This window comes from Streptomyces sp. NPDC057939, assembly GCF_042887545.1.
Taxonomy (GTDB): Bacteria; Actinomycetota; Actinomycetes; order Streptomycetales; family Streptomycetaceae; genus Streptomyces.
Genome location: NZ_JBHVPG010000066.1, coordinates 1 through 40692 on the forward strand (window position 1 = coordinate 1; position 40692 = coordinate 40692).

Genomic DNA, 40692 nt, shown 5'->3' on the forward strand with positions numbered 1-40692 from the left:
GTACCGCTGACCGACGCAGCCACGGACAGGGCGCCATAAATCATGCCCGCCCCGGCCGACCCCCCCACCCCACCCCACCCCCGGCCCCGACCCACCCGCAGCCACCACCGCCCACCGCCCGACCCCGACCCCGTCACAGGAGCCGCCCCATGACCGCGCCCCCCTCGGACGAGATCCGGCACCGGATCGAGAACAGCGTCTCCTGGATCACCCTCAATCGCCCCGAGGCCATGAACGCCCTCACCTGGGAGCAACGCGAACGCGTCATCGCGCTGCTCACCGACGCCTCCGCCGACCCCGCCGTCCGCGCGGTCGTCATCTCCGCCACCGGCAAGGGCTTCTGCGCCGGCGCCGACCTCCGCGGCAGCAGCACCGGCCCCACCGCCGGAGGCGACCGCATCGCCGGCGACGTGTCCCGCATGATCCGCCTCGGCGCCCAACGCCTGATCACCGCGGTCCTGGACTGCGAGAAACCCGTCATCGCAGCGGTCAACGGCACGGCCGCCGGCATCGGCGCCCACCTCGCCCTCGCCTGCGACCTCGTCATCGCCGCCGAACAGGCCCGTTTCATCGAGGTGTTCGTCCGCCGCGGCCTCGTCCCCGACGGTGGCGGCGCGTACCTCCTGCCCCGCCTCCTCGGCCCGCAGAAGGCGAAGGAGCTGATGTTCTTCGGCGACGCCGTCCCCGCCGAGGACGCCGCCCGCCTCGGCCTGGTCAACAAGGTGGTGCCGGCCGACGAACTGCAGGAGACGGCCCGCGCCTGGGCCGAGCGCCTCGCCCAGGGCCCGACCCGCGCCCTCGCCCTCACGAAACAGCTGGTCAACGCCTCCCTCGACGGTGACCGGGCGACCGCTCTCGCCGCCGAGGCCACCGCCCAGGAGCTCAACATGACGACGGCCGACGCGAACGAGGGCGTGGCGAGCTTCGTGGAACGCCGCACCCCCAAGTACCTGGGCCGCTGAAGCACAGGCCGGCCCCCGCAGGCCTGACCCCGGCCCCGCAGGCCCGGCCCCGCCCCCACAGGCCCACGCCCCCGCCCCGCAGGCCCGCCGCCCCCAGCACCTCGGGCCCGCCCCCGGCCCCCGCAGGGCGGGCACCGCGCCTCAGCCCCGCGGGTCGGGCTTCAGCAGCGCGAACACGGCCCCGGCCGGGTCGGCGAGCCAGCCGATGCGCCCGACCTCCGGGAGGTCCGCGGCCGGCATGAGCACCGCTCCGCCCGCCCGGACGGCCGCCGCCTCGGTGGCGTCGACGTCCGCAACGTGGAAGTACGGCACCCACCGCGGGACCCTGCCGGCCGCGTCGCCGAGCTCCTCGGCCAGCGGAGCGACCCCGCCGAAGGAGCCGTCCTGCTGCTCCCCGTCGGCGATGGACAGCACCCGGTACGTCATCCCGGGCATTCCCATCTCGGAGTGCCGCCAGCCGAACACGCCGCCGTAGAAGCCGAGGGCCCCGACCGGGTCCGGGACGTGCAGCTCCGCCCACACCAAGCTCTTCTCGGCGGAGGTGAGGTCGAGCCCGCCCGTCCGCCCCGGCTGCCAGCAGGCGAACTCGGCGCCCTGCGGGTCGGTGAACTGCGCGAGCCATCCCTCGCCCATGACGTCGCCGGGTTCCATCCGCACCACGCCTCCCCCGGCCCGCACGGCCTCGGCGGTGGCTGCGATGTCGGAGGTCATGAAGTGGACCATCCACGCGGACGTCGCCCCCTCCTCGGTGAGCGGGCCGAGCGCGGCGACGGTCTTCCCGTCGACCTGGAAGAAGCCGTACCCGCCCGCCTCGGGCCCCGCGGAGGCGAAGTCCCACCCGAGCACCGCCCCGTAGAACGCGGCGGCCGCAGCGGTGTCGGGGCTGCCGAGGTCGAGCCAGTTGGGCGAGCCGGTACGGAAGTCGGTGCCGAGCATGGGGGTTCCTCCCTGAGGGCGTACGGCGTTGGACGGTCCCGGGCCACGATGCCCCCGCCCGCCGGGGCGACCCGGCACGAGCAGCCCCGTACGCCCCCGGTTCACCCGGACGCCCGAGCCCCGCCCGCGTCCAGCCGCAGGACCTTCGGAGAGCCGTCCCGCGGGTCGTCGAACCGCGTGAACAGTTCGGGCCGCTCCGTCGTGCCCGAGATCCGCCACGCGGTCACGGATCCCGTGCAGGACCGGATGTCGAGCCAGACACCGTCCCGGTGCGCCGGCACGGACTCGGGGTCGAAGCTCCACGTCCCGGCGCCCGTGCACCGGTCGATCCCGCCGTCGCGGCCCACCACGGGCAGCGCGTCGGCGCTCATCGTGCCGTCCCGGTGGAGCACGAGGCGGGCGCCCGCGTCGCCGGTCCACGTCCCGGCGTACTGGGATTCCGCGAGGCGGGGCGGTCGGTACTCCGGCAGGAGTCCGGCCCGGTCCACGGCGAGACCGGCTCCGAGGAGCAGCAGGCCCGCGCCCGTGACGCCCGCGGCCCGGCGGATCATGCCCCACGGGCGGACGTCGTGCTTGCGGGCGTGGTGGGCGGCGGCCACCGGGAGCAGCCCGATCCCCGCCACCCACGCCCAGGTCGGCCCGAAGGGGAGGTCGAACCGCCACCGGCCGGCGGCGGCGTAGAGCGCGGCGAGCGCGCCGGTCAGCAGGACGGCCCAGACGCCGGCCGGTACGCGGCCGCGCCGGCCCAGGACGCGCGCGGGGCCTGCGACGGGCAGGGCGAACAGGGCGGCGTGCAGGAGCCCGAGCACGGGGAGCAGCAGGGGGGCGATGGTGAGGAGCCACATCAGGACGGCCGTTCCGAAGGCCCCCTCGCTCCGGTCGTGGTCGTACGGTCCCTCCAGGCCGGTGAGGACGAAGGCCGCGGCGAGGAGCAGGAGGGGCTGTCCGGCGGACATGGCCGCCGCCGCGGGGAGTTCCCTGCCCAGTACCGTCGCCGGACGGACCGTTCCGTCGTGCGTCATGGCGCCGCCCCCCCGAATCGATTTTTGAACAAGTTCAGTAACTTGTTGCCCGCACGATACCCCCTCCCGCACCCCGACCCACCGAGGCCCCCGCGCGCCCCCGCGCACCCTCGGCACGACCCTTCCCATCTGACGGACCGTCAGGTTCAATCGGGGGTGTGATGGGACACGCAGGGATGGCGGCCACCGTCGTCCGATACCTCAGGTCAGCCGGCGCCCCCGCATCCGCGGCCCCGGAGTCCGTCGACGCTCTGCCCCGGCCCGCCCTGCGGGCCGTCGGCCGGGACGAGCGCGCGCCCGTCGGCCCCGCCGAGTTCCGGGCCGTGCTCGGGCGCTTCGCCAGCGGGGTCACGGTCATCACCGCACCGCCCGGCGAGGGCGAGGACGGCCCGGCGGGCTTCGCCTGCCAGTCCTTCGCCTCGCTCTCCCTCGACCCGCCGCTGGTCACCTTCATGGTGGCCCGCACATCGACCACCTGGCCCCGGATCGCCCGCGCCGGGGTGTTCTGCGTCAACATCCTGGGCGCCGAACAGGGCGCGCTGTGCCGGGCGTTCGCCGTCAGCGGCGCCGACAAGTTCGCCGGGGTCGGTCACCGGCCGGCGCCCGTCACCGGCTCGCCGCAGCTGGACGACGTGCCCGCCTGGATCGACTGCCGGATCCAGGCCGTCCACACCGGCGGGGACCACCTCATCGTCGTCGGCCGCGTCACGGCCATGGGCGCCGACGGCGAGGGCGACCCGCTCCTCTTCCACCAGGGCCGCTTCGGCCGCTTCACCACCTGACCGACACCGCGCCCCGACCGAGCCGCGCCCCGCCATGACCCCGCCCACGGCCCGGCCCCGCACCCCCACCGGGGTCCGGGGCCGGGCCGTGGGCGTGCTCAGAAGGTGAGCACCCCGCGCGCCACCCGCCCGTGGTGGGCGTCGTCGGCGGCCTTGGCGAAGTCCTCGACCGGGTAGACCTCCGTCACCAGCTCGTCCAACAGCAGCCGGCCCTGCCGGTACAGCTCGGCGTACAGGGCGATGTCGCGCTGGGGGCGGGAGGACCCGTACCGACAGCCCATGATCGTCTTGTCGAGGTACATGGACGAGACGAGGAACGACGCCTCCTCCTTGAAGCCCGGCACCCCGAGCAGGACGGCCTGCCCGTGCCGGTCCAGCAGGTCCACGGCCTGCCGGATCAGCTTCACGTTGCCCACGCACTCGAAGGCGTGGTCCGCGCCCGTCGGCAGGATCTCGCGGACGGCGGCCGAGGAGTCCCGGGCGGTCGAGGCGTCGATGAAGTGGGTGGCCCCGAACTGCCGGGCCACCGCCTCCTTCGCCGGGTTCGCGTCCACGGCGACGATCGTCGTCGCCCCGGCTATCCGGGCGCCCTGGAGGACGTTCAGCCCGATCCCGCCGGTGCCGATGACGACGACGCTCTCGCCCCGGTCCACCCTCGCCCGGTTCAGCACCGCCCCGACGCCCGTGAGCACCCCGCAGCCGATCAGCGCGGCCGAGGTCAGCGGCACGTCCCGGGGGATCTTCACGGCCTGCACGGCCTTGACGATCGTCCGCTCCGCGAACGCCGAGTTGGAGGCGAACTGGAACAGCGGCTTCCCGCCCCGGCTGAAGGGTTGGCCGGGCATCCCGATCGCTTTGCGGCACATCGTCGGACGCCCCCGGTCGCAGTCGGCGCAGGCCCCGCAGTTGGCGAGCGTGGACAACGAGACGTGGTCGCCCGGGCCCACGTGCGTGACACCCGCGCCGACCGCCTCGACCACCCCGGCGCCCTCGTGCCCGAGCACCACCGGCGGCGGGAACGGGATCGTCCCGTCGATCACCGACAGGTCGCTGTGACACAGCCCGGCCGCCTTGACCGCGACGAGCACCTCCCCCGGGCCCGGATCGCGGATCTCCAGATCGTCGACCACCTGGGCCTGCTTGCCGTCGAACACGACGCCTCTCACCTGGGCTCCTTAGGCAGGCCGAGCACCCGCTCGGCGATGATGTTCCGCTGGATCTCGTCCGAGCCGCCGTAGATCGTGTCGGCCCGGGTGAAAAGGAAGAGCCGCTGCCCCTCGTCGAGTCCCCGCTCGTACGGGACCTCCCGCGACCAGGGACCCGACCCGGCCGTCGCCGCCGCCCCCCGGACCTCGACGGCCAGCTCCCCGAGCCGCCGGTGCCAACCGCCCCACAGCAGCTTCGCGACGCTCGGCGCCCCCGGGTCACCGGCGGAGCCGAGCGTGCGCAACGCGTTCCACCGCATGGTGCGCAGCTCGGCCCACTGCCGTACGAGGCGTTCACGCAGGACCGGGTCGGGGGCGCCGGCGGCGAGGTGGTCGGCCAGGACGCGTTCCAGTTCGGCGGCGAAGCCGATCTGTTGGACGAGGGTGGAGACGCCGCGTTCCAGGGCGAGCAGGCCCATGGCGACGGCCCAGCCGTTGCCCTCCCCGCCGACGGTCTCGGCCGCCACCGCCCCGTCGAAGAACACCTCGTTGAACTCGGCGGTGCCCGACATCTGCCGGATCGGGCGGACCTCGATCCGGCCCGGCTGGTCCATGGGCACCAGCAGGAACGACAGGCCCCGGTGCCGGCGGGAGCCGCTCTCGGTGCGGGCGAGGACGAAGCACCAGTCGGCGTCCTGGGCGAGGGAGGTCCAGATCTTCTGCCCGGTGACGCGCGGCAGCCCGTCCGCGGGGTCGCGCACGGCGACGGTGCGCACGCCCGCCAGGTCCGATCCGGCGTCCGGTTCGCTGTAGCCCTGGCACCACAGCTCCTCGCCGCGGGCGATGCCCGGCAGGAACCGGGCCTGCTGCTCGGGCGTGCCGTAGGCGATCAGGGTCGGCGCGAGGAGGTTCTCCCCGATGTGGCCGACCCGGCCGGGGGCGCGGAGCGCCGCGTACTCCTCCGCCCAGACGACCTGGCCGGTGAGGGAGAGCCGCTGCTGTCCGTACGCGCCGGCGGGGACGTCCCAGCCCTGCCCGATCCAGCCGCCGTGACCCAACTCCCTCTCCCAGCCGCGCCGCTGCTCCGTCCCCTCGTGCTCGCTGCCCGGACCGCCGAGGCCGCGGAGGTCCGCGTACGGTCCGGCGAGGCGGGCGGTGAGCCAGGTGCGGGCGCGGGCGCGCAGCTCCTCGTCCCCCGCTCCGAAGCTGAAGTCCATGCGGTCTCCCTGTCAGGCGTCGGCGGGGCGGCGTCAGGCGTCGAACGGACGGGGCACGGGACGCCGCCGCGCGGACGGACGGGAGGTCGGCGCACGGAACCCCGGCCCGCACGATCCGACCCCGGCGGGAACGGGCCCACCGGCGGGCGGCCCACCGGCGACCGGACCGCCGCGCCGGGCCCGTCCGACCCCGGCGGCCGGGTCAGGCATTGGGGCGGTCCTTGGCGGCGGCCGCCCTGGCCATGGCCTCCAGTTGCGCGAGCATCGGCATCGGGTCGGTGCCGACGGTCCCCGGGAGGAAGTCGGCGATCTTCTCGGGGGTCCAGGCGCCTTCGGCGTACCCGGCGCGCAGTTCGCGCGGCTGGGCCCAGACGGCGATCTTCGGGCCGGCGATCGTGTACACCTGCCCGGTGATGTTCTCGGCCCGGGCCCGGTCGCTGAGCAGGTAGGTGACGAGGGCCGCGACGTCCTCGGGCTCGCCGATCTCCTTCAGCTCCATGGGGACGTTGGCGGACATCCTGGTCCGGGCGACGGGCGCGACGGCGTTGGCGGTGACCCCGTACTTGTTGAGGCCGAGGGCGGCGCTGCGGACGAGGGAGATGATCCCGCCCTTGGCCGCGCTGTAGTTGGCCTGGGCGACGGAACCCTGGTGGTTGCCGCTGGTGAAGCCGATGAGCGTGCCCGTGCCCTGCTTGCGCATGACGGCGGAGGCCGCCCGGAACACGGTGAAGGTGCCCTTGAGGTGGGTGGCGACGACCGGGTCCCATTCCTCCTCGGACATGTTGAAGAGCATCCGCTCGCGCAGGATGCCGGCGACGCAGACGACCCCGTCGACGCGCCCGTAGTGGGCGAGCGCCGTGTCGATGATGCGCTGCCCGCCCGCCATCGTGGAGATGTCGTCGGCCACCGCGACGGCCTCCCCTCCCGCCGCGGTGATCTCCTTCACCACCGATGCGGCGACCTCGCTGGTCGGCTCCCCGCCCTCGATGCCGACGCCGTAGTCGTTGACGACGACCCGGGCGCCCTCGGCGGCCGCGGCGAGCGCCACGGCCCGTCCGATGCCCCGGCCCGCACCGGTGACGGCGACGACCTTGCCTGCCAAGAAGTTCCCCATGCCGGCCCCTTCCCGCGTTTTCTGACGGACCGTTAGATTCTAGGGGCAGCCCGACGCACCAGCACAAGACCCGGTTGTCCCTCGCCTTCGCAAGGAGCTGATGAGGCCCATGTCCCTGCCCCCCGAGTTCCACGACATCGCCAAGCGCATCAACAACTGGGGCCGTTGGGGCGCCGAGGACGAGATCGGCACCTTGAACCTGATCACCGACCCGGTCGTCCGGTCGGCGGCCGCCGGTGTCCGCAGGGGCCGCCGGGTCCCGCTCGCGCTCCCGCTGAAGGAGGACGGCGTACAGGTCGGCATGATCCCGGGCCGGATCAACCCGCTGCACACGATGGTGCAGATCAACCAGGAGATCTTCGGCCCGGGCACGGTGGCCTGCAGCGACGACGCCGTGACGATGGGCCTCCAGGCGGCCACCCACTGGGACGCGCTGACGCACGTGTCGCACTCGGGGAAGATCTACAACGGCCGTCCGGCCTCCTCCATCACCGCGCACTCCCGCGCCGAGTTCAGCGGCATCGACAAGGCCCGGCACATCGTCTCGCGCGGCGTCCTGCTGGACGTGGCCCGGGCGAAGGGCGTGGACCGACTGGAGGGCGGCCACGCGGTGACCCCCGAGGACCTGGCGGAGGCGGAGGAGTTCGGTGGGGTCACGGTCCGCGCCGGCGACGTCGTCCTCGTGCGCACCGGGCAGATCCAGGTCTACCTGGCGGGCGACAAGCACGGCTACGGCTTCCCGTCCCCCGGCCTGTCCGTCCGCACCCCGCAGTGGTTCCACGCCCGGGACGTGGCGGCCGTCGCCAACGACACCCTGACCTTCGAGATCTTCCCGCCGGAGATCGAGAACCTGTGGCTGCCGGTGCACGCCCTGGACCTGGTCGAGATGGGCATGCACCAGGGCCAGAACTGGAACCTGGAGGAGTTGTCCACAGCCTGTGCGGAAGAGGCCCGCTACTCCTTCCTGCTCTCGGCGATGCCCGAACCGTTCGTCGGCGGCACCGGCACCCCGGTCTCCCCGATCGCCGTCTTCTGACCACCCCGGGTCCGCTCCGGTTCCGGTTCCACGACGCCGCGCCGGCGGTGGCGCGCACCCGGTCCGCCGCCTTCGCGCCACCTCCGCGCCGGCCGCCCCGCGGGGTCGGCGACCGCGGCGGGGATCCCGGGCCGGGCAAGGGGGACGGGCGGGCGCGGCCCCCGGACGGCGGCCCCGCACGGGTTGCGGCGGCGGCAACGGCCGGGGCTGTTGGGGCGCAGGACCCCCTGCGTTATGCCCACAAGAGCCTCACAGAGTCCGATTCCGCCCTTCTGGACCCATGGCGACCTTCGAAAGGATGGTCAGGCGTCTCCAGGCCACCGCCACGAGCGCGTGGCTTCCCCGACGCCGAACCAGAGGGGTTCCACCATGTCACCGCGCAAGATCCTGGCGATGATGACCGCGACCGCGGCCCTGATCGCAGGACCCGTCCTCACCGCCCACGCCTCCGCCGCCACCACCACCGACTCGACGTCCGCACGGTCCGTCCATGCCGGGCAGGCCCGCGACGCGGGGTTGAGCGCCCCGCAGGCGGCCCGCCTCCAGCAGCGGGTCGACGCCGTCCTCGCGAAGGACCCGACGGCCCGCCAGGTCTCCGCGAACCGGATGACCACCGCCGGCGGCTCCGTGACCCTCGCCGTCCCCGGCCGGGGCGAGGCCCGCGACCTGGCCTCCCCGGACACCGCGCTCGCCTGCGGACACGGCCACCTGTGCATCACGGACGGCCAGGGCAACAACTACGACTTCTACCGGTGCGGCTACTACGACTTCTGGGGCATCGGCGACGGCACGTTCAACAACAACCAGACCTCGGGCACGCGGGCCCGGTTCTACAACGACAACGGCAGCGAACGCTGGTCGAACGTCGCCAAGTCCACCGGCACCGCCTCCTGGACCCCCGTCTACCACATCCGCCCCTGCTGACCCGATCGACGCCGGACGGGCCGAGGGTGGGGTCGGGGGTCGGGCGAATCCATCGCCCGACCCCCGGCACCCGTCCCGCACTGCCCGGTCCCGTCCCGGGACCGGCGGGTGGCGGCGTGCGTCCGTGCACACCCCGAGCGCGACACGGCAGCCGCCACCCCACGACCCGCACTCGTCAAGGTAGGACCCTTGGCGTCCCCTCGCGACGAATCGCTCACCACAAGGGTGATCACCAGGTGACAATCCGTCAACACCTCGTTAGAGGTACACGCGCGGTTCCCGGCGGCAGGCAAAGTTTTCGTCGGGTGCGGTCTTCTTCGGCTCGGCCCGGTCGATCTCGCACCAGATGCGCTTGCCCGCGCCCTCGCGCTGCCAGCCCCATCGGTCCGCCAGGCCGTCGACGAGTTCCAGGCCGCGCCCGCCCGTGTCGTCCCCGGCGGCCTGCCGGGGGGCCGGCGCCCGGTCGCTCGCGTCGGCGACCTCGACCCGCACCCCCGGCCCCCCGAACAGCATCCGCAGCACGGCCGGACAGCCCGTGTGCACGACCGCGTTCGTGACCAGCTCGGAGATCAGCAGGATCAGCGTCTCGGCGAGCGGCTCGTCGTCCCCTATCCCGGACCCGGCCAACCGGGACCGCGCCCACCGGCGTGCCCGACCGACCTCGGCGGGGTCCGGTCCTACCTCCAGCTGCACCTGAAGCACCTGCACCGCTCACACCATCCGAACCGGCGGACACTTCGCCTCGCGACAGGATGGGATCACCGACTGTGATCCCCGTGCTGTGCAGCATGGTTGACATACAGTCACCACAACAAGCGCTTCGGGCATATTCCAGCGCGAAGGAGTAGGCGTGGTGCATACTGTGCGACGCTCGCGCCGCTCAACCGCTCGCATTCGTGGGAGCGTACCGGAGCCCACCCCTGCCTCCGGGCCGGATCGGGCCCTCCCCAGGACACAAACCGATATCAACTCTCCGTAATCGGACATGCGTCCCGGCCCGTCCTTCCCGTGCCTTGCCGTCACCGTGAGCAACCGGCGGGCGCGACCTCCGCGCCCGCCGTGCCTTACGACACCGCCGCGTCCAGCAGTTCCCCGGCCAGCAGTTCCTCCGCCTCCCCCGCCGTGCGCCACTGCTCCGCGCGCACCCAGGCCCGCTTCAGGTGGAGGTGGACGTCCGCCTCCCAGGTGAAGCCCATGCCGCCGTGCACCTGGAGGCAGTCCCGGGCGTTGGCCACCGCCGCCCCGTCCGCGAGGAGCTTGGCGGCGGCGATCTCCCCCGGGCCCCCGGCGTACGTCGCCGTCACCGCCGCCGCGTACACGGCGGTACGGGCCAGCTCGGCCCGGACCAGCATGCCCGCGCACAGGTGCTTGACGGCCTGGAAGGCGCCGATCGGGCTGCCGAACTGCTCCCGCTCGCCCGCGTACCGCACGGCCAGCTCCAGGGTCCGCAGGGCGCTGCCGAGCTGGAGGGCGGCCGTGAGCAGGGCTCCCGCGTCCCGGTACGGGGCGAGGTCGTCGCCCGGGGTCCCCGCGCCGGGCCGGGCCCGGTGCAGGGGGGTCAGCGGGTCCGCCGAGCGGACCGGTTCGGCTTCGGGGCGGTGCGGGGAGCCGAGGACGGCGTCGGCCTCCGCCAGGTGCGTGACCAGGTCCCCGCCCAGGTCGAAAGCGGTGACGACGGTGGTGCCGGCGGCGGCTCCGGGGACGGCGCCGGCGGCCAGGTGGGTGGCGACCAGCGGGCCGGGCAGCAGCGCCCGGCCGGCCTCCTCGAACAGGAGCACGGCCTCGGGGAGGCCGAGGCCGACCCCTCCGTCCGCCTCGGGGAGTCGCAGCGCGAAGAACCCGGCCCCGCCGAGCTCCCGCCACAGGTCCCGGTCGACGGTGGTCCCGGTGTCCAGCGCGGTCCGCAGCGCCTCGCGTCCGTGGCGTCGGGCGAGGAGGTCGCGCAGGGCCGCCTTGAGGTCCCGCTGTTCCCGGGTCGGTTGGAAGTCCACGGCCGCTCACCGGCCCTTCGGGAGGCCGAGGATCCGCTCGGCGACGATGTTGCGCTGGATCTGGGAGGTGCCCGCCGCGATCGTGTAGGAGAGGGACGAGAGCCGGTCCAGGACCCATTCCTCGTCGAGGACGAGGGATTCGGGGCCGAGGACCTGCGCGGCGGCCTCGTAGAGCTCCTGGCGGGCGTGGGAGTAGGCCAGCTTGAAGACGCTGCCGCCGACGCCCGGGACGCCGCCGGAGCGCTCCGCCTCGCCGACGTTCCACTGGGTGAGTCGCCACAGGGCGCCGAACTCGCCGTGGAGCCGGCCGAGGGTGCGGCGCAGGACGGGGTCGTCCCAGCGGCCGTTGGCCTTGGCGGCGCGGGCGAGGTGGGTCAGGGTGCGGCGGCAGGCGACGACCTCGCCGACGAAGGCCGTGCCGCGTTCGAAGGACAGGGTGACCATGGTGACGCGCCAGCCGTCGTTCTCGGCGCCGACCCGGTTGCCGACGGGGACGCGGACCTCGTCGAGGAAGACCTCCGCGAACTCCGTGGAGCCGGCGAGGGTGCGCAGGGGTCGGACGGTGACGCCGGGTGCGTCCATCGGCATGGCGAGCCAGCTGATCCCCCGGTGCTTGGGGGCCTGCGGGTCGGTGCGGACGAGGAGCTCGCACCAGTCGGCGACCTCGGCGTGGGAGGTCCAGATCTTGGAGCCGGTGACGACGTACTCGTCGCCGTCGCGGACGGCCCGGGTGCGCAGGGCGGCGAGGTCGGAGCCGGCGTCGGGTTCGCTGAAGCCCTGGCACCACACCTCGTCGCCGCGCAGGACGGGCGGGAGCCAGCGGGCGCGTTGTTCGGGCGTGCCCTCGGCGGCGATGGTGGGGCCGGCGTGGAGGAGTCCGACGAAGTTCGCGCCGACGTACGGGGCTCCCGCGCGTTCGGTCTCCTCCAGGAAGATCAGGTGCTGGGTGGGGGTGGCGCCGCGCCCGCCGGCGTCGACGGGCCAGTGCAGGCCGGCCCAGCCGGCGTCGTACAGGCGCCGCTGCCAGCCCAGGTCGTAGGCGCGGCGGGCGGGCCAGTCGTCCGGGGAGGGTTTGGCGGGGAGCTCGGGCAGCGTCTTGCCGAGCCATTCGCGCAGGCGGGCCCGGAAGTCCTGTTCCTCTTCGGTGTGGGTCAGGTCCATCAGCGGCCCTGGCCGGTCCGGTCGAGGTCCAGGGGGAGGCCGAGCATGCGGATGGCGTTGCCGCGCATCAGCTTGTAGACGGTCTCCTCGTCGAGGCCGCCGACGTGGTCCAGGGCGACCTCCTTGGTGTGCGGGAAGGTCGAGTCGACGTGCGGGTAGTCGGTCTCGAAGGTGGCGTTGTCGCGGCCGACGACGTCCAGCGAGGCGATGCCGTGCTTGTCGCGGAAGAAGCAGCAGAAGATCTGCCGGTAGTAGTACGTGGACGGCGGCTCGGGGATGAGGTCCTTGACGCCGCCCCAGGCGCGGTGTTCGCGCCAGACGTCGTCGGCGCGTTCCAGGGCGTAGGGGATCCAGCCCATCTGGCCTTCGCTGTAGGCGAGCTTCAGGGTGGGGAACTTGACGAGGACGCCGCTGAAGAGGAAGTCCATCATCGAGGCCATGGCGTTGTTGAAGCTGAGGGAGGCCTGGACGGCGGGCGGTGCGTCGGGGGAGGCGGCGGGCATCTGGGACGAGGACCCGATGTGCATGTTGACGACGGTGCCGGTCTCCTGGCAGACGGCGAAGAACGGGTCCCAGTGTCCGGAGTGGATGGACGGCAGCCCGAGGTGGGTGGGGATCTCGGAGAAGGTGACGGCGCGCACGCCGCGGGCCGCGTTGCGGCGGATCTCGGCGACGGCGAGGTCGATGTCCCAGAGCGGGATGATGCACAGCGGGATGAGCCGGCCGCCGCTGTCGCCGCACCATTCCTCGACCATCCAGTCGTTGTAGGCGCGCACGCAGGCGAGGGCGACCTCCTTGTCGTGGGCCTCGGCGAAGGTCTGGCCGCAGAAGCGCGGGAAGGTGGGGAAGCAGAGGGAGGCCTCGACGTGGTTGAGGTCCATGTCGGCGAGGCGGGCCTTGGGGTCCCAGCAGCCGCGGCGCATCTCCTCGCGGGTGATGCCCTCCAGCGTCATGTCGTCGCGGTCGAAGCCGACGGCGGCGATGTTGCGCTTGTACGGGAACTTGAGGTCCTCGTAGATCCACCAGTCGGTCGGGGGGCCGTCGGGGTCCATGGTGATGACGTACTTGCCGCCGGTGTACTGGAGCTCGCCGATGCCGGCGGTGAGGGGCCGGGGTCCGCGGTCGCGGTACTTGGCGGGCAGCCAGACGTCGAAGAGGTGGGCGGGTTCGATCACGTGGTCGTCGACGCTGATGATCCTAGGCAGTTCCAGTTCCATGGCCATCTCCCCAATCGCCCAATCTGATGGATCGTCAGAAACAAGCTAGCCCCGCCGGCTCTGGACCGGCAAGCGCCGGCGCCCTACGCTCTGCGCCAGATCTGACCATCCGTCAGGAAATTACCGAGGGAGGTCCGGGATGACGGACACCGCGACGGAACTGAGCCGGTCCCGGACCCTGTGGGAGCTGGTCGCCCGCCGGGCCGCGCTCACCCCCGACGGCCCGGTGCTCATCGAGGCCGCCGACCGACCCGCCGACGACCGCACGCTGACCTTCGGCGCCCTGCGCGAGCGCTGCGAACGCGTCGCCGCGGGCCTGTACGCCATGGGCGTGCGCCCCGGCACGGTCGTCGCCTGGCAACTGCCCACCCGCATCGAAACGGTGCTGCTCTCGCTCGCCCTGGCCCGCCTCGGCGCCGTCCAGTCGCCCGTCATCCCCTTCTACCGGGACCGCGAGGTCGGCTTCGCCCTGCGCGAGTCCAAGGCCGAGTTCTTCGCCGTCCCCGGCACCTGGCGCGGCTTCGACCACGCCGCGATGGCGACCCGCCTGGGCGCCCGCGGGGTCTTCGACGCCTACGACGCCCTCCCGGACGGCGACCCCGCCGTCCTGCCGCCGCCGCCCGGCGACGGCACCTCCGTGCGCTGGATCTACTGGACCTCGGGCACCACCTCCGACCCCAAGGGCGTCCTGCACACCGACCGCTCCCTGATCGCCGGCGGCTCCTGCCTCGCGGACGCCCTGCGCCTGACCCCGGCCGACGTCGGCTCGATGGCCTTCCCCTTCGCGCACATAGCCGGACCGGACTACACGGTGATGCTGCTGCTGTACGGGTTCCCGGCGGTGCTGTTCGAGAAGTTCGCGATGCCGGACGCCCTGGACGGCTACCGCCGCCACCGGGTCACCGTCGCCGGCGGGTCCACCGCCTTCTACTCCATGTTCCTCACCGAACAGCGCAAGGACCCCGGGACGAGGCTCGTCCCGAGCCTGCGGCTGCTCGCGGGCGGCGGCGCGCCCAAACCCCCCGAGATCTACCACGCGGTGGTCCGCGAACTGGGCTGTCAGCTCACCCACGGCTACGGCATGACCGAAGTCCCCATGATCACCATGGGGGCGCCCGACGACACCCCGGAGAACCTCGCCACCACCGAGGGCCGCCCCCCGGCGGGCATGTCCATCCGCATCACCACCCCGGCCGGCGACCCGCTGCCCACCGGCACGGACGGCGAGGTACGACTGCGCGGCGAGGCCGTCTGCCAGGGCTACCTGGGCCGTGAGGACACCGACGGGGTCTTCGACGCCGACGGCTACCTGATCACCGGCGACCTCGGCCACCTGACCGCCGAGGGGCACCTCGTCCTCACCGGCCGCAGCAAGGACGTGATCATCCGCAAGGGCGAGAACATCTCGGCGAAGGAGATCGAGGACCTCCTCCACGCCCTCCCCGCCGTCGGCGACGTCGCCGTCATCGGCCTGCCCGACCCCGAACGCGGCGAACGCGTCTGCGCCGTCGTCGAACAGCCCCCGGGCGCGGCCCCGCTGACCCTGCCCCAGCTGACCGCGTACCTGCGCGCGCAGGGCCTGGCCCCACACAAACTGCCCGAGCAGCTGGAACTGACCGACGCGCTCCCCCGCAACGACGCGCTGCGCAAGGTCCTGAAGTACAAACTGCGCGAGCGCTACGCCTGACCCTCCGGGCCCTCACGCCGGTCCCCGCCGCCCGGACGCGGCGGGGCGCGGCGCGGCAAGGTGCCTCGCCGGGTGGGGCGAGGTGCCGCGCCGGGTGGGGCGAGGTGCCTCGCCGGGTGGGGCGGGCCGGACTACGCGTCCGGGTCCACCCCGCAGTAGCCCGCGAAGGCCGCCAGGATCTCGTCCTCGGAGATCCTGCCGTCGCCGTCCGCGTCCAGCGCCGCCGCGACCTGGTCGGCGAGTTCGGCCGGGGTGCCGAGGACGCCCAGGACGCGGGCCGCCGCCCGTGGGGTCGCGCCGGCGCCGTCCTCGTCGGCGACGGCGATCACCGCCGCCAGGAACGGCCTGGCGATCTCCGCGAACCGGTCCGGGCTGTCCCGCAGTCGCTTCGCCGCGCCGGTGACGAACTCCTCGCGGGACACCCGCTGGTCCCCGTCGACGTCGGCGATCCCGGCCATGCCCTGCCAGAACGCCTCGGCTCCGTTGAACACGGCCTGGCCCTTGTACGACCGCGCGGTGGTGCCGAATTCGGCCAGCACCGCCCTCGCGGCCGTGCTGAAGTCCTCCCGGTCGATATAGCCGGACCCGTCCTGGTCGAACGTGGCGAATCGGGCGGCGATCTTGCGCTCGTATTCTGCGCTGTCCATTGTCGGCGTTCCGCCTTCACGTGTGCGATGGGGTGCAGTTCAAGACAAGGCAGGAGCGTAAGCCCTCAGTGGCCCGAGCGTTAAGCGAAGTGGTCAAGCAGGTGGCCGCATCGAACCCGCGCACGGGGAGCGCGACGGGGCGCGTATGCGTGTGCCATCCCGGGGTAGGTGTCACGCCGTCAACGCGACGGGCGTAGCACGGGAGCCATCCTTCCAGGGCGGGCTTCCGCCAAAACAGGCGCGTTCCGTCAGGTGCGGACTACATTCGACGGGTCGACACACGGCAGGGGGCACCATGGCGAAGGACGTTCCACCGCGCTGGGACCGACGCATGCAGCAACGCCTCGCCCGCGGTGAGGCGGCGGCGCTCGGAGAGTTGTACGACCGGTTCGCCTCGCTCGTGCACAGCCTGGCGCACCGGGTGCTGGGCGACGAGAAGGCGGCCGACCGGATCACCCGCGAGGTCTTCGGGTACATCTGGGAGAACCCGGACGCCTACGACCCGAAGCAGGGGTCCATGCGCTCCTGGGTCGCCCGGATCACCCAGGGCCAGGCCGTGGCCCGGCTGCGCCAGGCCGAACTGGGCCGCGGCTCGCGGGAGGAGCTGGAGCAGAAGGTCCGCAGCGCCAACGCGGCGGCCCGCGCCGACTACATCGTGACCTCCATGCCCGCCCCGCTGCGGGCCGCCCTCGAACTGGCCTACTTCAAGCGCCGCGACTACCGGCAGGCCGCCGCCGACCTGCAGATCAGCGAGGACGAGGCGCGGCGCCGGCTGCGCCTGGGCCTCCAGCTGCTGTCGACCGCCAACGTCCTCCCCCGCGAGGACCCCGCCCCGCCCGGATACGGCTCACGCGAATACGGAACGCCCCGATGACCGGCCCCTCCGAAGAGATCCCCGACGACGCGTACGAGCGCCCGGCGGGCGGTTCCGCGCGGATACCCGGTCCGCGGGCGGCGGGCGACGACCTGCGTCCGCCGCACCCGCTGCCGGCGCCCGCGGACGGCCCGTCGCCGACGGCCGCGCCGGAGCCGCGCTCGCACGGCGTGCTGAAGTCCCTGCTCGGGGCGTGGGCGCTCGCCGCCTGTTCCGCCGAGGAGACGCAGGCCGTGGAGGACCACCTCACGGAGTGCGCGCCCTGCGCCGAGGAGGCGCTGCGGCTGCGCGACGCGGTCGGGCTGCTGCACCCCGAGGAGAGCCTGGACCTCAAGCCGCTGCTGCGCTCGCGGGTACTGGAGGACTGCCTGGGCAAGCGCCCGGCGCGGATCCCGGTGCCGGTGTGGGCGAGCCCGTACGACACCGAGACGGCCCGGCTCGACGCGCTGCTGAGGGACTTCGGCGACTCGGAGTGGCACACCCCGGTCCGGCTGAAGTGGTTCGAGGAGGAGCAGCGGCGCTCCCGCCGGACGACGGTGGCGGGAGTGATCGGACACCTGATGACGGTGGACGGGATCGTCGCGACCGCGCTCGGTCTGGACGATCCGCTGGGCCCGGAGGCGCCTCCGGGCGGCGGGCCCACGGGCCGTACCGAGCACTTCTGGAACTCCTCCCCGTACCCGACCACCCGCCAGGTCCGCGAACCGTGGCGCGAGCAGGGGCACACGCTGGTCCGCACGGTGTCGTTCGCGGGTCGGGGCGTGGCCGAACTGGGCGTGGACTACGGCGGGTTCGCGCTGCCGCTGGGCGACGCCTTCCTGGAGCGGGCCTTCGAGTGCTGGGTGCACGCCTGGGACATCGCGGAGGCGGTGGACTACCCGTACGAGCCCCCTTCGGGCCCGGACCTGCACCGGATGATCGACCTGGCGGCACGGCTGCTGCCGGACGCGCTCGCGGGCCGGCGCCGATCGGGGCTGGCGGCCCCGGCGCGCGGGCTGGTCGCGGCGGGCGCGCCGGGTCGGACCCTGCACCTGGAGATCGAGGGTTCGGGCGGCGGGGGCTGGGACATCGCCCTGGACTCGCCGGCAGCGAAGCCCTCGCGGGAGCACACGGTGGCCGAGGTGGCGTTGGACGGCGTCGAATTCTGCCGGCTCGCCGCCGGTCACATCTCCCCGGAGGAGGCCGCGATGGGCCAGACCGGCGACCGCGAGGCGATCCGCGACGTACTGTTCGCCGCCGCGTCGCTCAGCCGCCTGTAGGCGCGACGGCCCCCCGGGGCAGGGGGCGTCGCGCCCGGGTCCTCGCGCCCGGGGGCGTGCTCAGGCGAAGACGACCGTGCGGGAGCCGTTCAGCAGGACGCGGTGCTCGCTGTGCCACTTCACGGCGCGGGCCAGTGCCTGGCACTCGACGTCGCGGCCGATGGCGACGAGCTGGTCGGGGGTCACCTCGTGCCCGACGCGCTCGACCTCCTGCTCGATGATCGGGCCCTCGTCGAGGTCGGCCGTCACGTAGTGGGCGGTCGCGCCGATCAGCTTCACGCCGCGCGCGTGCGCCTGGTGGTACGGCTTGGCGCCCTTGAAGCTCGGCAGGAACGAGTGGTGGATGTTGATGATCCGCCCGCTCAGCTCCTTGCAGAGGGTGTCCGACAGCACCTGCATGTAGCGGGCGAGGACGACCAGCTCGACGTCCTTCTCCCGTACGAGCTCCAGCAGCCGCGCCTCGGCGGCCGCCTTCGTGTCCTTGGTCACCGGGATGTGGACGAACGGCACGTCGTACGAGCCGACGAGCTCCGCGAAGTCGGTGTGGTTCGAGACGACCGCGGCGATCTCCACCGGCAGGGCGCCGATGCTCGACCGGAACAGCAGGTCGTTCAGGCAGTGGCCGAACTTCGAGACCATCAGCACGATCTTCATCCGCTCGTCGGAGCGGTGGATCTGCCAGTCCATCCGGAAGGACTCGCCGATCGCGGCGAAGCTCGCGCGCAGCTTGTCGACCGTCAGCCCCGGCTCGGACTCGAAGTGGACCCGCATGAAGAACAGGCCGGTCTCCCGGTCCCCGAACTGCTGACTGTCCACGATGTTGCAACCGGTCATGAAGAGGTAACTCGACACGGCGTGGACGATGCCCTGCTTGTCGGGGCAGGACACGGTCAGGACGTACTGGGGCTGCGCCTCGGGCTGCGGATCGCTCATGACCGCATAGCCTTTCACACCGCGCGGGTGAGGCTCCTCAAAACTTCCACGGAGCTGGGCCCGGCGTCCGGGTCCTCCCCGTCCGCCGCCGACATCCGCACGTGGGCCTGCCGGGCGGCCCGTACGGCGTCGGGCCACGCGGGGTGCTCCAGGTAGACGGAGACGGGCGCGTCCGGGCCGACCTGGTGCAGGATGCGCAGCACCCGCAGCACGGCGAGGTCGACGGCGGCCGCCTCCTGCGCGTCGCGGAAGATCGTGCCGACGTACTTCTCGGCGGACCAGCTGTCGAGCCAGGTGTCCTCGACGAGCCGGTACACGGCGTCGGTGACGTCCCCGTACCCTTCGGCACCGGCCAGCCAGACCTCTTCCTGGAACAGCGGGTCGGAGAGCATGTGCAGCGCCGAGCGCACGTTGCTGCGCCAGCGCCACCACGGCATGTCGTTGAGGGGCATGCCGCCCATGGTGGAGGAGCGGCCGCCGCGGCGGGAAGAGTTCTTCGAACCTTGGGCGAATGTCACGCTTTCGATCGTACGTTCACCGCGAGCGCGATCTTGAGGCGCCCGCACCCGGCAATTCACCCCCGCGTCACCGGATGTTATGTACACCTCAGCATTCAGTTCCCCGTGGAGCGGAATGGTCGGTGGACATGACCAGTCGGCGAAGCTCAACCCCCTTCTCCCGCACCCTCCTTGCGGCGACGATGGGCGCGTGTCTCACCACCGCGTGCGGGGTGGTCCCCGGCGGCTCGGGGGGTTCCGGGGACACCATCACGGTCATGACGTTCGCCCCGATCGACACCAAAGCCACCAACATGCCAGGAATGCCCGGCATGGCCAAGGCGTACGAGAGCTGGGCCAACGCCAACGGCGGCATCAACGGCCGCAAACTCCGCGTATTGACCTGCAACGAGAAGAACACCCCGACGGGCGCCGCCGACTGCGCCCGCAAGGCCATCGCCGAGAAGGCGGTCGCCGTCGTCGGCTCCTACAGCCAGCACGGACGCGCCTTCATGGCCCCGCTGGAAGCCGAGGGCATCCCCTTCATCGGCGGCTACGGCGTCTCCGCCGAGGAGTTCCAGAGCACCCTGTCCTACCCCGTCAACGGCGGTCAGCCCGTCCTGCTGGCCGGCGCCGGACACCAGCTGGGCAAGGCCTGCGCGCAGGTGTCCCTGGTCCGCCCCGACACCCTCGCCGGCGACACCATGCCGGTGCTGCTCAACGCCGGACTGAAGGCCAACAGGATGGCGGAGGCCTCCGACATCCGGGCCGCCGAGGACTCCGCCGACCTCACGCCGCAGGCGCGCGAGGCCCTGAACGGCTCCGCCGCGCCCGCCGCAGGCGCCCCGGCGGGGGCTCCCTCCGGCGCCCCCGCCGCGAAGGACACCAAGGAGAAGGACCCCAAGGACGGGAAGGACCCCAAGGACAACAAGCAGTGCGTGACGGCGGTCCTGGGCGAGCGCACCGAGACCTTCTTCGACGCCTTCCGCCGCATCGACGGCCAGCACCGCAACCCGCAGATCTCCTCCGTCCTGGGCAGCGTCAGCCAGGCCCTGGTGGACCGCACCGGCGGCAAGGAGAGCCCCTTCGAAGGCGCGTACCTCACCAGCTGGTACCCGGTGTCCACCGACCCGCTGTGGGCGCCGATGCGCAAGGTGATCTCCGAGCAGGCCTTCGGCGACGACAGCGTGGACCCCGACGACAGCGGGGCGCAGACCACCTGGATCGCGTACACCGTCCTGAACGAGGTCGTGAAGCGCTTCGAGGACGACGAGGAGATCACGGCCCGCAAGGTGGCCCGTGCCCTCAACCAGTCCGAGAGCGTCGCGACCGGCGGCCTGACCCCCGACCTGAGCTGGCGCTACCAGGACATGCGGGCCGTCGCCGGCTTCCCCCGCCTGGTCAACGGCCGGGTCACCTTCCAGATCGTCCAGTCGGGCCGCCTCGTCGCCCAGCCCGGCGAGCAGTCCCAGGACATGACGCCGACCCTCGAAGGAGCACCCCGCTCCACCTGAGGCGGAGGGGCGGCCGAGCCGGTCGGTTCCCGTACCCGCCCGCGGGACGCCGGTGCGCGGGCGGCACCTCGGCGGCGTCGGGGAACGTGACGCCGGCGAAGCGGGCCGCCGCGCGGCGGGTCACAACTGGGACTTGTCGCGCTGGGTGAGGCCGTACTTGGCCGCGACCCTGTTCCACAGGACGGCCGCCGACTCCTTGGCCTTCGTCGCCTCGCCGCTGGAGCGGTTGCCGTCGGAGGCGTTGTCGGTGACGTCGGCCTTGCCGTCCTTGCAGCCCTTCCCGTCCCTGGCGCCCTTGTCGTCCTTGTTGTCCTTCTCGTCCTTGTCGTCGCGGCCGCCCGAATCGCCGGCGACGTCGTCGGCCCAGTCCGCGTAACTGTTGTCGGCGTCCGCCGAGGCCTTCCAGGCCTTGTTGAGGGAGGCCCTGAGCTTCACGTGGTCCGGGAGCTTGTCCACCTTGAGCTCCTGGAGCCGGGTGACCAGGCCGTCGCGCTGCCGGGCCGCGTCGCGCAGGTCCTGGGACGCCTGGGAGAGGTTCTTGCAGACCTTGATGTCCTCGACGGCCTTGATCACCGCGGCGCGGCTGTCGTTGCTGTCGGCGAGGAGCTTGTCGAGCTGGACGGCCTGCGGACGGGCCGGGTCGGCCTGCGCCTCGCCGGCCGCGGACGCGGACGGGCCGCTCGACGCGGGCGCCTCGACCGCGACCGGGTCGTTGTTCTGGGCCTTCCCGTCGCCCAGCAGCGCCCCGACACCGAGCCCGGCCACGGCCAGCCCGACGACCGCCGCGGCGATGACCGCCGGAGGGATCCGGTTGGGGGCCGGCGGTGGCGGCGGGGCCGCGTACTGCTGTTGCTGCGGCGGCTGCCCGGGGCCGGGTCGGCCCGGGGCGAACTGCTGCGCGGCGGCGGGCGGCGGGGCGGCCGCCCGGCGCGGGGCGGGGCGGGCCACCGGCTCCCGTACGGGCGGCAGCTGCTGGGTGTGCCCGGCGGTCTCGGCACTGCCGCGGAACAGCCCGTCGAAGCCCTCGGCCGCGTTGGGCGCGGGGCCCGGCGGGACGGGCGGGATCATCTGCGTCGCGTCGTCGGCGCCCTGCGCGGGCACCGGCGGGATGAACTGCGTCGCGTCCTCGCCCGGGTGGGCCGGGACCGGCGGGATCATCTGCGTCGCGTCGTCGGCGCCCTGCGCGGGCACCGGCGGTATGTACTGCGTGGCGTCCTCGCCCGGGTGGGCCGGGACCGGCGGGATGTACTGGGTGGCCGCTTCCGGCAGCGGCGGGTAGCCGTAACCGTGCGGCTGCCCCGGCCCCTCGAAGCCCGGGCCGAGGACGTGCCCCGGCGGCGGGTTGCCGTACGGGGGCTGCTCGGACTGCGGCGGCTGCGGCTCGTACGCCGGCTGCCCGTACGGCGGGGACGGGTACTCCTGCGGCGCGTGCGGCCCCGGCTGCCCGTACCCGGCGCCGTCCGGGCCGTAGCCCTCGGGCTGCGGGTAGGCGTACGCGGGCGGCCCCCACGGCTCCCCGGGCTGCGGCGCCTGCTCGGCGTACGGCGGCTGCCCGGGCTGCGGCGGCTGCCCGCCCGGATACGGCTGGTCCGGGTGGGACTGCTGAGCCTGGTACGGGTCGCCCGGGTACGCCTGCTCCGGGTACGGCTGGTCCGCGTACCGCTGCTCCGGGTACGGCTGCTCCGGGTACGGCTGGTCCGGGTACGGCTGGTCCGGGTAGCCCGGAGCGGGCTCCGGGCCTGCCGGATGTGGCGTCCCGGGCTGGGGGACGCCCCCTTGTCCGTTCTGCGTCACCGGGACTCCTTCTGCCTTCTCCGACGTCTCCCGAAACTACGGCAGCCGTCGGGTCACGCTACCCGGTCCCTCCGCGGACATGTCAGGCCGGCTGAACCTCCAGCCGCGCCGCGAACTCACGAACGGCCGCTTCCTCCCGGTACGGCTCCAACCGCACCCGGAAGTCGTCCAGGTACTCGGCGCCCCGGCGCGAGCGCAGCGACTCCAGCAGCTCGGCGGCCTTCGTCGCCGTCTGGCAGGCCTGCTCGACCTCCCGCTGCTGGACCTGCGCCGCCGCCAGCAGGAGCAGTCCGATCGCCCGCCGGCGGGCCTTCGTCGCGGGCAGCGACCGCAGCGCCTCCTCCGCGCGCCGGGCGGCCGCGTCGGCCTGGCCGAGGTCCCGGTGGCAATGGGCCAGCTCGTCCGCCAGGTAGGCGTGCTCGAAGTGCCGGATCCACACCGGATCGTCCCCCGATTCCGGCTCGGCCCGCTCCAGCGCCGTGACCGCCCGCCCCGACAGCACCGCCGTCGACCGGGCGTCGCCCATCAGCGCGTGCCCGCGCGCCTCGGCGGCGTAGAACATGGCCTCCACCCTCGGGGTGACCTGCCCGCGCGTCCCCTCCTGCGCGGCCCGCGCCAACTGGGCGATCTCCCGCGGGTTGCCCAACTCGGCGGCGAGGTGGCTCATGGAAGCGGCGAGGACGTAGCCCCCGTACGCCCGGTCGCCCGCCGCCTGGGCCAGCCGCAGGGCCTGGATGTAGTAGCGCTGCGCCAGACCCGGCTGCCCGGTGTCCACGGCCATGTACCCGGCGAGTTCGGTGAGCCGGGCCACGGCCGCGAACAACGCCCGCCCGACCGGCTCCCGGTAGGAACCGCCGATCAGCCCCGACACCACGGAGTTCAGGTAGTGCACCACCACGGGCCGGACGTGACCGCTGCCGAAGCGGTGGTCGAGCTCGGTCAGGGCCTGCGTCGTCGCCCGGACGGCCTCCACGTCGGACATGCCGACGCGGGCCCCGCCACTGCGGGCCACCTGCGGATCGGCTCCGGTGATCAGCCAGTCACGACTCGGCTCCACCAGCGCGGACGCCGCCACGCTCGACCCCGACAGGAAGTCCCGGCGGCCCACGTCGCTGCGCCACAGCTCACAGACCTGCTCGATCGCGCCGATGACCGTCGGGGAGAACTGCAGGCCGACACCGGAGGCGAGGTTCTTGCCGTTGGCCATGCCGATCTCGTCGATGGTGACGGTCCGGCCGAGTTTGCGGCCCAACGCCTCCGCGATGATTCCGGGAGCCCGACCGCGCGGCTGCTGACCGCGCAGCCAACGGGCCACGGACGTCTTGTCGTAGCGCAGGTCGAGGCCGTGTTCGGCCCCGCACATGTTGACCCGCCGGGCGAGCCCGGCGTTCGAGCACCCGGCTTCCTGGATGAGCGCCTGCAGCCGTTCGTTCGGCTGGCGGGCCACGAGAGGCCTGGCTGCCATGAAAACCCCCTGAAGCCGCGGGTGATCGATGGAATGATCACTTCCCGCCTGATGTGCGGAGAATCTTCCCCTCCGCGGCTCGTGGCTACCCAGCGACCGCGCCCCAGCCTCCTACGCGCCCCCGCCCGTGCACCGATGCGCCCCGTATGCAGGATCGATGCACCGTCCACCGGCCCGTTTACGCCCGTAACCACCCGTGACCCCGGCAGTTGTGATGGGCGTGGAAGAGACCATCGGAGTCACGGAGACCGCGCCCATCCCCCAGCAGCGTGGCGATCAGCTGCTCGACCATGCCGTGCGGTACGTGGAGGAACGGCACTGGGACGTCTTCGCCGGTACCTGGCTGGAGCACGGGGACGGCCGGGAACTGTGCTCCTGCGGAGCGGCGGACTGCCCCGCACCCGGCGCGCACCCCGCGGTGAAGGACTGGGCGGCCCTCGCGTCGGGCAGCGCGGTGGGGGTCCGCCGGATCTGGGCGAAGCACCCCGCGGCCTCGATCCTGCTGCCGACAGGGCGGACCTTCGACGTACTCGACGTCCCGGACTCCGCCGGCTTCCTCGCCCTGGCCCGGCTGGAGCGGATGCAGCGCACCCTCGGACCGGTCACGCTGACCCCCGACCACCGCATGCTGTTCTTCGTACTCCCGGGCGCCGGGGTGAAGATGGCGGACCTGGTCCGCAAGCTGGGCTGGCTGCCGCACGCCACCGACCTCGCGGCGCGCGGCGAGGGCGACTGGGTGGCCGCGCCGCCCACCCGGCTCGGCGGCAGGGGGCCGGTGCAGTGGGCCCGCAAGCCCACCCCGGCGAACCGGTGGCTGCCCGACACCGAGGAGCTGATCGACGCCCTCGCGTACGCCTGCGGCAGCGAGGCCGCCGCGGCCCGCAACCGTCGGGGCGCCTGACCGGCCGCGCGTCCTCGCGCGGGACGGCCCCAAGTTCATGACATAAGTAACTGCTCGCGCCCGCGACCCGCTCCTATGGTGAGAAAAGTACGACCACGGGGAACGGACGAGAGGCAGGCGCATGCCGGACCAGGGTTATGCGGCAGGCGGTACGGGCGGAGCGGGCGGTGCGCGAACCGCGCCGGCCGCCGCAGTACGCGTAGAGGGACTGTGGAAGCGGTTCGGCGAGCAGGTGGCCGTCTCGGGGATCGACCTGGAGCTGCCCGCGGGCCGGTTCATCGGGCTCGTCGGCCCGAACGGCGCCGGCAAGACGACCACGTTGTCGATGGTGACGGGGCTGCTGCGCCCGGACGCGGGCACGGTGACGGTCGTCGGGCACGACGTGTGGGCCGACCCCGTCGCGGTGAAGTCCCGCATCGGGGTCCTGCCCGAGGGCCTGCGCCTCTTCGAACGGCTCTCCGGGCGCGAACTCCTCGGCTACATGGGCCGCTTGCGAGGACTCCCCGGCGAGGAGACCGACAAGCGGGCGACGCAGCTGCTGGACGTCCTGGACCTCGCGGGCGCGCAGCACAAGCTCGTCGTGGACTACTCGACGGGCATGCGCAAGAAGATCGGCCTCGCGGCCGCACTGCTCCACAACCCCGAGATCCTGTTCCTGGACGAGCCGTTCGAGGGCGTCGACCCGGTGTCGGCGCAGACGATCCGCGGGGTGCTGGAGCGCTACACCGCCTCCGGCGCCACCGTCGTGTTCTCCTCGCACGTGATGGAGCTCGTCGAGTCCCTCTGCGACTGGGTGGCCGTCATGGCCGCCGGACAGATCCGCGCGGCCGGCCCGCTGGCCGACGTACGGGGCACCGCGCCCTCGCTGCAGAGCGCCTTCCTCGAACTCGTCGGGGCCCAGGACCGTGCCGCGGGCGACTCCCTCGACTGGCTCGGCGGCGCCCGATGAGCACCGCCCCGGCCACCCCGAACGCCCAGGCGGCCCCGGCCGCCCGGGTCGCCTCGACCGTCGCGGACGTGTCGCTGACCCCCCTGTTCGTCCGCCTCAAGCTCTCCCTGCTGCGCAACGGGCTGAAGGGCTCCTCGAAGCGCAAGGCCGTCTGGATCGGCAGCCTGGTCCTGTCCCTCGTCGTCGCGGCGTTCGTGACGCTGGGGCTGGCCATGCTGCGCGGCCACGCCCACGCGGGGACCGTCGTGGTGCTGCTGACCGCGATCCTGGCGCTCGGCTGGGCCTTCATGCCGCTGTTCTTCCCCACCGGCGACGAGACCCTGGACCCGAGCCGGCTCGTGATGCTGCCGCTGCGCCCGCGGCCCCTCGTGCGGGCCCTCCTGGCGTCCTCGCTGGTCGGCATCGGGCCGGTGTTCACGCTGTGCCTGGCCGTCGGCTCGGTCGTTGCGGTGGCCCGCGGCGCGGCGGGCGCGCTGGCCGGCGTCGTGGCCGTCCCCCTGCTCGTCCTGGGCTGCGTGGCCCTCGCCCGGGCCGTGGCGACGGCGAACGTACGGCTGCTGACCAGCCGCAAGGGACGTGACCTCGCGCTGCTGAGCGGCCTGCTGATCGCGGTCGGCGCTCAGGTCGCCAACTTCGCGAGCCAGCGCCTGTTCGAGGCGGGCGGCCTGACCCGGCTGGAGCCCGTCGAGGCGGTCGTGCGGTGGCTGCCGCCCGCGTCGGCCGTCGGCATGGTCGACTCGGCGGGCCGGGGCGCCTACCTGGAGGCCGCCGCGCAGTTCCTGATCACCGTCGGCGCGCTGGTCGGGCTGCTGTGGTTCTGGGAGCGGACCCTGACCGGACTCATGGTCACCCCGGACGGCTCGACCATCGCGGCCTCCAAGCCCCGCAAGGAGCCCGGCTCGGGCGGTTCCTGGGCGGCGCTCCCCGACAGCCGTACGGGCGCCTCCATGCAGCGGACGCTGCGGTACGCCGTGCGGGACCCGAAGACGAAGTCGGCCTGGGTGACGGCCCTGGCGATCGGGTTGATCGTCCCGGTGTTCAACGCCCTCCAGGGCGCCGGTTCCGTGTACCTGGCCTGCTTCGGCGCGGGCATGCTCGGCGTCCAGATGTACAACCAGTTCGGGCAGGACACCTCCGCCTTCTGGATGGTCGCCCAGACCATCTCGACGCCGCGCGACGCCTACCTCGAACTCCGGGCCCGCGCCGCGGCGCTGGCGCTGGTCATCGTCCCGTACACGCTCCTCGTCACGGCCGTCACGGCCTGCCTCATCGGCGACTGGGGTGCCTTCCCCGCCGGAGCGGGCGTGTCCCTGGCGCTCGTCGGGTCGATGCTGTGCACGGGCGCGCTCGCCTCGGCGCACTTCCCGTACTCGATCCCCTCCGACGGCGCCTTCAAGAACGTCGCCCCGGGTCAGGCCGGGCTCGCCTGGGCGGGCATCGGGCTCGGCATGCTCGCCTCGGCGGTGATCTGCGCACCGGTGATCGCGCTGACGGTGTTCCTGCACGTGGCCGACCACCACGACCTGACGTGGATCCTGCTGCCGTTGGGCACCGCCTGGGCCGCCCTGGCCACCTGGGCGGGGCTGCGGCTGGCCGCCCCGGCGGTGTCGCGCAAGCTGCCCGAGATCCTGACGGCGGTCAGCAAGGGCTGAACCCGGACCGCACGCCACGAGGGCCGGCCCCGCTCCCGGGAGGGAAGGGGCCGGCCCTTCGCGTGCGGTCCCGGGTGTTACGGGGCGGTCGGCAGGACCGAGGCGGCAAGGGGGGCGGTGATCGAGCCCGTCATGCGGGTGGACGGCTGCCCCGCAGGAACAGCTGCCGGCCGGCGGACGGAACGCGGTGGGTGGCGCGGGGACGGGTGTGGCAGGGGGCGCGTGCGGTGCGGGGACGCGTGTCGCGCGGGAACGCGTGTCGCGCGGGAACGCGTGTCGCGCGGGGCGGTGGTGACCCCGGGGAGGGCCGGGTGGGCGCGAGTCGTGCCGACGGCCCGGTGGGGGCCGCGGTGCGGGCGGCTACTCCCAGGCGGTGGTGTTCTTGCCGACCGGGGCCGTCTCCCAGGCGGTGGTGTTCTTGCCCACCGGGGCCGTCTCCCAGGCCGTCGTGTCCTTGCCGACCGGGGCCGTCTCCCAGGCCGTGGTGGCGGTGGTGACGCGGGTGTCCTCGGCGCCGGACGGGGTGGCCACGGCCAGGGAGAGGGCGAGGGCGGCGGCCGCCAGGGCGGAGAAGGAGGCGGTGCGGACGGCGGAGGTCTGGAATCGGGACATGACGAAGCTCCTGGGGGCGGGTCGGGAAGTCATGGGGGCGCCGCGGGATGCCGCGGGCGGGCCCTGCGTCGGGCCGGTGGGGATCGGGCGCATCGTGGCCGGGGCGACGGCTGTCCTGCGGGACCAGCGGTCGGGGCGGCGTACGGGAAGCCCTGAGGTGGTGCGTGGGTCGTGCGGTGACGCGTGCCTCTGCGGGGCGGCTCAGCCCCGGGGGCGGCTACTCCCAGGCGGTCGTGGCGGTGACGTGGGTCGTCCCGGCGTCGGGGGCCTGGCCGACGAGGGCGGGGGCGAGGGCGGCGAGGGCGAGGGAGGTGACCGCGGCGGCCTTGACGATCGTGGTGCGCAGCATGGCGTGTCCTTTTCCTGGAACGAGTGGGTGTTCCGGGCTGGCGTCCCGCGGTGACGCTTCCTCCGGTCTTGCCTGCCGGGTGGTGTTCCCTGCTGGCAATCACTACTTTCGTCGCAGGTCAGGAGGGGTGGAAGAGGTTTCAGGTGGACGGAAACGGTCCTGTCCCAATCCGTCCAGGGCGCCCGGAGGGGCACTGGAGGAGCCGCTCGTAGTAGGGCGCCACGAAGGGCACGCCCACCCGGGTCACCCGCCAGCCCCGCAGGGCCCGTACCTCGTCGAGGGCGCGCCGGCAGAGGTCCTCCGTGCGGCGCTCCGCCTCGGCGAGACCGTCCGCGAGTACGTACACGCCGACGACCGGGTCCGGCAGGGCGCCGGGATGCGCCGAGACGTGCTCGACCAGTCCTGCGGCACCCGGCAGCGCACGAATGAACTCGGCGGTGCCCGACGGAAGTTGGACACCGGGCGTAGGGGCGCGCAGGGCCGCGTGGATCAGAAACATGAGGTCGACCCTTCCGGAAGTGGAGGCCCGAACAAAGCATTGAACGCGGACAGTTCGGTCCTTGGCCGGAAGTGTCCACGGGCTGGTTTCGCCCGATCACTGCGTGCGATGATCTGCGGAACTTGATCAATAAGGCACACACGGGGGGAACCGCTGTGCTAGCCACGCTTGGCCTCGATTCGACGGCCGAAGCCGTCTACCGCACCATGCTTGCCTTTCCGCGCGAGGGGGTGAAGGCCCTCGGCGACCGCCTCGGCGTGCCCGAGGACGACGTCCGGCGCAGCCTCGACACGCTCAGCGAACTGGCCCTGATCCGGCCGTCCTACGAACGTGCCGGCGAGCTGCGCGCCGTCACGCCCGAAGTCGGGATGGAAATCCTGATGGCCCGCCAACAGGCCGAGCTGGCCGCGCAGCAGCTGCGCATCGAGGCCTCGCGGGCCGCGGCGGCCCAGCTCATCGCCGAGTACGCGGACCTCAGCCCGACCGCGGCGACGAGCCCGGGCGTGGAGCAGCTGGTGGGGCTGGACGAGATCCGGTCCAGGATCAGCGGCCTGGCACACGGGCTGAGGACGGAGCTGATGAGCTTCGCGCCGGGCGGGGGCCACCAGCCGCAGACCCTGGAGGCGTCGAAGCCGAACGACCGGGCGCTGCTGGGGCGGGGGGTGCGGATGCGGTCGCTGTTCCAGGACAGCGTGCGCAACAGCCAGCCGACGGTGGCGTACGCGACGTGGCTGAGCGAGCTCGGCGGTGAGGTGCGGACCGCTCCCGACCTGCCGACCAGGCTCATGATCTTCGACCGGACGTCGGCGGTCATCCCGATCAGCAGCGAGGACAGCGGGGCGGGCGCGGTGATCCTCACCGGGCAGGGCACGCTGACCGCGCTCTGCGCGCTCTTCGAGAACGTGTGGGCCGGCGCGCAGCCCCTGGGCGTTCCGCAGGAACGGGACGAGGGCGCGCTCAGCGCCCAGGAGAGCACCGTGATCCGGCTGCTGGCGCAGGGGTTGACCGACGAGGCCATCGCGAAGCGGCTCGCGGTCTCCCCGCGGACGGCCCGGCGGCTGGCCAACGGCCTGATGGAGCGCCTGGGGGCGGCCAGCCGCTTCGAGTTCGGTGTTCGCGCGGTCCAACGGGGCTGGCTCCCGAGCACGTAGGGGCGGACCGCGGTGGCGGATCCCGATGGCGGACCGGCGCTCGGGTCCGCGCGCGCCGGGTTGGTTCGGGAGTCCGGCCGCCGCCCTGCGCACGGTCAGGGGCGCGCGGGCACCGGCCGGAGTCGTCCCAGTCAACCCGGGCCCGCTCGCGCGCCGCTGGAGCGGCCCCGACGGGGGCCGGCCGTCGGGGCGTCGGGGCGGCGATGCGGGTGTCAGGGGGCGTCGGCGGTGACTCCCTCCAGGAAGGGTTCGACGGCCTCGCGCCAGGCGGCCGGCTGGTCGTAGTGGAGGTAGTGGCCGGCGTCCGGGATCTCGGCGTACCGGCCTTCCGGGAGGACCCGGACCATCTCCTGGGCCTCGGCGCGGCCCAGCTCGCCGTCCAGGCCGCGGACGACGAGGGTGGGGCAGCGGACCTGGGCGAGTTCCTCCCAGTGCGCGTCGTGCACCCAGGTCTCACGGGCGGTCAGCATCTGGCTGCGGGAGAAGAGCGGGCGCCAGCCGTCCGGGGCGCGGTGCATGACCTCGGCGAAGAACGCGCCGCGACCGGGGTCGGGCCGCTCCACGCGGGGATCGTCCTCGCCGAACCAGCGGCGGGCGGCGTCCTGCGTGGGGAAGGGCAGTGGCCAGCGGCGGAACCATTCCTCCCATTCCTGCTGGGAGGCCTCGCCGAGGGCCGAGGCCCGCATGTCGCAGATGACGAGGGCCCGGACGAGTTCGGGACGGCGCGCCGCGAGCTGCCAGGCCGTGAGGGCGCCCATGGAGTGGCCGACGAGGATCACGGGGGCGAGGCCGAGCTGGTCGACGACCGCTTCGGCATCGGCGACGAAGGCCTCACGGCCCAGGGGGGTGGAGAAACCCGGTGCGGCCGAGGGACGGGTGCTGTGGCCGTGTCCGCGCTGGTCGAGGGCCACGACCCGGTGGCGCTCGCCGAGCCAGCGGGCGGTACCGGCCCAGTGCAGGGCGCGGCCCATCAGGCCGTGGAGTAACAGGACTGCGGGACGCAGGGGCTCCGCGGGCGGTTCGCGGAATTCCCAGGCGGCCAGGCGGACTCCGTCGGCCCCCGTCACATCGATGCGCTGTACCACCGCAGATGCACCCCCTTCGATCCTCGCCAGAGTATCGAACCTGCATTCGAGAACGGGCGTCTCGCCGACAACACCGCTCTTTCGAGTGACCTTGCTCAAGGATTGGCCGCCGCTGCCGATGGAGATCCTTTCAGCAGGGAGGCGGGCCGCTCGGGGAAGACGGTCCGAAGGGGATGACCTTGAGAGCTCGGGGCTCCAGGTCAGCAAGGGGAGGACCGGTCCCGGCGCCGCGAGGCGCCGGGACCGCCCATTTCCTCCCGCTCCGCGGGAACCGTCAGCGCTTCGCCACGAACACGTGCGAGGCGGTCTCCTCGTCCAGCTCGGCGGCCTCGCCGCCACTGCCGACGAGCACCCCGCCCGGGGATTCCGTCACGCTCACCACGGAGCCGGGCTGCACGCCCGCGCGCCGCAGCGTGTACATCAGCTGGGCGTCCGTCTGGATCGGCTCACCGATCCGGCGGACGACCACCGTCTTGCCCTCGCTGCCCGGGTCCAGCTCGGACAGGCTGACCATGCCGTCCTCCAGGAACGGATCGGCCTCGGCCTTCTCCCCCAGCTCCTCCAGGCCCGGGATCGGGTTCCCGTAGGGGGATTCGGTCGGGTGGCGCAGCAGCTCCAGTACGCGCCGCTCCACCGCCTCGCTCATGACGTGCTCCCAGCGGCAGGCCTCGGCGTGCACCTGCTCCCACTCCAGGCCGATGACGTCGACGAGGAGACACTCCGCGAGGCGGTGCTTGCGCATCACGCGGGTGGCGAGCTTGCGGCCCTCGTCGGTCAGTTCCAGGTGACGGTCGCTGGCCACCGACACCAGGCCGTCCCGCTCCATGCGTGCCACCGTCTGGCTGACCGTCGGGCCGCTCTGGTCGAGCCTCTCGGCGATCCGGGCGCGCATGGGGACCACGCCTTCCTCTTCCAGCTCGAGGATGGTGCGGAGATACATCTCCGTGGTATCGATCAGTCCGGACATTCGTGCCCCTCGGATTGCGTGCGCTGGCCCTGCCCCCAATTCTGACGCATCGCGCCGACAACCGTCCCGCGCCGAGCGTCAAGGCATGTACGGGACATCTCAGGAGTCCTGCGGAGGGCCGTTCGTCCCGGGGATTGACGCTCGTATTGACACGCGGTTGGTCCAGACCGCACGGTGAGCGACGGACACCGACGTACCCCATCGCACCCCACCTCGGAAGGGCCTTCGGCGTATGAGCGAGAGCAAGCTGGCCGGGCAGTTCTTCGACGCGGCCATCGGCCTGCTGGAGCGGGTGCGGGACGAGGAGGCCTCGCGCGTCAACGAGGCCGGAATCGTCATCGCCGAGGCCGTCGCCTCGGGGAACCGCCTCTTCGCCTTCGGCGCCGGGCACTCCTCGCTGCCCGCCCAGGACGTGGTCTACCGGGCCGGCGGACTGGCCCTGATGAACTTCCTCGCCGTCCCCGGCACCGCCGGCATCGACGTCATGCCCGCCACGCTGGGCAGCGCGCTGGAGCGGGTCGACGGGCTCGCCGGGGCGGTCCTCGACAGCAGCCCGGCCTCCGACGGGGACGTCCTGGTGATCATTTCGCTGTCCGGGCGCAACGCGCTGCCGGTCGAGATGGCGATGAACGCCCGGGCGATCGGGCTCAAGGTCATCGGCGTGACCTCCGTGGCGTACGCGACGGGGACGCGCTCGCGGCACGTCTCGGGCACCTTCCTCAAGGACCACTGCGACATCGTGCTCGACAGCAAGATCGCCGTCGGTGACGCCGAGCTGAGCCTCGACGGCATCGACGCCCCCTTCGCCCCCGCCTCCACCGTCGTGACCAGCGCGATCATGCAGGCGGTGATGGCGGCCGCGGCCGGTGAGCTGGTCGCGCGCGGCATCGAGCCGCCGCTGCTGCGTTCGGGCAACGTGGACGGCGGCCACGAGTGGAACGGCCGCGTGATGCAGGAGTACGGCGACCGGATCTTCTTCCGCCACTGACGGCGGACGCCGCGCGACCCCCGCCGGCCGGGCGGGACGCGGGTCCCGCGGCCTAGCATGGGAAGGACGTGGCTCGGGGTCTCGGGGAGCTGAGGTGGCCGGGCATGTCCTCCACACGTACGACGTTCGCCGGGCGGCGGGCCCTGCCCGCCTGCGCGGCCGCTCTGTTGCTGCTCCTGGCCGGCGCCGGGACGGCCCCCGCCGCACCGCCGCACACGCCCTTGACCGTCACCGCGGCGGCCGTCCCCGGCCGCGCCGACCTGGACCCCGCGACGGTGGCCCGTCTCGACGCGGCGATCGCCGCCGTCATGGACGACGCCGACATCCCGGGCGTGAGCGTCGGCCTGTGGATCCCGGGGCGCGGCGAGTACGTCAAGTCCTTCGGGGTCGCCGACCGGAGCAGTGGCGAGGCCCTGAAGACCGGCATGTACTCGCGGATCGGCAGCGTGACCAAGACGTTCACCGTCACCGGGGTGCTGCAGCTCGTGGACCGGGGCCTGGTCGCTCTGGACGATCCGATCTCGAAGTACGTCGACGGGGTGCCCGGCGGCGAGCGCGTCACCGTGCGGCAGCTCGCGGCCATGCGCAGCGGGCTGTACGACTACACGTCGGACCCGAAGTTCCTCGACGCGCTGCGCGCCGACCCGCACCGCGCGTTCACGCCGCGGCAGCTGCTCGGGTACGCCTTCGCCCATCCGCCGCAGTTCGCCCCGGACGCGAAGTGGGAGTACAGCAACACCAACACGGTGCTGCTGGGGCTGTTGGTGGAGAAGGTGTCGGGGAAGTCGCTGGCCGGGTACCTGCGGGAGCGGGTCTTCGCACCGCTGGGGCTGGACTCCACCTCGCTGCCGGCCGGCAGCGCCTTCCCCGACCCGCATCCGCAGGGCTACACGACGTTCAGCCCCGACGGGGCCGTGGTGGAGGCCACCGACTGGAACCCGTCCTGGGCGTGGGCGGCCGGAGCCGTCATCTCCGACCTGGAGGACCTGCACGCCTGGGTCCCGGCGCTGGTCGACGGGCGACTGCTGAAGCCGGCCACGCAGGCCGAGCGGCTGCGGACGGGGCCGGTGGGCTATCCGGGCGTCGAGTACGGACTGGGGATCGCCCGGGTCGACGGCTGGCTCGGCCACAACGGCGAGCTGCCCGGCTACGAGACGATCGCCGCCGGGCTGCCGGGCAGCGGCGTCACGCTGGTGGTCCTGGTCAACTCCGACGTCGACCGCGGCGGCTCGCTCAGCACGCGGATCGGCCAGGCCGTGACGGAGATCGTCACCCCCGAGCACGTGTGGACCCTGCCCTCCCCGTCCCAGGTCGGCGAGGGTCGGCACTAGGGCCTGTCGTCAAAGTCCCGTTGTCGGGGCGGGCCCGCCGTCGCCAGGTCCAGGTCGGCGGCGACGCGGGCCGCGACCTCCTCCGCGTAGAGGGCGTCCGCACGCTCGAAGGCCGGGCGGGAGGAGCCGCGCAGGAAGGTCAGCGCGCCCAGGGTCCGGCCGCGGCTGCGCAGCACCACGCACAGGGCGTGCGTCGACCCGGCCGGCCAGTGCCGGGTCCGGGCCCATCCCTCGTCCTCGGTACCGCCGGGGGTACTGGCCCGGACGGGCCCGATCCGATCCAGGGCCTGGAGCGCCGGGTGAGCGCTGTCGTAGCGGACGGGGATGGTGCCCGGTCCCGGGAGCAGCAGGGCGAGGCCGGAGGGGGACACGGCCGAGCGGACGAGCCTCCTGCCCCGGTCGGGGGCGTCGGGTCCCGGCGCCCCTTCCAGGACGTCGACCAGGGCGTGGTCGGCGAAGCCCGCCAGGGCGAAGTCCAGCCGGATCGCGGCGGACTCGGCGGGGTCGGCGCATTCGGCGGCGGCCCGGCCGGCGCGGTGGAGCTGGTTGGACCGGAACCGGAGCTGCCCGGTGTCCAGTTCGGCCCGCCGGGCCTCGGTGACGTCCTGGAACAGCCAGCCGACGCCGAGCGGTACGGGTTCCTCCGCGAGGGGTGAGGCCAGTCGCAGGAAGCCGGAGCGCCAGCACCGGCGCCGGACGCCCTCGGCGGTCCGTACGGAGACCCACAGTTCCAGCGGCGACGGCGGCGCCCCTTCGGCCAGTACGTGCTGGAGCGCGCCCTCCAGCTCCTCGACGCCCTGGACGAGGAGGTCCCCGAGGGGGCGGCCGAGGAGCGCGCCCCGGCCCGCCCCGAAGGCGCGTGCGGCGTGCGTGTTGACCACGGCCGGGCGCAGGTCGACGTCGACGAGGACGACGCCCCACGAGGCGTCGTCCATGAGGGCCTCGCTGAGCGCGATGGAGCGTTCGAGGTCGATCTGGGCGTGGACCTCGCTGAAGGCGCAGTACACGCCGGCGGGTTTGCCGTCGGCGCCGGGGACCCCGGCGGACTGGGTGCGGACGAGGATCCGACCGCCGTCCTTGGTGAGCAGGGCGAACTCGTGGACCTGGCGTCCGGGCAGGTCCTGGGCGGACATGAGTCGGTCCTGCACGTCGTCGGCGTCGGCGGCGCGCACGGCCCAGCCCGCGAAGCCCTTGCGGCCCACGGCCTCGGCGGCGGACCAGCCGAGGATCCGCTCCGCCTCCCGGTTCCAGTGGGTGATGACGCCGTCGGAGTCGAACGCGCACAGGGCGGCGTCCATCCCGTCCAGCAGCGCTGCGAGCAGATCGTCGGCGGTCTCACCACGACCGGAAGCACTCACCTGGCACCCCCTGCAGGTGTTCGCGTGTGCGGCACGTCAGATCATTGAACTGGAACGTGACGCAGGCCACACCCGCTTCCCGCATTCCTCCCGGAATGTCCTTCAGTCGGCGAGGGCGAGGAAGACCATGCCGACCGCGAGGAGCAGCCCGGCCGTCCCCCAGCCCCGCAGCGCGGCCGCCTCCCCGCGCCCCTCGCGCAGGGCCTGCCGCTCGATCCTGCGCCGGACCTCCGGGTCGGGCGCCCAGTCGGGGCCGCGCAGCTCCCGCCAGGCGGCCCGCATCAGGGCGATCTCCCGGGTGACGTCGACGTGGTCGTCGTCGACGTACACGAGCTGGATCCGGCGCCCGGTGCGGTCGTGGGCGTACGAGACGACCAGCGGCTGGTTCCGCGCCATGGCCGCGCCGGGATTGGGCGCGGCCCGGATGTCCTGGACGTCCGCCCAGGCCAGCCGGCGGCTCCCGGTGAGTCGGCGGACCCGGATGCCCTCCGCGTCGATGGCGGTCGAGCGGCGTCGGGCGGCCCGCACGAGCCAGCCGAACAGGGCGACGACCAGGGTGGCGATCAGCAGCTTCACGCCGGTGACCACGTGCTCCATCGTCGCCACGGTCAGCAGCACGCAGGGCGCGCCGATCCCGACCGCGACGTGGACACCCACCATCCGCGCGGACCGGATCCGGTATTCGCGCGGCAGCAACCCTGCGCCCATGACACCCCTCCCCGCTGCGGGACGGCCAGTGTAGGAAGGAACTCCGGTGCCGGATAGGGAAGTTGCGGCCGTTCCGGCGGGGGCCCGATAAATGGGTTGAGGGTCCGGCGCGGCGGATCTAGGCTCTGGATCACACGAGAAGGGAGGTGGTTCCCGCAATGTACGGAAACCGGACGCGTGAGGTGGCTGCGGGCTGACGGCCCGTTGTCGCAACGCACCCAGTGCGGTGCCCGGCGTGGCCGCCAGGCGCCAATCCCAAGCAGTCACCCGACCCGCGGGCTCGCCGGTACGTCCGGCCGGCTCCTCTCACTGCAGGAGAGGAACCAGAGCCCGCGGGTCGCCTGCGTTCCCGGGCCCTTCGGGCCGCCGGCGCCCCGCGCGCGGCCGGCCTACGGGCAGAGCCGCTCGATCCGCCACTTCTCGCCGTCCAGGACGTAGCGCAGCCGGTCGTGCAGGCGGTTCTCGTGGCCGTTCCAGAACTCCACCGCGTCGGGCACCACCCGCACCCCGCCCCACTCCGGCGGCACCGGAACCTGCTCGCCCTCCGGGTAACGCTCCGCGAGCTCCGCGTAACGTCGGTCCAGCTCCTCCCGGGAGCCGATCACCCGGGACTGTTCGCTCGCCCAGGCTCCCAGCTGGGAGCCGTGCGGCCGGGAGCGGAAGTACGCGGCGGTCTCGTCGCGGCCGATGCGGGAGGCGGTGCCGGTGACGACGACCTGGCGGGCGATCGGGTGCCAGGGGAAGAGCAGCGACACGAACGGGTTCGCGGCGAGCTCGACGCCCTTGCGGGAGCCGTAGTTCGTGAAGAAGACGAAGCCCCGTTCGTCGAACCGCTTCAGCAGCACCGTGCGGCTGCTGGGCCGCCCGTCGGGGGTCGCGGTGGCCACGACCATGGCGTTGGGTTCGAAGACGTGCGCGTCGGCCGCCTGCTGGAACCAGCGGCCGAACTGCTCCATCGGCCCGTCCGCGAGGCTCTCCTCCCGGACGATCTCGGAACGGTACTGCTTGCGCATGACGGCGGGGTCAAGGTCCTGATCGCTCACGCGGCCATCCTGCCGCAGGACGTCGACCGGCGGTGTGCCGTATGTCACGCTTCCGCAGGACATCCGGAGCGGACAAAATCTTGGGGCCGGTCCGAGGGCCCCCGTACGGATGACCTTCGGCCGTGCCGGGCATCAACGGGGATGACCGCGCCGGACCGCGAATCACGCCGGGAGCCGCGCGTGTTCGCACTATCTGAGGAGCCGCCTGATGTCCGATTTCGTACCCGGACTCGAAGGGGTCGTCGCGTTCGAGACCGAGATCGCCGAGCCCGACAAGGAGGGCGGGTCGCTCCGCTACCGGGGGGTGGACATCGAAGACCTGGTCGGACACGTCTCCTTCGGGAACGTCTGGGGCCTGCTGGTCGACGGTGCGTTCAACCCGGGGCTGCCGGCCGCCGAGCCCTTCCCGATCCCGGTGCACTCGGGTGACATCCGCGTCGACGTCCAGTCCGCGCTCGCCATGCTCGCCCCGGTGTGGGGCCTGAAACCGCTGCTGGACATCGACGAGCGCACCGCGCGCGACGACCTGGCGCGGGCCGCGGTCATGGCGCTGTCGTACGTCGCCCAGTCCGCCCGCGGCCAGGGCCTGCCGATGGTGCCGCAGCGCGAGATCGACAAGGCCGAGTCCGTCGTCGAGCGGTTCATGATCCGCTGGCGGGGCGAGCCGGACCCCAAGCACGTCAAGGCCGTCGACGCCTACTGGACGTCCGCGGCGGAGCACGGCATGAACGCCTCCACCTTCACCGCCCGCGTCATCGCCTCCACCGGCGCCGACGTCGCGGCGGCGCTGTCCGGGGCGGTCGGCGCCATGTCGGGCCCGCTGCACGGCGGCGCCCCGTCCCGCGTGCTCGGCATGATCGAGGAGATCGAGCGCACCGGCGACGCCGTCGCCTACGTGAAGAAGGCCCTCGACAAGGGCGAGCGCCTGATGGGCTTCGGACACCGCGTCTACCGCGCCGAGGACCCCCGTGCGCGCGTGCTGCGCCGCACCGCCAAGGAGCTCGACGCCCCGCGCTACGAGGTGGCGGCCGCGCTGGAGAAGGCCGCCCTGGAGGAGCTGCACGCCCGCCGCCCCGACCGGGTCCTCGCCACCAACGTGGAGTTCTGGGCCGCGATCATGCTGGACTTCGCGGAGGTCCCGGCGCACATGTTCACGTCCATGTTCAGCTGCGCCCGTACCGCCGGCTGGTCGGCGCACATCCTGGAGCAGAAGCGGACGGGCCGCCTGGTGCGCCCGTCGGCCCGCTACACCGGTCCGGGCCGTCGCGACCCCCGCGACATCGAGGGCTGGGCCGACATCGCCGAGACGGCCTGATCCGTCCCGCACCCCTCTTCGCACGGCGGGCGCCGCACCCCTTCACCGGGGTGCGGCGCCCGCGCCGCGTACGGAGCCGTCCTGTCCAGGATCCGCCGACGGCACCACGACCCGTACGCCCTGGGCGTGTCCCTCGGCGTCGCGGGGGCGGCGGGTCGGCGGGGATCAGGGCAGGGTCGCGTCCAGGATGCGGGACCACTGGGCCACCACGCGGGCCCGGCGGGCCGTGTCGTCGGTGAGGACGTTGGCCAGACCGAGGCCGCGGGCCATGTCGAGGAGACCCTGCACGGTCTCCCGTACGCCGGGCACCGACTCGTCGGCGCCCAGCAGCTCCACCGCGATGCGGTGGGTCTCCCGGCCGACGCGCGCTTCGAGGTCCGTGACCTGCGGGCGCAGCTGCTCCTCGTTGGAGGCGGCGACCCACAGCTGGAGCGCGGCCCGGAACAGCGCGCCCGTGAACAGGTCGACGATGGCCTCGACCACGGCCGGGCGGGGCGCCGGGGCGGTGTGGAACAGCTCGCGCAGGGCGGTGGAGCGTTCCTCGGCGACGAACGCGACGGCGGCGGTGAACAGGGCCTCGCGGGTCGGGAAGTGGTGCTGGGCGGCGCCCCGCGAGACCCCGGCCCGTTCGGCGACGACGGCGACGGTGGAGCCCGCCCAGCCGTGCTCCGCGAGGCAGGCGACGGCGGCTTCCAGGAGGTGGCGTCGGGTGACGCGGCTGCGGGCCTGCTTGGGGCCGGTCACCGTACCCATGCCGCGTCCCGGCGCTCGAAGCGGGCGGTGATGCCCTCGCGGGCCTCGGCGGAGGCGAAGACGGCGGCGGACAGGTCGGTCAGCCGGGCGCCGTCCCGGTCCAGGGACTCCCGTACCGCGGCGGTGACCAGGGCCTTGGTGGTGGCGAGGGCCTGCGGGGCGGCGCGGCGCAGGCCGTCGAGCACCGGGGCGAGGGCCGTGTCCACGTCGTCCTCGGCGTGCAGGGTGAGCAGGCCGATGCGGGTGGCCTCGGCCGGGCCGAAGGGTTCGGCGGTGAGGAAGTAGCGGGAAGCGGCGCGCGGGTCGAGGCGGGGCAGCAGGGTCGCGGAGATCACCGCGGGGGCCAGGCCGAGGTGGGTCTCGGTGAACGCGTACGAGGACCGCGGGCCGGCGGCGGCGATGTCGCACGCGCCGAGCAGGCCGAGGCCGCCGGCGCGGACGTGGCCGGTGACGCGGGCCACGACCGGCTTGGGCAGTTCGGTCGTCTCGCGCAGGAGCGCGAGGAAGTCGGCGGGGGCGCAGGGGGACTTGAGGTCGGCGCCGGCGCAGAAGGTGTTGCCGGTGTGGGTGAGGAGCACCGCGCGGGTGTCGGGGTCGGTGGCGGCCTCGGCGAGGGCCTTGCGGAGGTCTGCGACCAGCTGCGTGGAGAGGGCGTTGCGGTTGGTCGGGGAGTTGAGGGTGAGGGTGGTGACGCCGTTCGCCTGGCCGGCGTGTACGAGTGGGGGCATGGGTCCTCCGGGGCGGACTGCGGCGGTGTCGGTGTGTGTGTGTGGGGGGGGGACGGGCGGTCGGGCGGTCGGGCGGGGTGGTCGGGCGGGGACGGGGTGGGGTGCCGTCCGGGATGGGCATGATCC

39 protein-coding genes are annotated in these 40692 nt (G+C 73.4%); 15 read left to right on the top strand and 24 right to left on the bottom strand.

Annotation, left to right across the window (positions count from 1 at the left end; genetic code table 11):
- The first annotated feature begins 149 nt into the window (after window positions 1–149).
- The gene (locus ACFVS6_RS38610; RefSeq protein WP_389711210.1) at window positions 150–962 is read left to right on the top strand and encodes an enoyl-CoA hydratase/isomerase family protein; all 813 of its coding nucleotides are present in this window, start codon (window positions 150–152) and stop codon (window positions 960–962) included.
- A 141-nt stretch (window positions 963–1103) separates the two neighbouring features.
- Here the strand turns inward: ACFVS6_RS38610 and ACFVS6_RS38615 are convergent, their stop codons facing one another.
- Window positions 1104–1898 carry a VOC family protein gene (locus tag ACFVS6_RS38615; RefSeq protein WP_389711211.1) on the bottom strand — a complete coding sequence of 265 codons (795 nt, stop codon included), beginning with the start codon at window positions 1896–1898 and terminating at the stop codon, window positions 1104–1106.
- A 101-nt stretch (window positions 1899–1999) separates the two neighbouring features.
- A complete protein-coding gene (locus ACFVS6_RS38620; protein ID WP_389711212.1) occupies window positions 2000–2920 on the bottom strand; it encodes a hypothetical protein in 921 nt (306 codons plus the stop codon).
- Window positions 2921–3081: 161 nt separating this feature from the next.
- On the opposite strand from ACFVS6_RS38620, the gene ACFVS6_RS38625 reads away from it, so the two are divergent.
- Window positions 3082–3702, top strand: coding sequence for a flavin reductase family protein (locus tag ACFVS6_RS38625; RefSeq protein WP_389711240.1), 621 nt, complete (start codon window positions 3082–3084; stop codon window positions 3700–3702).
- Window positions 3703–3800: 98 nt separating this feature from the next.
- Here the strand turns inward: ACFVS6_RS38625 and ACFVS6_RS38630 are convergent, their stop codons facing one another.
- The 3 genes from ACFVS6_RS38630 to ACFVS6_RS38640 form a co-directional block, all read right to left on the bottom strand.
- Window positions 3801–4868 carry a Zn-dependent alcohol dehydrogenase gene (locus tag ACFVS6_RS38630; RefSeq protein ID WP_389711213.1) on the bottom strand — a complete coding sequence of 356 codons (1068 nt, stop codon included), beginning with the start codon at window positions 4866–4868 and terminating at the stop codon, window positions 3801–3803.
- Complete coding sequence (locus tag ACFVS6_RS38635; RefSeq protein ID WP_389711214.1) at window positions 4865–6064, bottom strand: acyl-CoA dehydrogenase family protein; 1200 nt, start codon at window positions 6062–6064, stop codon at window positions 4865–4867. Before ACFVS6_RS38635 ends, ACFVS6_RS38630 begins: the two co-directional genes overlap by 4 nt.
- A gap of 202 nt (window positions 6065–6266) precedes the next feature.
- Window positions 6267–7178 (bottom strand): SDR family NAD(P)-dependent oxidoreductase, encoded by a 912-nt coding sequence (locus tag ACFVS6_RS38640; RefSeq protein WP_281210350.1) that lies wholly within the window; start codon window positions 7176–7178, stop codon window positions 6267–6269.
- Window positions 7179–7287: 109 nt separating this feature from the next.
- On the opposite strand from ACFVS6_RS38640, the gene ACFVS6_RS38645 reads away from it, so the two are divergent.
- Both ACFVS6_RS38645 and ACFVS6_RS38650 read left to right on the top strand, forming a co-directional pair.
- Complete coding sequence (locus ACFVS6_RS38645) at window positions 7288–8214, top strand: cyclase family protein (protein WP_389711215.1); 927 nt, start codon at window positions 7288–7290, stop codon at window positions 8212–8214.
- Window positions 8215–8583: 369 nt separating this feature from the next.
- On the top strand, window positions 8584–9138 hold the full coding sequence (locus ACFVS6_RS38650; protein WP_389711216.1) for a hypothetical protein: 555 nt from the start codon (window positions 8584–8586) through the stop codon (window positions 9136–9138).
- 258 nt (window positions 9139–9396) lie between these two features.
- Here the strand turns inward: ACFVS6_RS38650 and ACFVS6_RS38655 are convergent, their stop codons facing one another.
- From ACFVS6_RS38655 to ACFVS6_RS38670, 4 genes are all read right to left on the bottom strand, one after another.
- Complete coding sequence (locus ACFVS6_RS38655; RefSeq protein WP_389711217.1) at window positions 9397–9846, bottom strand: ATP-binding protein; 450 nt, start codon at window positions 9844–9846, stop codon at window positions 9397–9399.
- A 356-nt stretch (window positions 9847–10202) separates the two neighbouring features.
- A complete protein-coding gene (locus ACFVS6_RS38660; protein WP_389711218.1) occupies window positions 10203–11129 on the bottom strand; it encodes an acyl-CoA dehydrogenase family protein in 927 nt (308 codons plus the stop codon).
- 6 nt (window positions 11130–11135) lie between these two features.
- Entirely contained in the window at window positions 11136–12290 is a 1155-nt protein-coding gene (locus ACFVS6_RS38665) for an acyl-CoA dehydrogenase (protein WP_389711219.1), read from the bottom strand.
- Complete coding sequence (locus tag ACFVS6_RS38670) at window positions 12290–13507, bottom strand: amidohydrolase family protein (RefSeq protein ID WP_389711220.1); 1218 nt, start codon at window positions 13505–13507, stop codon at window positions 12290–12292. The genes ACFVS6_RS38665 and ACFVS6_RS38670 overlap by 1 nt, the downstream gene beginning before the upstream one ends.
- 139 nt (window positions 13508–13646) lie before the next feature.
- Between ACFVS6_RS38670 and ACFVS6_RS38675 the strand changes: the two genes are divergently transcribed.
- Complete coding sequence (locus ACFVS6_RS38675) at window positions 13647–15194, top strand: AMP-binding protein (RefSeq protein WP_389711221.1); 1548 nt, start codon at window positions 13647–13649, stop codon at window positions 15192–15194.
- A gap of 131 nt (window positions 15195–15325) precedes the next feature.
- Here ACFVS6_RS38675 and ACFVS6_RS38680 read toward each other — a convergent pair whose 3' ends face one another.
- Window positions 15326–15841, bottom strand: a complete 516-nt coding sequence (locus tag ACFVS6_RS38680; protein WP_389711222.1) for an EF-hand domain-containing protein — start codon at window positions 15839–15841, stop codon at window positions 15326–15328.
- 295 nt (window positions 15842–16136) lie between these two features.
- Between ACFVS6_RS38680 and ACFVS6_RS38685 the strand changes: the two genes are divergently transcribed.
- Both ACFVS6_RS38685 and ACFVS6_RS38690 read left to right on the top strand, forming a co-directional pair.
- A complete protein-coding gene (locus ACFVS6_RS38685) occupies window positions 16137–16715 on the top strand; it encodes a sigma-70 family RNA polymerase sigma factor (RefSeq protein WP_281211046.1) in 579 nt (192 codons plus the stop codon).
- On the top strand, window positions 16712–17974 hold the full coding sequence (locus tag ACFVS6_RS38690) for a maleylpyruvate isomerase N-terminal domain-containing protein (RefSeq protein ID WP_389711223.1): 1263 nt from the start codon (window positions 16712–16714) through the stop codon (window positions 17972–17974). The genes ACFVS6_RS38685 and ACFVS6_RS38690 overlap by 4 nt, the downstream gene beginning before the upstream one ends.
- 60 nt (window positions 17975–18034) lie before the next feature.
- Here ACFVS6_RS38690 and purU read toward each other — a convergent pair whose 3' ends face one another.
- Together purU and ACFVS6_RS38700 are read right to left on the bottom strand one after the other, a co-directional pair.
- Window positions 18035–18907, bottom strand: coding sequence for a formyltetrahydrofolate deformylase (purU, locus tag ACFVS6_RS38695; RefSeq protein ID WP_281211048.1), 873 nt, complete (start codon window positions 18905–18907; stop codon window positions 18035–18037).
- 14 nt (window positions 18908–18921) lie between these two features.
- Entirely contained in the window at window positions 18922–19368 is a 447-nt protein-coding gene (locus ACFVS6_RS38700) for a hypothetical protein (protein ID WP_389711241.1), read from the bottom strand.
- A 185-nt stretch (window positions 19369–19553) separates the two neighbouring features.
- Between ACFVS6_RS38700 and ACFVS6_RS38705 the strand changes: the two genes are divergently transcribed.
- Complete coding sequence (locus ACFVS6_RS38705; protein WP_389711224.1) at window positions 19554–20918, top strand: ABC transporter substrate-binding protein; 1365 nt, start codon at window positions 19554–19556, stop codon at window positions 20916–20918.
- A 120-nt stretch (window positions 20919–21038) separates the two neighbouring features.
- Here ACFVS6_RS38705 and ACFVS6_RS38710 read toward each other — a convergent pair whose 3' ends face one another.
- Together ACFVS6_RS38710 and ACFVS6_RS38715 are read right to left on the bottom strand one after the other, a co-directional pair.
- Complete coding sequence (locus ACFVS6_RS38710; protein ID WP_389711225.1) at window positions 21039–22712, bottom strand: hypothetical protein; 1674 nt, start codon at window positions 22710–22712, stop codon at window positions 21039–21041.
- Between the two features lie 82 nt (window positions 22713–22794).
- Window positions 22795–24177 (bottom strand): transcriptional regulator, encoded by a 1383-nt coding sequence (locus tag ACFVS6_RS38715; RefSeq protein ID WP_389711226.1) that lies wholly within the window; start codon window positions 24175–24177, stop codon window positions 22795–22797.
- A gap of 214 nt (window positions 24178–24391) precedes the next feature.
- Here ACFVS6_RS38715 and ACFVS6_RS38720 point away from each other — a divergent pair, with 214 nt between their 5' ends.
- The 3 genes from ACFVS6_RS38720 to ACFVS6_RS38730 all read left to right on the top strand — a co-directional run bounded on the left by ACFVS6_RS38720 (window position 24392) and on the right by ACFVS6_RS38730 (window position 27679).
- On the top strand, window positions 24392–25078 hold the full coding sequence (locus tag ACFVS6_RS38720; protein WP_389711242.1) for a bifunctional DNA primase/polymerase: 687 nt from the start codon (window positions 24392–24394) through the stop codon (window positions 25076–25078).
- A 121-nt stretch (window positions 25079–25199) separates the two neighbouring features.
- Entirely contained in the window at window positions 25200–26027 is an 828-nt protein-coding gene (locus tag ACFVS6_RS38725; RefSeq protein ID WP_389711227.1) for an ABC transporter ATP-binding protein, read from the top strand.
- Window positions 26024–27679 carry a transporter gene (locus ACFVS6_RS38730; protein ID WP_389711228.1) on the top strand — a complete coding sequence of 552 codons (1656 nt, stop codon included), beginning with the start codon at window positions 26024–26026 and terminating at the stop codon, window positions 27677–27679. Before ACFVS6_RS38725 ends, ACFVS6_RS38730 begins: the two co-directional genes overlap by 4 nt.
- 360 nt (window positions 27680–28039) lie before the next feature.
- On the opposite strand, the gene ACFVS6_RS38735 is transcribed toward ACFVS6_RS38730, so the two are convergent.
- The 3 genes from ACFVS6_RS38735 to ACFVS6_RS38745 all read right to left on the bottom strand — a co-directional run bounded on the left by ACFVS6_RS38735 (window position 28040) and on the right by ACFVS6_RS38745 (window position 29139).
- Window positions 28040–28291 carry a hypothetical protein gene (locus ACFVS6_RS38735; protein WP_389711229.1) on the bottom strand — a complete coding sequence of 84 codons (252 nt, stop codon included), beginning with the start codon at window positions 28289–28291 and terminating at the stop codon, window positions 28040–28042.
- Window positions 28292–28508: 217 nt separating this feature from the next.
- Window positions 28509–28640 (bottom strand): hypothetical protein, encoded by a 132-nt coding sequence (locus ACFVS6_RS38740; protein ID WP_389711230.1) that lies wholly within the window; start codon window positions 28638–28640, stop codon window positions 28509–28511.
- A 139-nt stretch (window positions 28641–28779) separates the two neighbouring features.
- On the bottom strand, window positions 28780–29139 hold the full coding sequence (locus ACFVS6_RS38745; RefSeq protein ID WP_389711231.1) for a hypothetical protein: 360 nt from the start codon (window positions 29137–29139) through the stop codon (window positions 28780–28782).
- Window positions 29140–29294: 155 nt separating this feature from the next.
- Here ACFVS6_RS38745 and ACFVS6_RS38750 point away from each other — a divergent pair, with 155 nt between their 5' ends.
- Window positions 29295–30290: a LuxR C-terminal-related transcriptional regulator gene (locus ACFVS6_RS38750; protein ID WP_389711232.1), complete on the top strand. Its 996-nt coding sequence runs from the start codon at window positions 29295–29297 to the stop codon at window positions 30288–30290.
- A 212-nt stretch (window positions 30291–30502) separates the two neighbouring features.
- On the opposite strand, the gene ACFVS6_RS38755 is transcribed toward ACFVS6_RS38750, so the two are convergent.
- Both ACFVS6_RS38755 and ACFVS6_RS38760 read right to left on the bottom strand, forming a co-directional pair.
- Window positions 30503–31375 carry an alpha/beta fold hydrolase gene (locus tag ACFVS6_RS38755; RefSeq protein WP_389711233.1) on the bottom strand — a complete coding sequence of 291 codons (873 nt, stop codon included), beginning with the start codon at window positions 31373–31375 and terminating at the stop codon, window positions 30503–30505.
- Window positions 31376–31649: 274 nt separating this feature from the next.
- Window positions 31650–32342: a metal-dependent transcriptional regulator gene (locus tag ACFVS6_RS38760; protein ID WP_389711234.1), complete on the bottom strand. Its 693-nt coding sequence runs from the start codon at window positions 32340–32342 to the stop codon at window positions 31650–31652.
- Window positions 32343–32574: 232 nt separating this feature from the next.
- On the opposite strand from ACFVS6_RS38760, the gene ACFVS6_RS38765 reads away from it, so the two are divergent.
- Together ACFVS6_RS38765 and ACFVS6_RS38770 are read left to right on the top strand one after the other, a co-directional pair.
- Window positions 32575–33330, top strand: a complete 756-nt coding sequence (locus ACFVS6_RS38765) for an SIS domain-containing protein (protein WP_388895767.1) — start codon at window positions 32575–32577, stop codon at window positions 33328–33330.
- Between the two features lie 104 nt (window positions 33331–33434).
- Window positions 33435–34661 (top strand): serine hydrolase domain-containing protein, encoded by a 1227-nt coding sequence (locus ACFVS6_RS38770; RefSeq protein WP_389711235.1) that lies wholly within the window; start codon window positions 33435–33437, stop codon window positions 34659–34661.
- On the opposite strand, the gene ACFVS6_RS38775 is transcribed toward ACFVS6_RS38770, so the two are convergent.
- From ACFVS6_RS38775 to pdxH, 3 genes are all read right to left on the bottom strand, one after another.
- On the bottom strand, window positions 34658–36019 hold the full coding sequence (locus ACFVS6_RS38775) for a PAS domain-containing protein (protein WP_389711236.1): 1362 nt from the start codon (window positions 36017–36019) through the stop codon (window positions 34658–34660). The two genes, ACFVS6_RS38770 and ACFVS6_RS38775, sit on opposite strands and share 4 nt — an antisense overlap.
- A 102-nt stretch (window positions 36020–36121) precedes the next feature.
- Complete coding sequence (locus tag ACFVS6_RS38780) at window positions 36122–36727, bottom strand: PH domain-containing protein (protein WP_389711237.1); 606 nt, start codon at window positions 36725–36727, stop codon at window positions 36122–36124.
- 389 nt (window positions 36728–37116) lie between these two features.
- Window positions 37117–37740 carry a pyridoxamine 5'-phosphate oxidase gene (gene pdxH / locus ACFVS6_RS38785; protein WP_389711243.1) on the bottom strand — a complete coding sequence of 208 codons (624 nt, stop codon included), beginning with the start codon at window positions 37738–37740 and terminating at the stop codon, window positions 37117–37119.
- Between the two features lie 238 nt (window positions 37741–37978).
- On the opposite strand from pdxH, the gene ACFVS6_RS38790 reads away from it, so the two are divergent.
- Window positions 37979–39085: a citrate synthase 2 gene (locus ACFVS6_RS38790; RefSeq protein WP_281208451.1), complete on the top strand. Its 1107-nt coding sequence runs from the start codon at window positions 37979–37981 to the stop codon at window positions 39083–39085.
- A gap of 165 nt (window positions 39086–39250) precedes the next feature.
- Here the strand turns inward: ACFVS6_RS38790 and ACFVS6_RS38795 are convergent, their stop codons facing one another.
- Window positions 39251–39838 (bottom strand): TetR/AcrR family transcriptional regulator, encoded by a 588-nt coding sequence (locus ACFVS6_RS38795; protein ID WP_389711238.1) that lies wholly within the window; start codon window positions 39836–39838, stop codon window positions 39251–39253.
- The gene (locus ACFVS6_RS38800) at window positions 39826–40566 is read right to left on the bottom strand and encodes an enoyl-CoA hydratase family protein (RefSeq protein ID WP_389711239.1); all 741 of its coding nucleotides are present in this window, start codon (window positions 40564–40566) and stop codon (window positions 39826–39828) included. Before ACFVS6_RS38800 ends, ACFVS6_RS38795 begins: the two co-directional genes overlap by 13 nt.
- Window positions 40567–40692: the final 126 nt, after the last annotated feature.

What these genes read in the sequence shown, in the direction of transcription:
- ACFVS6_RS38705 (WP_389711224.1), top strand. Translation starts at nt 19,554, where the DNA reads ATGACCAGTCGGCGAAGCTCAACCCCCTTCTCCCGCACCCTCCTTGCG.
- ACFVS6_RS38620 (WP_389711212.1), bottom strand. Translation starts at nt 2,920, where the DNA reads ATGACGCACGACGGAACGGTCCGTCCGGCGACGGTACTGGGCAGGGAA.
- ACFVS6_RS38715 (WP_389711226.1), bottom strand. Translation starts at nt 24,177, where the DNA reads ATGGCAGCCAGGCCTCTCGTGGCCCGCCAGCCGAACGAACGGCTGCAG.
- ACFVS6_RS38645 (WP_389711215.1), top strand. Translation starts at nt 7,288, where the DNA reads ATGTCCCTGCCCCCCGAGTTCCACGACATCGCCAAGCGCATCAACAAC.
- ACFVS6_RS38685 (WP_281211046.1), top strand. Translation starts at nt 16,137, where the DNA reads ATGGCGAAGGACGTTCCACCGCGCTGGGACCGACGCATGCAGCAACGC.
- ACFVS6_RS38665 (WP_389711219.1), bottom strand. Translation starts at nt 12,290, where the DNA reads ATGGACCTGACCCACACCGAAGAGGAACAGGACTTCCGGGCCCGCCTG.
- ACFVS6_RS38795 (WP_389711238.1), bottom strand. Translation starts at nt 39,838, where the DNA reads ATGGGTACGGTGACCGGCCCCAAGCAGGCCCGCAGCCGCGTCACCCGA.
- ACFVS6_RS38760 (WP_389711234.1), bottom strand. Translation starts at nt 32,342, where the DNA reads ATGTCCGGACTGATCGATACCACGGAGATGTATCTCCGCACCATCCTC.
- ACFVS6_RS38615 (WP_389711211.1), bottom strand. Translation starts at nt 1,898, where the DNA reads ATGCTCGGCACCGACTTCCGTACCGGCTCGCCCAACTGGCTCGACCTC.
- purU (WP_281211048.1), bottom strand. Translation starts at nt 18,907, where the DNA reads ATGAGCGATCCGCAGCCCGAGGCGCAGCCCCAGTACGTCCTGACCGTG.
- pdxH (WP_389711243.1), bottom strand. Translation starts at nt 37,740, where the DNA reads ATGCGCAAGCAGTACCGTTCCGAGATCGTCCGGGAGGAGAGCCTCGCG.
- ACFVS6_RS38650 (WP_389711216.1), top strand. Translation starts at nt 8,584, where the DNA reads ATGTCACCGCGCAAGATCCTGGCGATGATGACCGCGACCGCGGCCCTG.
- ACFVS6_RS38700 (WP_389711241.1), bottom strand. Translation starts at nt 19,368, where the DNA reads ATGGGCGGCATGCCCCTCAACGACATGCCGTGGTGGCGCTGGCGCAGC.
- ACFVS6_RS38780 (WP_389711237.1), bottom strand. Translation starts at nt 36,727, where the DNA reads ATGGGCGCAGGGTTGCTGCCGCGCGAATACCGGATCCGGTCCGCGCGG.
- ACFVS6_RS38740 (WP_389711230.1), bottom strand. Translation starts at nt 28,640, where the DNA reads ATGCTGCGCACCACGATCGTCAAGGCCGCCGCGGTCACCTCCCTCGCC.
- ACFVS6_RS38770 (WP_389711235.1), top strand. Translation starts at nt 33,435, where the DNA reads ATGTCCTCCACACGTACGACGTTCGCCGGGCGGCGGGCCCTGCCCGCC.
- ACFVS6_RS38790 (WP_281208451.1), top strand. Translation starts at nt 37,979, where the DNA reads ATGTCCGATTTCGTACCCGGACTCGAAGGGGTCGTCGCGTTCGAGACC.
- ACFVS6_RS38745 (WP_389711231.1), bottom strand. Translation starts at nt 29,139, where the DNA reads ATGTTTCTGATCCACGCGGCCCTGCGCGCCCCTACGCCCGGTGTCCAA.
- ACFVS6_RS38765 (WP_388895767.1), top strand. Translation starts at nt 32,575, where the DNA reads ATGAGCGAGAGCAAGCTGGCCGGGCAGTTCTTCGACGCGGCCATCGGC.
- ACFVS6_RS38730 (WP_389711228.1), top strand. Translation starts at nt 26,024, where the DNA reads ATGAGCACCGCCCCGGCCACCCCGAACGCCCAGGCGGCCCCGGCCGCC.
- ACFVS6_RS38680 (WP_389711222.1), bottom strand. Translation starts at nt 15,841, where the DNA reads ATGGACAGCGCAGAATACGAGCGCAAGATCGCCGCCCGATTCGCCACG.
- ACFVS6_RS38625 (WP_389711240.1), top strand. Translation starts at nt 3,082, where the DNA reads ATGGGACACGCAGGGATGGCGGCCACCGTCGTCCGATACCTCAGGTCA.
- ACFVS6_RS38725 (WP_389711227.1), top strand. Translation starts at nt 25,200, where the DNA reads ATGCCGGACCAGGGTTATGCGGCAGGCGGTACGGGCGGAGCGGGCGGT.
- ACFVS6_RS38800 (WP_389711239.1), bottom strand. Translation starts at nt 40,566, where the DNA reads ATGCCCCCACTCGTACACGCCGGCCAGGCGAACGGCGTCACCACCCTC.
- ACFVS6_RS38675 (WP_389711221.1), top strand. Translation starts at nt 13,647, where the DNA reads ATGACGGACACCGCGACGGAACTGAGCCGGTCCCGGACCCTGTGGGAG.
- ACFVS6_RS38670 (WP_389711220.1), bottom strand. Translation starts at nt 13,507, where the DNA reads ATGGAACTGGAACTGCCTAGGATCATCAGCGTCGACGACCACGTGATC.
- ACFVS6_RS38635 (WP_389711214.1), bottom strand. Translation starts at nt 6,064, where the DNA reads ATGGACTTCAGCTTCGGAGCGGGGGACGAGGAGCTGCGCGCCCGCGCC.
- ACFVS6_RS38690 (WP_389711223.1), top strand. Translation starts at nt 16,712, where the DNA reads ATGACCGGCCCCTCCGAAGAGATCCCCGACGACGCGTACGAGCGCCCG.
- ACFVS6_RS38610 (WP_389711210.1), top strand. Translation starts at nt 150, where the DNA reads ATGACCGCGCCCCCCTCGGACGAGATCCGGCACCGGATCGAGAACAGC.
- ACFVS6_RS38735 (WP_389711229.1), bottom strand. Translation starts at nt 28,291, where the DNA reads ATGTCCCGATTCCAGACCTCCGCCGTCCGCACCGCCTCCTTCTCCGCC.
- ACFVS6_RS38720 (WP_389711242.1), top strand. Translation starts at nt 24,392, where the DNA reads ATGGGCGTGGAAGAGACCATCGGAGTCACGGAGACCGCGCCCATCCCC.
- ACFVS6_RS38640 (WP_281210350.1), bottom strand. Translation starts at nt 7,178, where the DNA reads ATGGGGAACTTCTTGGCAGGCAAGGTCGTCGCCGTCACCGGTGCGGGC.